Source organism: Ruegeria sp. HKCCD9138 (assembly GCF_057220975.1).
Map to the genome: position 1 here is coordinate 1 of NZ_JBWVAZ010000001.1, position 55,795 is coordinate 55,795.

Below are 55,795 nucleotides of genomic sequence, written 5' to 3' on the forward strand. Positions count from 1 at the left end.
GATCGAGCCGAACAGCTCGGGGTCACGCTCGGCAAGGGACTGGGTGAAAAAACCGGTGTCACGAAGATTGGCGTTCATTGGGGCTCCGACTGGCTGGGGTACGTTTGGCGGATTTCCTATAGGAAACCGGGTACGCTAAAAAGGCTGTAAAGCGACGAAATGGCCCGCTATGGCGTCAAGTCTGGCGTAATGCGGAAAGGTGTGTTTGTTTCGGAACCAAATGTGCAGCACCGGAAACCACAAATCATGACCAAGAGAATCGCCTTTCTTGCCAGCGACGTCCAAGTGGCGCAAACCGCCCGGGATACGCTGGTGGCGCGTTATGGAAATGTGGCGCCACGGGACGCGGATGTCGTGGTCGCACTTGGCGGAGATGGGTTCATGTTGCGCACATTGCACAATACCCAGCACCTGAACACACCGGTCTATGGCATGAATCGCGGGACGATCGGTTTCTTGATGAATGAGTATGCCGAGACCGACCTGATGGCCCGGCTGGCGGCGGCAGAGGAAGAGGTGATCAATCCTCTGATCATGAAGGCGATGGATCAGTCGGGAAAACTCCATGAAGCACTGGCGATCAACGAAGTCTCACTGCTGCGCGCGGGTCCGCAGGCAGCGCGATTGAGAATCTCGGTCGATGGCCGCGAGCGGCTGGACGAGCTTGTCTGCGACGGAGCGCTTTTGTCCACGCCGGCGGGATCTACCGCCTACAACTATTCCGCGCATGGCCCGATTCTGCCGATCGGTTCTGACGTGCTGGCCCTGACGGCGATTGCGGCCTTTCGGCCTCGCCGTTGGCGCGGGGCATTGCTGCCCAAGACAGCTCAAGTCCGTTTCGACGTAATCGAAGCGGATAAACGTCCGGTCATGGCGGATGCCGATTCGATCTCAATTCCCGATATTGACTGGGTTGAGATCAGATCAGAGCCCGCCGTGCAGCATCGCATTCTGTTTGACCCGGGTCACGGGCTGGAAGAACGCTTAATATCTGAGCAATTCACATAAATTCCGTCCCATAACAGACTTTTCGCGTTTTGTGTGAACCAGTTCACATGCAGCGCAAGTGTCGTTTGATACCGTGATCTTGCCCGGAGAACACGCCAGGGTGGAAGTGAGTGGCCACCCAACGGTGTTTTCGAATGATTGCGCAGTTTACGCGCTGGCGAGGGTGGGTGGTGCTACGCTCGTCATCAGAAATCCGGGCATATTTTAGTATGCGGACCCCGGGCACAAAAACCCGGGGTCGATTTTTTGTGGACTGCTGAAAATGGCGGTTCAGACCTCTGCCTGCATCTTTTCCCAAAGGATCGGAGCCATCTGCCCGACTCGCGCTTCGATTGCAGCGGCGGCATCAACGGCTAGGTCTTCACGCCAGCGCCGTGCTGCGACCTGTACGTTGATCGGCTTGGGGCCTTGCGGCAATTCCGCCAATCGCGCGGGAACGCACGCCGCGGGCAACCCAAGAAAGTTCATCGCGTAGGAATAGACCGCGCAGCCAAGGACTTCGTGCACACCCTCAGCTCCTTCAGTGTCCCGGTCGGGTTTGAAAAACGGCTGGGGCAGGAACGGCGACAGCACCAAAGGATAGTCCTGCAAAAACAGCGACCACTCGCGGGCATAGTGGCTGCGTTTTGCCATCATCTGCAGCAGATCGGTTTCGACGATTGGTGGAAACTCCTGAAAGTAGACGTCGAAAATTTCGCGTATCGTCTCGGACCCGGCAACTTCGATGTCGCTTTTCATAAGGGTCAGTACTTCACCCATCAATGCGCGGTATCCGTTGCGACCACATTCGAAGACGTCTGGCGGGTCGATCTCCTCGACCAGGTAACCGGCATCGACCAATGCGTCCCGTGCTGTGTCCAGGGCTTTTTCGACCTCCGGGTGCAGGGCGTATCCAAAGGTGTTCTTGGTGAAGGCCACCTTGATCGGGGTGTCCAAATCTTCACCGTGCCACGGAAGCGGAACATGAAAGGGATCACGCGGATCAGCGGCAATCAGACTGGGCATGGACAGGTGAAGGTCCGCGGCTGAGCGAGTGATCAATCCCTGAACCGACATGGATTGGGCCAGCAGTCCGCGTTCGGCTTTTTGGCCAGGGTTCCACGCCGGTACACGACCAAGGCCGGGTTTGACCGTCACCGCGCCGTTGGCTGCTGCCGGAAATCGGAGGCTGCCACCGATGTCATTGCCATGACCCAAAGCACCGATGCCCGCGATCACGGCTGCACCCGCACCACCGGACGAGCCACCGGGTGAGATATGCCGACCCCAGGGATTATGGGTACGCCCGTGCAGGGGATTGTCTGTATCGGCGCGAAAGGAAAATTCCGGCGTGTTCGTTCGCCCGATCACCACGGCACCCGCGTTCAACAAGTTGGTCACGACGGGTGCGTCGTCCGGAGCGATGGCCTCTTTCAAGGCGATCACTCCGTTGGTTGTGGGGTGGCCTTTCTGGTCGACATTTACCTTGATAGTAACCGGAACCCCATGCAGGGAACCTACTGGTTTTCCCTGCGAGCGGTCCCGATCTAATATCCGGGCACGTTCCAGCGCTTCTGTGCGCAGGTCTTCGACAACGGCATTCAAGTCGGGATTGACCTGATCCATCCGGTCCAGAGCGCTTTGAACGGCATCATCGGCGCTCAGGTCTCCGGTCCGGGTCAGTTCCGTCAACTCGGTGGCGCTCAGACGCCAGTAGTCGGTATGTGTCATGTGCCCTCACTGTCCTGGCACGACAGTAGGAGGACTGGGGCGGGTTGCAAGAGAAACAAAAGCATAGGGCGGCATGGCCGCCCCGCCGGGACTATTGTGCGTACCCGATGGTTTTCAGCGCCGATGAAATCTCGTCCAGGATGGCCGGATCGTCGATGGTGGCGGGCATCTTGTAGTCCTTGCCATCTGCAATCGACACCATGGTGCCACGCAGGATTTTGCCCGATCGGGTCTTGGGTAGCCGATCGACCACGACCGCGAGTTTGAAGGCAGCGACAGGGCCGATTTTCTCGCGCACCATTTTGACGACTTCCTGCACGACCTCACCGTTATCGCGCTCCGTCCCTGCGTTCAGGCAAAGGAACCCAACCGGCATTTGACCTTTCAACTGATCCGATACACCGATAACAGCGCATTCCGCGACATCGGGGTGGGCGGCCAGAACTTCTTCCATACCGCCAGTGGACAGGCGATGGCCCGCGACGTTGATCACGTCATCCGTGCGCGCCATGATGTAGAGGTAACCGTCTTCGTCGATCATGCCCGCATCACCCGTTTCGTAGTAGCCCGGGAAGTGTTCAAGATAGGATTTCTTGAACCGGTCCTCGGCATTCCAAAGGGTCGGCAAAGTTCCGGGGGGCAGGGGGAGTTTCACCGCGATGGCCCCCAACTCACCGGGTTTCATCGTATGCCCGCCTTCGTCCAGAATCTGCACGTCATAACCCGGCATCGGCTTCGCGGGCGATCCCAGCTTGACCGGCAGTTCCTCGATCCCCAGCGGGTTTCCTGCGATTGCCCAGCCGGTTTCGGTTTGCCACCAATGGTCGATGACCGGTACATTCAGCGCGTCCTGCGCCCAGGTAATCGTATCCGGGTCGGCCCGCTCCCCGGCCAGGAACAAGGCATTGAGGCAGGACAGGTCGTAGTTTGCCAGCAACTCGCCCTTGGGGTCTTCGCGTTTGACGGCACGGATGGCGGTCGGGGCGGTGAAGAAGCTTTTCACCTTGTGCTCGGAAATTACGCGCCAGAAGGTTCCGGCATCCGGAGTGCCAACGGGCTTACCCTCGAACACAATTGTGGTGTTGCCGTGGATCAGCGGGGCATAGCAGATATAAGAGTGTCCCACGACCCAGCCCACATCCGAGGCTGCCCAGAACACGTCACCCGGATCGACATTGTAGATGTTCTTCATCGTCCAGTTCAGCGCCACCAGATGTCCAGCGGTGGGGCGCACAACACCTTTCGGGGCGCCGGTTGTGCCCGAAGTATAGAGTATATAGGCAGGATCGTTGCCGTCTACCGGGACGCACTCCGCCGGCTCGACTCCGTACTGGAACCCGTGCCAGTTGAAATCGCGTCCTTCAATCAACTGCGCCACTTCCTGTTCGCGCTGAAAAATCACACAGAACTCGGGCTTGTGGTCGGCCATTTCAATCGCGCCGTCCAGCAGGGGTTTGTAATGTACCACGCGACCGGGCTCCATACCGCACGAGGCCGCGATGATCGCTTTGGGTTTTGCGTCGTCGATACGTACCGCAAGCTCGTTGCTCGCAAAGCCGCCAAATACGACCGAATGTACAGCGCCCAACCGGGCACAGGCCAACATGGCCTCAAGCGCTTCGGGAATCATCGGCATGTAGATGATGACGCGGTCGCCTTTTTCGACACCCTTGGCGCGCAAAGCGCCCGCCAGGTTGGCCACGCGATTGCGCAGCTCGACATATGAGATCTCACGCTTGGTGTGTGTGATCGGGCTGTCGTAGATAATGGCTGTCTGTTCGCCGCGCCCGTTTTCGACATGGCGGTCGACCGCGTTCCAGCAGGTGTTCACGCGGGCATCGCTGAACCACTCATAAAGTGGGGCATTCTCGGCAAAAAGCGCCTTGCTTGGTGGGCGAACCCAGTCAATTCCCTTGGCGGCGTCCATCCAGAACCCCTCAGGGTCGGTTTTCCAGCTGTCGTAAACGTTCTGATACGCCACGGTGTTCTCCTCCCAAACGCATTGAGCAATGTGTTAGGCAACCCGGGCACGTCGGACAAGCAAGTCGGTTAACGACGCGTCAGTTTATCGCAAAATATTTGCAGAAACGGCAAAATATCGCTGCAAAGTTTTGCAAAAATCTTTCTTTTCATGTTCGTCGGGCAAAATTACCCGGGTTTTTGCAAATTTGCTAACTTTGACCTGCAAATGCTGGCGCCCTGAGATTCGGATCAGGAGGACGATTTGGCATAGCGCGGAAGCGCGTCATCAATATTCAACCAACGCAACCGATCCGCGTGAAAGACATGAAACGCCGGTGGCAGGGAATCCGGGTCTTCTATTGTTGCGGTATAAAGGTGGATATTCACCTGGTCCCGCGCATTCCGATAGGCCATTTGAGTGCCGCACGTTCCACAGAAAAGGCGCTCGACGTCTTCGGATGAGCGGTATACGCGTGGCTCATCGCCGGACCACACAACGGTGTCATGCGGTAGACCAAAGAACGCCGTTACAGGTGCGGCACAATTGCGACGGCAGTCCGAACAATGACAATAGCAACTCCAGGCAATATCAGCCTGGCTTTCCCATCGAACCGATTGACAGTGGCAGTGTCCCTTCATGCCAACATTTTTCAAATACTGACACGGGATGTGTCAACCGTAATGGGCGACCGGTGTGCCCGCAATTGCTGCCATGTTCAGCAGACCACGTGCGGTGATCGATGGTGTCACGATATGCGCCTTGTTGCCCATTCCCATCAGGATCGGACCGACCTCTAGGCCGTCAGCCTTCATTTTCAGGATATTGCGAACACCGCTGGCCGCGTCCGCATGCGCGAAGATCAAAACGTTTGCAGCGCCTTCCAATCGCGAGTTCGGAAAAATGCGATCACGTAGCCCAGGGTCCAGAGCGAGGTCCAGATTCATTTCGCCCTCATAGACGAAATCTCTTGGTTGGCTGTCCAGTATATTCAGCGCCGCGCGCAGACGCTTGCCGGACCCCTCGGCCTGATTGCCGAACTGCGATTGTGAACAGAATGCAATCTTGGGCTCAATCCCGAAGCGCCGTACATGGCGGGCGGCTCCGATCGTGCTTTCGGCAAGTTCCTCGGGTGTAGGTAACTGGCGTACATGCGTATCGGCTATGAAAAGCGGACCGTCTTCGAGGATCATCAGTGACAGCGCGCCGTGCGGGCGCAAATCACCGTCATCAAGCACCTGCTCGACATAATTCAGATGCCATCGATATTCGCCAAACGTACCGCAGATCATGCTGTCGGCCTCGCCCCGATGCACCATGATCGCACCGATGGCTGTGGTATTCGTACGCATGATCGCTTTGGCCAGATCAGGTGTTACCCCCCGGCGCTGCATGATCTCGTGATAGGAGTTCCAGTAATCATAATAGCGCGGGTCATTTTCGGGGTTCACGATCTGAAAGTCCTGACCGGGGCGTACTGTCAGCCCCAGCCGTTCGCAGCGCGCTCCAATCACGTCCGGACGCCCGATGAGGATTGGCGTTTCCGTGGTTTCCTCGAGAACGGCCTGAGCGGCCCGCAACACGCGTTCATCTTCGCCCTCGGCAAAGACAATGCGCCGCGAAGCTGCCGCAGCGGCCTCGAAGACCGGCCGCATCAGCAGGGCCGATTTGAACACGGTCTGGTTCAGTTTTTCTTTGTAGGCTTCGATATCCTCGATCGGGCGCTTGGCGACACCACTGTCCATCGCAGCTTTGGCCACCGAAGAAGACACGACGCCCACCAGACGCGGATCAAAAGGCTTGGGGATCAGGTAGTCGGGGCCAAAGGTAAGCTGTTCACCCTTATACGCCGCAGCGGCCTCGGCGCTGGTTGTGGCGCGGGCCATCTCGGCTATGCCGTCAACGCAGGCGATCTGCATCTCGTCGTTGATCTCGGTTGCACCTACGTCCAGCGCGCCCCGGAAAATGAAGGGAAAACACAGAACGTTGTTGACCTGATTGGGGAAATCGCTGCGGCCCGTCGCAATAATCGCATCCGGTGCGACCTCGCGTGCGGCTTGCGGCAGGATTTCGGGGGTGGGGTTGGCGAGTGCGAAAATGATCGGCGTTTTCGCCATCCTCTCGACCATTTCGGGTTTCAGAACATTTTGGCCACTGAGCCCAAGAAACAAGTCCGCGCCGTCAATCACATCATCCAAAGTGCGCAGGTCACACTTCTGCGCGAACCGGTCTTTATGCGGGTTCATATCTTCGGCGCGACCCTCGTAGACCAATCCGTGAATATCGCACAGCCAGATGTTTTCGCGTTTGACGCCCAGTTTAACCAACATGTTCAGGCAAGCGATTCCAGCCGCGCCGCCACCGGTCGAGACGATTTTGATGTCCTCAAATTTTTTGCCGGCGACGTGCAGGGCGTTCTTGGCAGCGGCGCCAACAACAATGGCGGTGCCGTGCTGATCGTCGTGAAAGACGGGAATGTTCATCCGCTCGCGGCACATCTTCTCGACGGTGAAGCAGTCCGGCGCTTTGATGTCTTCCAGGTTGATTGCGCCAAAAGTCGGCTCCAGCGCGCAAACGATCTCAGCAAGCTTTTCCGGGTCCGGTTGGTTGACCTCGATGTCGAAGCAGTCGATGCCGGCGAATTTCTTGAACAGGACAGCCTTGCCTTCCATCACTGGTTTGGAGGCAAGTGCACCGATATTGCCAAGCCCCAGAACTGCAGTTCCGTTGGAAACCACGGCCACCAGATTTCCGCGTGACGTGTATTTCTCGGCGTTGTCCGGGTCATTCTTGATCTCAAGGCTGGCCTCCGCAACACCCGGTGAATAGGCCCGTGCCAGATCGCGGCCGTTGGCCATCGGTTTGGTGGCCTTGATTTCAAGCTTTCCGGGTTTTGGATGGGCGTGATAGTCAAGCGCGGCCTGCCGCAGGCTGGGTGTATCGGACATCGTTGAGCTTTCCATTTTGGAATTTAGTTTAGTGTTAAACTAGTTTTGACGCCGGGGAAACCTAGAATCGGAATCAGTCGACGACCGGCGGCGTCTTGCAAATTCCCGTACCGACCTCCACTGTCCGGCGCAGAGGAGAACAGCATGACCGACACCATAGCCGAGTTTCGTATCCCAACAAACGAATTGCGAGACGACATTCCCTTTTATACCAAGGTACTGGGTATGCGGATGGATATGATCTACCCGGCGGACGACCCGCGGGTAGCTGTGTTTTCCGGCCACGGGCTGCGGCTTCGTATCGAAAAAGACGCGACCGAGGGTCCCGGTGCGTTGCGCATTCTCACCGATGACCCGGATGGCTTTGCGGATGGAGAGCGCAGTCTGGTGGCCCCGAATGGAACGCGCATCGAAATCGAAGAGCGTCATCCACCGCTGGTAATGCCTGAAACGGTTCACTCCTTCGTTGTGCGCAGGCTCAAGGATCAGGCGCCTTGGATCATTGGGCGTGCCGGGATGCATTATCGTGACCTGGTGCCGGATCGTCTGGGCGGGTCGATCATTGCCAGCCACATTCGAATTCCGGATGGCGGACCGGTGCCCGACATGGTGCACTTTCACAAGGTCGGGTTTCAGTTGATCTTCTGCATCCATGGCTGGGTCGATGTGGTTTATGAGGATCAGGGCAAAAAGATGCGGCTGACGGCTGGCGACTGTTTCATTCAGCCACCTGAAATCAGGCATCGCGTTCTGGAAGCGTCCGACAACGTGCAGGTGATCGAGATCGGTGTTCCTGCTGAACATGTCACCGAAATTGATCACGATATGGAATTGCCGACCCCGCATCTGCGCCCCGATCGTGAATGGCAGGGGCAGCGGTTCGTGTACAATCAAGGCAAGGATGCTAAGTGGATGCCTTTCCGTCTGCCGGGCTACATCTGCCGGGACACGACGATCGCCGAGAATACAAAGGGCGTCGCCGGTGTTCAGGTCGTGCGTCGGGGGCAGGGTGACCCGGTCTGGGCTACCCACGACACTGATATCCACTTTACCTTTGTGATGAATGGTGAAGTGACGCTTGAGGGCGAAGGTCGCGAACCATACCGGTTGGAGCATGGCGATGCCTTTGTTGTCCCGCCCGGAATGCGAACGCGGCTGTCTGATCCGTCGGATGATGTTGAACTGCTCGAGGTCACTCTGCCCGGCACATTCAACACGACCTTAGGCTAGGCTGAAAATCGCTGTGGAAAATAATCAGGTGGGGCTTCAATTCCCCGCCTGCTTTCATTTAGGGTATGGCATTCTGACCAGATGATCAAAAATTGGGGAATCGCCATGCCGCTTAAAGATGCTGCCCTGTCCGTTCGCGAAAATGCTTATGCGCCCTATTCGAACTTCAAGGTCGGCGCGGCGATCCGGTCTGCTTCGGGCGAGGTTTACTCCGGCTGCAATGTCGAAAATGTGGCCTACCCCGAAGGGACTTGCGCCGAGGCCGGAGCCATCGCGGCTATGGTTGCTGCCGGCGAGCAGGAACTGGTCGAGGTCTATGTAGTAGCCTCCAGCCCGCAGCCCGTGCCGCCTTGCGGGGGCTGCCGGCAAAAGCTGGCCGAGTTCGGCAAGGCGGATGTTCCGGTAACGCTCGCAACAGCGGATGGTGCTGAACAGAAAACGACAATTGGTCAGTTGCTGCCCGGTGCATTCGGCGCCTCGCATATGGAGGGCGCTTGAGCCAATGGATGCGCGCTCGATCATTTCCAAACTGCGCCGACACGACGTTCCCACCCGTGATGAGTTGATCTGGTTCGCGCAAGGTCTGGCGGATGGTGGGGTCAGCGATGCGCAGGCCGGGGCCTTTGCCATGGCGGTCTGCATGGGGGGGCTGGGTGCTCAGGGCCGGGCCGACCTGACCGTCGCCATGCGTGACAGTGGCGAGGTGCTGAACTGGAATTTCGATGGCCCGGTGATCGACAAGCATTCAACCGGTGGGGTCGGCGATTGCGTCAGCCTGGTACTTGCCCCGGCGCTGGCCGAATGCGGCGCCTACGTTCCGATGATCTCGGGGCGCGGGCTGGGGCATACGGGCGGAACGCTGGACAAGCTCGAGGCGATACCGGGCGTCACGACGCAGATCGGGCAGGGCCGCCTGACGCAGATTCTGAACGAAACCGGGGCTGCCATTGTTGGTGCAACGGGTCAGATCGCCCCTGCCGACAAACGTCTCTACGCGGTGCGCGATGTGACGGCAACGGTGGAAAGCCTCGATCTGATCACCGCGTCGATCCTGTCCAAGAAGCTTGCGGCCAGCCCGGATGCCCTGGTTCTGGACGTCAAGGCTGGCAGCGGTGCGTTCATGAAAACGCATGAGGAAGCTCGAAAGCTGGCGCAGGCCTTGACCGAAACGGCCAATGCCGCCGGGTGCCGGACTTCGGCGGTGATCACCGACATGGACCAGCCTTTGGCCCCGGCATTGGGCAATGCGCTGGAGGTGGCCGAGGTGATGAAGGTGCTGACAAGCGGAGGTGTGTCGCCGCTGGCCGAAATATCTGCCGAACTCGGTGGAACTCTGCTGGTTGATGCTGGAATGTGCGATACCTTCGAAGACGGATACGCGCGGATCGCCGGGATCATCCGCGATGGGCGCGCCGCCGAGCGCTTTGGCCGCATGATGGCAGCTGTTGGCGGACCGGTTCAATTTGTTGACAACTGGGCGCGGTTTCTTCCCGAGGCGAATGTCATTCAGGAAATCCCCGCCCCCTGTGACGGATTTGTGACTGCCATTGATGGAGAGGCGTTAGGTTTGGCCGTTGTTGCGCTGGGCGGTGGGCGTCAGGTCGAAAGCGATGAAATCGACCCGGCGGTCGGGTTGTCAAACATCCTGAAACTGGGCACGCGGGTCTCCAGGGGCGAGCCTTTGGCGGTAGTCCACGCCGCGCGCGAAGAGACCGCGCGTCGGGCGGAAACGGCTGTCGTGCAGGCCGTCACCATCAGCGAAACACCAGTGAACGCACCCAACCTGGTGCATGAAAGGATCACTGCATGAGCCGCGCGTTTCTTGTGGTGATGGACTCTGTCGGCATTGGCGGCGCTCCGGACGCAGCACGGTTCTTCAATGGCGATATTCCGGACACTGGGGCCAACACACTGGCACATATCGCGCAGGCCTGCGCCGACGGGCGCGCCGAAGAAGGGCGATCGGGGCTTCTTCGTTTGCCAAATCTCGATGCACTCGGAATCGGTGCGGCCGCGCGTTTGGCGTCAGGCGACGCGACGCCGGGGCTGGAAGCAGCGCCGAGTGGTCTGTGGGGCTGTGCGCGGGAACATTCTCCGGGTAAGGATACGCCCTCGGGGCATTGGGAATTGGCGGGTCTGCCAGTGCCGTGGGACTGGCATTATTTTCCCGACGCGGTCCCGGCCTTTCCCGCCGATCTGAGCTGGGCCGCCGCCGAAGCCGCCGGAACCGACGGCATTCTGGGCGATTGCCACGCGTCCGGCACGGCGATCATTGCGGAACTGGGCGCTGAGCATATGCGCAGCGGCCGGCCCATCTGCTATACCTCGGCCGACAGCGTGTTCCAGATTGCGGCGCACGAGCAGAGCTTCGGTCTCGACCGACTGCTCGGCATGTGCAAGGCGCTTGCGCCGCGACTGCATGAGATGAGGGTGGGCCGGGTTATCGCGCGGCCCTTTGTCGGCTCGCCGGAGGAGGGTTTCACCCGCACCACCAATCGCAAGGATTTTGCGATGCTGCCACCCGCACCGGTGCTGACCAACTGGGCACAGGATGCCGGGCGTCGGGTGCATGCGGTGGGCAAGATTGGTGACATCTTTTCGATGCAGGGGATCGACACGCTTCGCAAGGGTTCGGATGCTGAGCTGATGGGGCACTTGTCCGATCTGGTCGATGAGGCCGAAGACGGAAGCCTGACCTTCGCCAATTTCGTCGAGTTCGACAGCCTTTTTGGTCACCGCCGCGACATCAGCGGCTATGCGCGTGCGCTGGAATGGTTCGACCGCGAGATTGGATTGATCCTGCAAAAGCTACGGCCTGGTGACCTGATGCTGTTGACCGCCGATCACGGCAATGATCCAAGCTGGACCGGCACCGACCATACGCGCGAACAGGTTCCGGTAGTAATCGCAGGGCTTGGCGCGGGCCAAATCGGTCAGATTGATTTCGCCGACGTCGCTGCAAGCATTGCACAACATCTGAACATTCCGGCACAGGGGCCGGGAAGGACATTCCTATGACCGTCGCAGACCTTCCAAAAATAGAACTACACCTGCATCACGAGGGCGCAGCACCACCGGCCTTTATCCGCCAGCTGGCACACGAAAAGCGCATCGATCTGAGTGGTATTTTCAATCCCGACGGGTCGTATGACTTCCGGGATTTTGCGCATTTCCTCAGCGTTTACGAGGCTGCCTGCGAAGTCCTGAAGACGCCTGAAGACTTCCGCCGCCTGACGCTTGCGATACTCGAGGAGAGTGCGGCGAATGGGGTGGTATACTCCGAAACATTTCTCAGCCCGGATTTCTGCGGAGGCGGTGATTTGCATGCCTGGCAGGATTATCTGAACGCGATTCAGGACGCTGCCGATGAAGCTGAACGAAAATTCGATATTACCCTGCGCGGCGTCGTCACCTGCGTGCGTCACTTCGGACCCGAACAAGCCAAACGCAGCGCATATTGTGCAGCTGAAACCGCAGGCGATTGGATCACCGGCTTTGGCATGGGCGGCAACGAATCCGTTGGCGCGCAGGGCGATTACAAATGGGCGTTCGACTGCGCGCGCGAGGCCGGGCTGCGCCTGACCACGCACGCAGGCGAATTCGGTGGTCCCGAAAGCGTCCGTGATGCAGTGCGCGATCTGGGCGTGGAGCGGGTCGGTCACGGGGTTCGCGCCATCGAAGACCCGGATCTGCTGCGCGAACTGATGGACCGCGAGGTCACGCTTGAAGTTTGTCCGGGTTCAAACGTGGTCCTGGGTGTGTTCCCCGAGTTTGCGGCGCACCCAATCGCCCGGCTTCGGGACGCAGGTGTCAAGGTAACAGTGTCCACCGATGACCCTCCGTTTTTCCATACCACGATGCGGCGCGAATATGAGATGTTGAATCAGGCCTTTGGCTGGGAGGCCGAGGATTTCGCAGCGCTGAACGAAACCGCGCTGAACGCGGCCTTTTGCGATGAAGACACCCGCGCGCGGGTCAAAAAGAGACTGGAGAAAACATGAGCGAACACCTGACTGTCGTCGATCACCCGCTGGTGCAGCACAAACTGACGCTCATGCGGGACAAGGGCACTTCGACCGCCGTATTCCGGCAATTGCTGCGCGAGATCACGTTGTTGCTGGCTTATGAGGTCACGCGCGAGCTGAAACTGACCACGCGCCATATTGAAACGCCCATGGAGGAAATGGACGCCCCTATACTGGCCGGCAAAAAGCTGGCGCTGGTCTCGATCTTGCGGGCGGGAAACGGGATGCTGGATGGCGTTCTGGAACTGATCCCTTCGGCGCGCGTGGGTTTTGTCGGCCTTTACCGTGACGAGGAAACGCTGAAACCGGTGCAGTATTACTTCAAGGCGCCCGAAGGGCTGAAAGATCGCCTGGTTATTGCGGTGGACCCGATGTTGGCGACCGGCAACAGCTCGGCCGCGGCAATCGATCTGTTGAAAGAGGCTGGCGCGACCGATATTCGCTTTCTCTGCCTGCTGGCCGCACCCGAAGGGGTCGCGCGGATGAAAGACGCGCATCCCGACGTCAAGATCGTCACCGCTTCGTTGGATCGCGAACTGAACTCCAAGGGTTATATCATGCCGGGGTTGGGCGATGCCGGTGACCGGATGTTTGGCACCAAGTAACCCGGTCTACTCGCCGCAGATGTTCTGCAGCCGGACCCAGTCACGGTCCGGCAGAACCTGTTCCAGTGTCCGGCCCGCCATCGGGTCTGCCTCGATCAGTCCAAGAACTGTCTCGCCCGTGATATCGCGCGCATAAGCATATGGGGTTGAGGGCAGCGCAGCCTGCGCGAAGACAGCCAGCAGGTCTTCGTCTTTGATATCCGGGTGGGGTTCGGTGAGAACCTGTTCGGTGTACGTATCAACGTTGTCCGCAGTAAGCTCACCAGTTGTCAGCAGACGAAACGCTGTTGTCGGTCCGGTCCGGTCCAGCAGATCGTCCAAAGGATCCTGAAGTTCTGCACGGGCGCGAGCCGCAATGATGTAACCTGCGGCGACGGCCGGATCCTCGTGATCCTCGACCAGAGCGCGATTCAACAGAACTGTACCTCCCGGAAGGCTGAGACTGTCCGGCACACCTGCCGGCAGAATAACAACCTGGCGAACGCCTGTGCGTTTAGCCAGTTGGTCGAGCGATGTCAGTGCGTCCGGCGATGTGCAGGCTTGCCCCGAGACCCGCTCGATCCGTTGCAGGATGGTCGCGCCGATCTCCTGCCGTTTGATATCTGGGACCACTGAAACCACGTGGCTCTGTAACGCGACCGGCAGCCACAGCAGCAGCACTGCCAAAACTGCCAGGACGACCCCTGCCACCGATAACCACCGAAGACGCCCCGGATGCGGACGCGCGCGGTCGATGGCGCGTTGCAGACGGTCGATGGCCTCCAGCATTGTTGTCTCGGTCTCCGCCAGTTCCAGCGTTTCACCGGGATCACCATCAGGATTGAACACAGCCGGAAATGATCCGGGGTTCTGTCGCTCCAATGCTGCCAGGGACCAATGCGTCAAAGCCCGGTCATTGAAATCCGAGATTGTCAGCGTGGCCTCGCCGATGGACACCACAACCTCGCGCCGCTGTTCCTCGGGCGAGGGGCGCCACAGACCGGTGGCTTCGATCCGCTGGTACTGTTTCAGGGCCGTCATCTGGATGAGGTCTGCTCAATTTTTCTTTTGCCGCAGCATAGCATGGCGAAATCACATGGCGCAAACCTGTTGCGCCACAAATCGAATTTGTGCTGGATAGCCCGGATGGCCGGAAGGACCCGGGATCAAATCGAGATCGAGGTGCAGATTGCAGTCAGCCAAACAAACGTCCCCGGTTCTGGCGTCGATGCTCATGGTCGGGGCCATGGCAATCATCGGTGTGATTGACAACGTCGTGATCCTGCTCGCCGAGACAGTCGGGCTGTGGCAGTTCCACCTGAGCAGGGCGTTGCTGATGTTGCCGCTGATCGTGGGTTTGTCGTTGCTGGGGCTTGGCGGATTACGGCCAAGACGCATGGGGCCGGTCATATTGCGAAGCGTTCTGATAACGATGGCTATGCTGTTCTATTTCGCCTCGCTGGCCCTGATGCCGATTGCGCAGGCTTTGGCCGGGCTGTTCACCTCGCCGATTTTTGTCTTGTTGATTTCCGCGCTGGGAATGAAGCAAACCATTGGCCCGTGGCGCATTGCCGCCGTGATGATTGGCTTCACGGGGATCTTGTTTGTTCTGCAACCAAACCCGACTGATTTCGACCTGCAAACCTTGCTTCCGGTTGCCGGTGGCTTCTTCTATGCACTCAGCGCGATCATTACCCGCAGCCATTGTTCAGAGGAAAGCACCGCAGCGCTGCTGGCCTGCATGGTCATCACACTGGGGCTGGCGGGGGGCATCGGGCTTGCTGTTTTCACCTATTTTCCAGCTCCGCCTGTCGAAGGGCCCGACGGATTCGTCACACGCGGTTGGGTCTGGCCGATACAACCGGTACTGCCTTGGATTTTGGTTCAGGCTTGCGGTTCGACAATAGCAGTTTTCATGCTGATCAAGGCGTACCAAATCGGTGAACCATCTTATGTGGCCGTATTCGAATATTCGGTAATGATTTTCGGCCCACTTTTCGCCTGGGTTGCTTTGGGTCAGACCATTGGCGTTATGCAGGTCGCGGGTATCGGACTGATCGCGGCGGCCGGCGCACTGTTAGGGTGGCGGGCGGGGCGTTCGCCCGCCGAACAGGAGGCCGTGTGATCATCTCGACTGGACGCAGCTATGTCTTTGTTCACATCCCAAAAACCGGGGGAACATCGCTGGCGGCGGCTTTGGAACAGCGGGCAAAGAAAGATGACATACTGCTGGGCGACACGCCCAAAGCGCTGCGACGCAGGAAGCGCGCCAAGAAGCTGAATGCCCGGGGCCGGTTGTGGAAACACTCCACGCTGGCCGATATCGACGGGCTGATTTCGCTGAATCAGATGCAGGGCATGTTCACGTTCACGCTGGTTCGAAACCCTTGGGACCGCATCGTAAGCTATTATCATTGGCTTCGGGCGCAGCATTTTGATCATTCCGCCGTTACTCTGGCCAAGTCTTTGGATTTCGAGTCGTTTGTCCTGCACCCCGTGGTCGGACAGTCTTTTAGGCGAAGCGCCGCCCGCACTTATATGACGCGCGCGGACGGGGTCGAGCAGTGTAAGACTTATGTTCGTCTGGAGAATTTCGAACACGACGCTGCCCCACTGTTCAAGCACTTGGGATTCAAACTGGATTTACCGCATCTGAACCTGTCGGAACGTCGCCGGGATTTTCGATGGTACTATTCCCGACAGTCCAGGAAAGCGGTTGAGGAATGCTGTGCTGAGGACATTCAAAGATTCTCCTACAGCTTTGACCCTGTGTCGGAATCATAGTTTCCAAATCTGCGCTAAAAGCATTTTGTGGGGTTCTGTTGTTTGCTTACTTGGGCTCAAAAGCCCAAAAACGGCCCCAATTTGAGCCAAATGTGTCAAAACTAAGTCACTCGCAGGGTTTCCATGCTAGCCCTTTTGGATCGTTTTGTTTGTGCCAAAAGGGGGTGAGGCACGTGTTGGAAGTAGTGAGTATCTCGAGCGTTTCTGATCGCTCGATGAGTGTTGAATTAGATGTGCAGCAAGAAGCAGTCACGGCCCGGCGCGGCGGTTTGGTGCATGGTACCAAAATTGCGACCACCGGCGGCTGGAAGAAAGTGGAACATCTGAAACCGGGCGACCTTGTCCGCACTTTGGATCATGGGTTCAAAGAGCTTCGCCGAACGTCAACTGACCTGATCATGATACCTGACGGCGAAACCCGTTCCGAGAACCTTCCGGTTCGCGTGCCGTCCCGTGCGGCCTATAACGGTCGCGTGGTCTGGTTAATGCCAGAGCAGGGGATGGCCGTGGATCACAACAAGATCGATCCGTCACAGGCTGGTGTGTCGATTGTTGCCGCAAGGTTGCTGAACGGCGCATGTCGGTTTAGGTCCAGGGCCCCGGCCTCGAATTTCGAAGTCAGCACGCTGTTCTTTGATCAGGATGAGGTGATCTATATAGAAGGCGGCCTGCAGGCCTATTGCCCGGCGGCCCGCTTTGGAATGCGGACGGGGAATAGTCAGACCACCTATTCCGTGGTCGATGGTGAAATTGCCATTTCTCTGATCGATGAAATTGCAGACACGGGCAATATGTATGCCCTTGCCAATCCCTTGGGCGCGCTGCCGGCACCAGTTTCAGATGAACCGATCTTGCCAACGCGGCCAGAGAGAGGGTGCCGGCGTCCCGGACGACCAGGACGACCGCCTCCGCCGGTTCTTTTTCTGCGGCCCGAGTGGATGATGCTGACCCACCAATGATTAAGTGCCGGCGCATTGGAAAACGCGCCGGCGACTTTTGTTCAGGCTGCCTTCGCAGCGGCGTCAAAGCGGCCGTAAAAACTCTGACCTTTTTCCGCCATCTCGCGCAGCAAGGACGGGCAGGCAAAACGTTCGCCGAATTTCTCGGCCAGCTGATCGCACCGCTCCGCGGCGTAAGGCGTTCCGAGGATGTCCAGCCAACTGAAAGGGCCTCCGGACCATGGCGCAAAACCCCAGCCCAGAATGGCGCCTACGTCACCTTCGCGGATGTCTTCCAGAACACCTTCCTCCAACGCTCGTACGGCTTCCAACACTTGTGCGAACATAAGACGTTCCTGCACTTCGGTCAGATCAGGCTGATCGTCGGCCAGCGGGTATTTATCCTGCAGGCCCTTCCAGTATTCGACGCGCTTGCCTTTCTCGTCATAGTCGAAAAAGCCCGCCTTCACCTTGCGGCCCAAACGGCCCTGTTCCTCCATCCAGAAGATGAGAGCATCTGCGGGGCTTTCCGGATAGGCATCGCCCATGGCCGCCTTGGTGGCGCGTGCAATCTTGGCCCCCAGATCAATCGAGGTTTCGTCGGTTAGCTGGATTGGCCCAACCGGAAAGCCCAACTGCCGCGCGGCGTTGTCGATCAGCACTGGCGAAACGCCCTCGGTGATCATCCGTGCGCCTTCGTTGATGTATGGGATGATGCAGCGGTTCGCGTAGAAGAAACGCGCATCGTTGACCACAATCGGCGTCTTGCGGATTTGGCGCACATAGTCCAACGCCTTGGCCACCGCACGATCACCGGTTTCCTTGCCCTTGATGATTTCCACCAGGAACATCTTCTCGACCGGCGAGAAGAAGTGGATGCCGATGAACTGTTCCGGACGCACGCTCGCCCTGGCCAGATCGGTGATCGGCAGGGTCGAGGTGTTCGAGGCAAAGATGCAGTCTTCGGGGATGATCGCCTCGACCTTTTTGGTCATCTCGGCCTTGACGCCCACGTCTTCGAAGACGGCTTCGATGATCAGATCACAACCCTTCAGATTGCCCAGATCCGGTGTCGCGGTAATGCGGCCCAGCATGGCCTCTTTCTTCTCAGCGGTAGTCTTGCCGCGTTTGATGCCCTTGTCCAGATAGGCCTCAGTATAGGCCTTGCCCTTGTCGGCGGCCTCCTGATCGCGGTCGATCAGAACAACCTCCATCCCGGCCTGAGCCGAGACCAGCGCGATGCCGGCGCCCATCATTCCCGCACCCAAAACGCCGATCTTCTTGACCGACTGGTCCGGAACGCCCTTGGGGCGCACTGCACCTTTTTCCAGAGCTTCCTTGTTCAGGAACAAACTGCGTATCATTGCCGACGAAGATGGATTCATCAAAATGGATGTGAACCAGCGGGCCTCGATTTTCAGGGCAGTGTCGAAATCGACCAGCGCGCCCTCGTATGCCGCGCTCAGCAATGCTTGAGCAGCAGGGAATGCACCTTGGGTCTTGCCGTTGACCATGGCCGATGCGCCGACATAGTTCATGAATCCCGCCGGGTGATAGGGTGCGCCTCCCGGCATCTTGTACCCTTTGGCGTCCCATGGCTTGACGAGATCCGCATCACTGGCGTTCAGAACCCATTCTTTCGCCGCAGCAAGCGGGTCTTCGACTACCTCATCGATCATCCCCGCGGCTTTGGCTTTTTTCGGCTCCAACGTCTTGCCCTCCAACAGCAAGGGCGCCGCGCTCACCGCGCCCAGCTTGCGGACCAGACGCGTCGTTCCGCCCATGCCGGGGAAGATACCAATCATGATTTCGGGCAGACCGATCTTGGCCTTCGGATTGTCGGCACAGAAGATGCGATGGCACGCCAGCGGAACCTCCAACCCGATGCCCAAAGCGGTGCCGGGCAGGGCGGCAACAATTGGCTTGCCGCCCTTCTTGGTCTTGGGGTCCATGCCGGCCAATTCAATTTTCCGCAGAATCCGATGCCCGTTCATGGTGAAATCAAACATGGCCTGCGCCGGTTCGTCGCCCGAGTTTTCACGGATCGAGCCCAGAACATTCAGGTCCATTCCAGCGGCAAAACTGTCCTTGGCAGAGGTGATGACCGCGCCCTTGATATTATCGTCTGCCAGAACCTGATCGATCATTTCTTCAATCAGGGCCAAAGCCTCGACGCGCAGGATGTTCATGCTTTTCTCAGGAACGTCCCAGGTGATGATGGCAACGCCTTCGGCGTCCACGTTCATGGTAAAGTCAGTCATGTCTCATCTCCGATCTGGTCAGCCGTCAGCGGGCTGCCATCCTTGCGGGTGAAGGCGAACCCGTTCTCATCATCCTTCACCATCATGTCTATGTCGCTGTAATAGCCGGTCTCGGTCGGGGTCCGTGTGCCCACCACCAGAAAGGTCGCGGGCGCATCGGTTTTGTTCACAAGGTGGTGGCCATTGGGCTCACCTGCGGGCCAAGTGGCGCAATCGCCGGGCTGCATCTCATGCTCACCATCGTCATCGATCAGCACGCAAGTGCCGCTGAGCATGATGGCAAACTCGTCCTGCTCCATGTGGTAGTGGCGCAGTGAGGACATGCCCTGCGGCTCGAGCCGCACGATGTTGACCCCGTATTGGGACAGCCCGCCTGCATCACCCACACGCTGCACGAAACGACCCGCTGTCGCCTCGGCCAGTTTGCCGGGATAGGACGAGCCTCCCTTGAACGGGATCTGAGAGAGATCCAGCTTGGGCATCAGACTCGCTCGATAATGGTTGCCGCACCCATGCCGGATGCAATGCAAAGCGTGGCCAGACCGGTTTCCTTGTCCTGACGTTCAAGCTCATCCAGCAGCGTGCCGATGATCATCGCACCGGTCGCACCCAGCGGGTGGCCCATCGCGATCGAGCCGCCGTTGACGTTGACCAACGCCGGGTCGACGTCGAACGCTTGCTGGAAGCGCAGCACGACCGAAGCAAAGGCTTCGTTCACTTCGAACAGGTCCAGATCGCTGATCTTCATGCCGTTGTCGGCCAGGATCTTCTCGGTCACCGGCACCGGGCCGGTCAGCATGATGGTCGGGTCCGTGCCGATCTTGGCGGTCGCCTTGATACGCGCGCGCGGTTTCAGGCCGTGTTTCTCACCGAATTCCTTATTGCCAATCAGAACCGCAGCCGCACCGTCCACGATTCCCGAGCTGTTGCCCGCGTGGTGGATGTGATTGATCTTTTCGAGATGCGGGTACTTCAGCATCGCCACCTTGTCGAAGCCGGGCATCTGCTCGCCCATCATCTGGAAAGACGGATTCAGCGCTCCGAGGCTCTGCATGTCAGTACCGGGCCGCATGTATTCGTCGCGATCCAGAATGGTCAGGCCGTTCTGATCGGTGACGCTGATGACAGATTTGTCGAACCTGCCTTCTTCCCAGGCCTTTGCCGCCCGTTTTTGAGATTCTACGGCCAGTGCGTCAGCCTGATCGCGATCGAACCCATATTCGGTCGCGATAATGTCCGCCGAGATGCCCTGAGGCACGAAGTAGGTACTCATTGCCAGCGAGGGGTCCACCGCGATCGCCGCACCGTCGCTGCCCATCGGTACGCGCCCCATCATCTCGACACCGCCGGCGATGTAGGCCTCGCCCGCGCCGCCTTTCACCTGGTTTGCCGCCAGGTTCACGGCTTCCATGCCCGAGGCGCAAAAACGGTTGATCGCCAGACCGGGGATCGATTCATCTAGGTCCGATGCCAGAACAGCCGAGCGCGCCAGACAACCGCCTTGCTCCATCACCTGCGTGACGTTGCCCCAGATCACGTCCTCGACGGCGTGGCCTTCCAGATTGTTCCGTTCTTTCATCGCATTCAGTGTCACGGCGGACAGGCGCACCGAGGTCACCTCGTGCAGGCTGCCATCCTTGCGGCCCTTGCCGCGCGGGGTGCGCAGGGCGTCATAGATATAGGCTTCGGTCATGGGTCTCTCCTCAAGCTCGATCCGACGGATTGCCGGGCATCAGGTCATACGGGTGTTTCCAGCCGGGCTGTTCGGACAGGCGAGTCAGCCAGGCATCAATATGGGGCCAGTCAGCACGGTCAAAGCCGAATGGTTCGGGATAATACAGGTAGCCGCAGCAGCTGAGATCGGCGTTGGTCACGCCGTCGCCGACAATCCAGTCGCGGCCGTCCAAGTGGTTATTCAGTATTTCGTAGGCCGCTTTCAATCGCCCCTGATTAAAGGCGATGACGTCCGGGTTTCGGTGTTTCTCGGGAAGGAAATTGATCAGAAAGCGTGTCAAACCGGCCATCGAGCTGAGCTTGTGGTTGTCCCACAGCACCCACCGCAGAATCTCGTAGTTTTCGTCCCGCGACTTGCCGCCAAATTTACCCGATTTCTCCGTCACATAGGCTTGAATGGCGCCAGACTGGCTGGTGCGAAAGTCGCCATCAATCATGACCGGGGCCTCGCCCTGTTCGTTGACTTCGGCACGAAATTCAGGAGTGCGTGTTAAGCCACTGAAAAAATCGACAAAGACCGGTTCCCACTCAAGCCCGGACATCTCAAGCGCCAGGGCCGCCTTGTAGGAGTTTCCGCTTTCTCCGAAGCAGTGCAGTTTTATGGTCATGCGATCGCCCCTCCCAAGGCGCGTATGGTTAGTTCGGAATTGAGTATTTGTGAAAAGATGAAGTCCAGATAGTAACCTTTGATCAACCTTCTTCCGTTTCAATAGTCGCGCGGTACAGGCTGGAGAGCCGATGACCGCAAAAGGTGAAGTCGTCCCTGTCCTGATGGCGAGTGCGCCCGGTGGCAGGGACGCATCTCGTCTTCATCTTTTCATAAATACTCCCGCCGGAGGCATCAGGTTTCAAAACTGGCGCTACTGGACAGATATTGGCCATCACCTAGCGTTTGCGCGCCTCAAGCTCGGAATTGAAGATGCGCAGGCGGTGGGTCAGGTTCTCCTCGTCAATTACGCTGTTGAAGTTCTCGAACAGGAAGGACAGTGCCTCGCCTTCGTCCAGCCCCGCCTCGCGGGCGAAGCCTTTGAGTTTGCGGTAGCCGTCCTCGGTCATGGCGACCGGAAAGCGGCGGGTCAGGCGAAAGCGTTTGGGCATTGAATCCCCTCGGAAAAACCAGGCCCGGGCGGTTTTCCCGGACCCAGATTGAGATCAGAAATTCGCGGCCTCCAGGGCCATGACTGTCTCCGCGCCGGTCTGAATGCGCGAAAGGTGCATTGAAGTCGCGGGCAGGCGGCGCGCCATGTAGAAGCGACCGGTGTTGATCTTGGTCTCATAGAAGTCTTTGTCCGAGGCCCCACCGTCCAGCGCGTCTTGTGCGGCCTTCGCCATCTGTGCCCACATCAGTCCAAGGCAGACGTGGCCGAACATGTGCATGAAGTCGTACGAGCCCGACAGTGCGTTGTTCGGGTTCTTCATGCCTTCCTGCATGAAATACATGCCAGCGGCCTGCAGATCCTTGGATGCGGCTTTCAGCGGTTCGATGAAGGCTTTGTCATAGGCTTCGTCCTTGCCACCGTTCTCCTTGCAGAAGGACTTGACCATTTCAAAAAAGGCCATGACGTGCTTACCGCCATCCTGCGCCAGCTTACGGCCGACAAGGTCAAGCGCCTGAACGCCGTTGGCGCCTTCGTAGATCATCGCGATACGGGCATCGCGGGTGTATTGCGACATACCCCATTCTTCGATGTAGCCATGGCCGCCATAGACCTGCTGCGCCTGAACGGTCATGTCGAAGCCTTCATCCGTCAGGAAGCCCTTGATGACTGGAGTCAGCAGCGAGATCAGGCCGTCCGCATCTTTGTCACCCGAGCGGTGCGCCTTGTCGATCATGGTCGCGCCCCAGAGGATGAACGCACGTGCACCCTCGGTGAAGCTTTTCTGATCCATCAGGTTACGGCGGATGTCGGGGTGAACGATCAGCGGATCGGCGGGGCCGTCCGGGTTCTTCACACCTGTTACGTCGCGGCCCTGCAGGCGGTCTTTGGCATATTCGACAGCGTTCTGGTACGCAGCTTCGGCCTGAGACAGGCCTTGCATACCCACACCCAGACGCGCTTCGTTCATCATCGTGAACATGGCGCGCATGCCTTTGTGCTCGTCGCCCAGCAGCCAGCCGGTGGCCTCGTCATAGTTCATGACGCAGGTTGAGTTGCCGTGGATGCCCATCTTCTCTTCGATCTTGCCGACCGAAACGCCGTTCCGCTCACCGGGAGTGCCGTCTTCGTTCACGATGAACTTGGGCACGATGAACAGAGACACGCCTTTGATGCCGTCGGGGCCACCCGGGATTTTGGCCAACACCAAGTGAATGATGTTGTCGGCCATGTCGTGATCACCGGCCGAGATAAAGATCTTCTGGCCGGTAATCTTGTAGCTGCCATCGCCCTGCGGCTCGGCCTTGGTGCGCATCAGGCCCAGATCTGTGCCGCAATGCGGCTCGGTCAGGTTCATGGTGCCGGTCCATTCACAGCTGATCATGTTCGGCAGGTATTTGTTCTTCTGCTCGTCCGTGCCGTGCGCCAGAATGGCCGAGGCCGCACCGTGGGTCAGGCCTTGATACATCACAAACGCTTGGTTTGCTCCCGAGAACATCTCGCCCACGGCAGTACCCATTACGTAAGGCATGTTCTGGCCGCCATACTCTTCCGGCATGTCGAGGCCAGTCCAGCCACCTTCCTTCATCTGCTCGAAGGCGTCTTTGAATCCGGTTGGGGTGTACACAATACCGTTTTCCAACCGGCATCCTTCGGTGTCGCCGACCACGTTCAGCGGGTGCAGAACGTTGGAGGCAAGCTTGCCCGCTTCTTCCAGAACCGCGCCGGTAAACTCGGCCTCAAGTTCGTCATAGCCGGGGATATCCGACTGCGAGACTTTCAGAACGTCGTGCAGGATGAACTGCGTGTCTTTTGTTGGCGCGTTATAAACGGGCATTTGAAGCTCCCTTAATTCAGATGTCCGGTGAAGGCGTACGAGATTACTCGGCCGCCTTCTTTTCCTGTTTCATCGAGGCGATAACCTTTTCGCCCCAGCGCAACTGCTCTTTCAGATCGTCGATGGCCTGTGTCAGCTCGTCCCGGCGCGATTCCATGTCGGCCAGACGTTCGCACGCAATTTCATAAGTGCGGGTCATCTGGGTCACCTGTTGGTCGCCCACATGGTACAAGTCCAGAAGCTGACGGATTTCTTCCAGGCTGAAGCCAAAACGCTTGCCGCGCAGGATCAGTTTCAGGCGCGCGCGGTCCCGTTTGGTGAACAGGCGCTTCTGGCCTTCACGGATCGGAAACAAAAGTTCCTTGGCCTCATAAAACCGCAACGTGCGTGGGGTGACGTCATAAGTCTCGCACATTTCGCGGATGGTCATCAGGTCTTCGGTCATGTTTCAAACTCTCATCACTGGCGTCATACCAATTGAGTTGCGCAGTTGATGAGCGTTTTACAACATATAATTGACGTTTACGTAATGCAGACGCAGCGTCACAAAACAGTTGACGTAACTTCCGGACACGTAAGTCGTCTGAAACGAAATTTTCTTACCCAGCGTAAAGTGGAAAACGACCAAGCTTGATAGCGAAAGGCTGTGCGGGCCGCGTAATAATGACCCTGTCAGGCCGATTGTGGCCGTCTATTCCAGCAGGCCCACAGTCTGGTCCCGCAATTGTTGCAACGCTTCCATGGCCTCGTCTAGTTGCTGCCGTTGTTGCCGTAGTTCTTCCATCTGACGATCGGCCATCTCGATAAAGGCAGCCATTTGCGCCTGATTGCCCTGATCTTCGTAGATCAGCAACCACTGGCGGATCTCTTCCAACTGGAAACCAAATTTCCGGCCGCGAAGGATCAGTTTCATGCGGGCGACTTCGCGCGGACCATAAAACCTGGACCGGCCTTCGCGGTCGGGCTGCAGAAGTTCGATGTATTCGTAGTATCGCAGCGTGCGCGGGGTTACGTCGAACTCGGCGCACATCTCTTTGAATGACAAACGGTTGCCGGACATTCCTGATCTCCTCGGCTGCAACCTAGGGCGTCGTTGCGGCAAGCGCAACAGGTGGGCTTGCCCTTTGCGTCAAAGCGGCCTCATAAAGGGGCAAGCAAGAGGACAGGATCCGCCCCATGGTCGACAAGACAGTATTAGCGCGCCAATTCATCGAGGCCATTCCGCATGCAAAGGCGCTGGGGCTTGAACTCACCCATATCGGAGAGGGCGAGGCGGAAATCTCAATGCCTTACAACGAACAACTGATCGGCCACCCCAGAACGGGAGTGATCCATGGGGGCGCCGTTTCGGCGATGCTGGATACGTGTTGCGGTGCCGCGGTGATGAGCCACCCTTCGGCCCCCGGAGGCACGGCCACGATTGATTTGCGGATCGACTACATGCGCGCGGCAACACCGGGGCAGAGCATCCACACGCGGGCCACCTGCTATCACATCACTCGAAACGTGGCATTTGTACGGGCGACGGCAATAGATGACGATTCAGATCGTCCGGTGGCCACCGCATCGGGCGCGTTCACCGTGGAGGGTCGCTAAATGGCGCGTCCTCGTCCTGAACCCATGCAGGTGGTGAAACAACGCCGCGACGCTGCTTTGACAGCATTGGTCCAGGGTGTGCCGTACATCCGGTTCCTCAGTATCAGCTTTGACCGTCGCGGAGATGAGCTGACCGGGGTTCTCAACTTCGATGAAAAGCTGATCGGCAATCCGTTCCTGCCTGCCTTGCATGGTGGCGTTACGGCCGCGTTTCTCGAAGTGACGGCCGTGATCACGCTGAGTTGGGAGCACATGTTCCCCCGTATCGAAAGCGGAGAGATTGGGGCCGAGGATATTCTGACGGACGAAAACATCAGGTTTCCGAAGACAATTGACTTCACCGTCGACTATCTGCGCTCGGGGCTGCCGCGCGATGCCTATGCGCGCGCGTTTATCAACCGGTCGGGGCGGCGCTACGCCTCGGTCCGGGTTGAGGCCTGGCAGGATAACCACGCAAAACTCTTTGCGCAGGGGACCGGACATTTCCTGATGCCGCAAGCCTCGGCAGGCAAAGGATAGCCATGCAGAGCGCAGCCGCGCCTATCACGCATCGCCGTGTCCTGAAAATTGCGCTGCCGATCGTGTTGTCCAACGCGACGGTGCCCATCCTCGGGGCTGTGGATACAGGCGTGGTTGGTCAGATGGGGCAGGCGGCCCCGATTGGTGCGGTAGGAATGGGGGCCGTGATCCTGTCCGCGATATACTGGATCTTCGGCTTCTTGCGGATGGGGACAACCGGCCTTGCGGCGCAGGCACGCGGGGCAGGGGACACGGCGGAAACCGGTGCCCTTCTGATGCGGGGTTTGCTGTTGGGGGCCTCGGCCGGGGTGGTCTTCATCCTTGCGCAGGTCGCCGTGTTCTGGGGCGCCTTTGCGTTGTCGCCCGCCAGCCCCGAAGTCGAGGCGTTGACCCGGGACTATCTGGAAATCCGAATCTGGGGTGCGCCAGCGACGATTGCGCTTTATGCTGTGACAGGTTGGTTGATCGCGATCGAAAAGACGCGCGGTGTTTTTGTCCTGCAGGTCTGGATGAACGGCCTGAACATCCTGCTGGATTTATGGTTCGTTCTGGGGCTCGGCTGGGGTGTCGAAGGCGTTGCGATTGCGACTCTGATCGCTGAATGGACCGGTTTGGCGCTGGGGCTTTGGCTGTGTCGGGCGGCCTTTGCGGGAAGCCAGTGGAAGGACTGGCCGCGCATTTTCGATGCCGTCCGGCTGCGTCGCATGATGCAGGTCAACGGCGACATCATGGTGCGTTCGGTCCTGTTGACCGGAGCATTTACCACCTTCTTGTTCGTCGGTTCGGATCTGGGGGATGTAAACCTCGCGGCAAATCAGGTGCTGCTCCAGTTTCTTGAGATTACCGCGTTTGCACTGGACGGGTTCGCGTTTTCGGCCGAAGCGCTGGTGGGCGGGGCTGTAGGGGCACGCGACCGCTATCAGGTTCGGCGCGCGTCGATCATGGCGTCGCAATGGGGCGTGGGCGGAGCCTTTGCGCTGGGCCTCGTGTTCTTTCTGGCCGGGCCAGCGCTGATCGACATTATGTCAACGTCGCCAGAAGTTCGGGTGGCAGGTCGAGAGTATCTTTTCTGGGCCGCAATCGCGCCCGCAATCGGTGTGGCCAGCTGGATGTTCGACGGCATCTACATCGGCGCGACGTGGACCCGAGCGATGCGCAACGCCATGATCCAGTCCGTCGCGATTTACGTGGTCGCGCTGTTCATTCTGGTGCCGGCATTCGGCAATCACGGGCTATGGTCCGCGCTGATGATCCTAAACATCGCCCGCGGCGTAACGATGGGCTGGCGCTATCCCAGGCTTGAAGCTCAGGTCGCCTAGAGAAGTTTCAGCAAAGCCTCGGGTGGGCGTCCGATGGCGGCGTTGTTTCCTGCAATCGCCAACGGGCGCTCGATCAGGATCGGGTATTCAGCCATCGCCCGGATCAGCTCATCTTCGTCGGAGGCCTTGGTCAGATCCAGCTCTTTGAACTGATTCTCTCCGGTGCGCATCATGTCGATGGCCGGGCAACCCAGAAGGGCCAGTGCCGCGCGTAATTCATCTTCCGAAGGCGCGTCTTCGAGATATTTCCGAACGTTCACCTGCGCGCCTTTCTCCTCGAGCAAAGCCAGACCCGTGCGGGACTTGGAACAACGGGGATTGTGCCAGTATTCGATCATAACCAGTCCTCACGTTTGCTGCCCACGGCTTGGGCGACAGAGTCGAAACCATCGCGGGCCAATAGCCGATCCAGACCCGTTGCGATTTCGGCAGCCAGTGAGAGGCCCCCATAAACCATCGCGGTGTAAAACTGCACGGCCGAGGCCCCCGCGCAAATCTTGGCATAGGCATGCTCGGCCGTGCTGATCCCGCCAACACCAATCAGAGGAACGTCTTCGCCTGTCATCTGGCTGAGCTGTGCAAGAACGCGAGTGGATTTTTCGAACAATGGTGCGCCCGACAAGCCGCCAGCCTGGTCCTTGTGTACGCTGTGCAGGCCGTCCCTGGACAGCGTGGTGTTTGTGGCAATCACCGCGTCCACTCCGGTTTCGCGGGCGACCCAAGCGATGTCCTGCAATTCGGATTCGCTTAGGTCCGGAGCGATTTTCAGAAAAATCGGCATATGGCGGGGTAATCCGTCGCGTGTTTCAATCACTCCGGCCAACAATGCGCCAAGCGCCTCCTTGCCCTGCAGATCGCGCAGTTTTTCCGTGTTGGGGGACGAGACGTTGACCGTGGCGAAATCCAGATATTTTGCGCAATGTGCCAGCACTTTAGCAAAATCGCCGGGCCGGTCGTCGCTGTCCTTATTTGCCCCAAGGTTCAGACCGATCACCGCATCCTTGGGGCGATGGGCCAGACGCGACGCCATGACGTCCATGCCCTCATTGTTGAAACCGAACCGGTTGATGGCTGCCTGATCCTCGGTCAGGCGAAACAGGCGTGGCTTCGGGTTCCCCGGCTGTGGGCGCGGCGTCACGGCACCAACTTCGATAAATCCGAAACCGGCGCGCGACAGAGGGTCCAGAACTTCTCCATTCTTGTCGAATCCGGCAGCCAGCCCGACTGGATTGGGCAGGTCCAGCCCGGCGACACGGGTTTTCAGGCGCGATGAAGTTGTCGGCCCGGGCGCAGGCGCAAGCCCCGCTTTCAATGCCTTGATCGACAGTCCATGCGCGGTTTCGGGGTCAAGTTTGTGCAGGGCGGCAAGCCCCAGTCTCTCGGTCAGTTTCATCCGAATGTGGTTCCACTTTCTGCCGGTGCACAGCGGATCAGACGTGAAGTCTGAACTGCCGCCTGCCGATGAACAACCGCTTTCTGGTAAACCGGGTCGGTCACCATTTCCAGAAACGCGTGCGCTGTCGGGTATCGAGCAATGAAGACTTCATCCCACCTTTCGTCTTCTGGCCCTATCAGCGCAGTCTGAAACGATCCACGCCAAAGGATTGACGCACCCAGTCGCGACAGTATCCGAGCGGTCTCATCCCCGTAACGCCTATAGGCTTCGGAGCCACTTAACCCGGCATCGGCCAATTCGTGCCCGTCAGGATAGGCTGCGAGTTTCCGAAACCGAACAAGGTTCAGCATCTCGATTGGATGATCCCGTCCCAATGCCTTGAATGTCTCGAATTGACCGCGATCAGGATCGACGAAGTTGGTCATTGCATCTCCTCGGGAAACTGATGCACGGCGCCATCAAAGGGCAGGGGGCGTGACCAAACAACGTCCGACATTCTGATCCGGCGATAAAGATGCGGGAACAGGGCACCACCACGCGACACTTCCCATTTCAGATCGTCGCCCATCGCGTCCGCATCGCAAGCCAGTAAGGTCAACCCCTCGACCCCGGCGAAATGCTTGGCTGCGGTTTCGGCGGCCTGTTCGGCGGTCGAAAAGTGGACAAACCCATCTGAAATGTCGATCGGAGCGCCATCGGATTCGCCTTTGGCCTGCAGGGTGGCCCATTCCTCGGCCCTGAAAATCTTGTAGATCAGCATGGGGTGGTGATGCCTTGCACTGCGGGTAGAATCAAGCCGGATTTCCCCCTTTGACTCTTCCCGATCCTCGGCGCACGATCAGGGCAATCAATAAAAGGGAGTCTCAAATGTTTACCCGCTTTCTTACGTCAGTAGCGGTACTTGGCCTGACCGCAGGCATGGCCGCTGCCGAATACAAGCTGACCATACTGCACACCAACGATTTTCATTCCCGGTTCGAACCGATCAACAAGTATGACAGTGGTTGTAGTGCTGAGGACAATTCCGAGGGTAAGTGCTTCGGCGGCTCGGCACGTCTGGTGACCGCAGTTGAAGAGGCGCGCGGCCGCACCGATAACTCGATCCTGGTGGACGGTGGCGACCAGTTCCAGGGATCGTTGTTCTATACCTACTACAAAGGCAAGGTCGCCGCTGAGTTCATGAACAAGCTGGGTTACGACGCGATGACTGTGGGCAATCACGAGTTTGACGATGGCCCAGAAGTCCTGCGCGGCTTTATCGACTCGGTCGATTTTCCGGTGCTTATGTCGAATGCTGACATTGCCGATGAAGAATTGCTGACCGACAAGATCAAGAAATCTACGGTGATCGAGGTGGGCGGTGAAATGATCGGGCTTATTGGCCTGACGCCCGAGGATACCCATGATCTGGCGTCGCCTGGTCCAAACATCACATTCTCGGACCCCGTTCCGGCAGTTCAGGCCGAGGTGGACAAGTTGACCGGCGAAGGGGTCAACAAAATTATCGTTCTCAGCCATTCGGGCTATGGTGTCGATCAGCGTGTCGCACAGGAGACAACGGGTGTGGATGTAATTGTGGGCGGGCATTCCAACACTTACCTGTCGAACGTATCCGACAAAGCAGCGGGTCCCTATCCCACGGTCGTCAATGGTGTGCAAATCGTTCAGGCCTACGCCTATGGCAAATTCCTGGGCGAGTTGAACGTAACCTTTGACGACGACGGCAACGTCGTCGAGGCATCAGGTGAACCCTTGATCATGGATAACTCTGTGACCGAGGACCAAGGCTCGTTGGACCGTATCGCCGAGCTGGCGCAGCCACTCGAGGAAATCCGCAACAAAGTGGTTGCAAGCGCGGCTGCCTCGATTGAAGGCGACCGGGCGGTCTGCCGGGTCCAGGAATGCGAGATGGGCAATCTGGTTGCCGACGCCATGCTGGCGCGGGTTGCCGATCAGGGAGTTCAGATCGCCATTGCCAACTCGGGCGGCTTGCGTGCCTCGATCGATCCGGGTGATGTGACCATGGGCGAAGTTTTGACGGTTCTTCCGTTCCAGAACACGCTGTCGACCTTCGAGATCACCGGGCAGGGCATTATCGACGCGTTGGAAAACGGCGTCAGCCAGGTCGAGGAAGTCAAGGGTCGCTTCCCACAAGTTGCCGGTCTGACGTTTGTCTGGGATCCATCCGTTGCACCGAACGAAGGCCGCATTTCCGAGGTGATGGTTGCCAAAGGTGACGGTTTCGAACCCATTGATCCGACCGCCACCTATCTGGTCGTGACCAACAACTACGTTCGCAATGGTGGGGACGGTTACAAGATGTTCGAAGGCGACGACAAGAACGCCTACGACTTCGGCCCCGATCTGGCAGATGTGACAGCGGAATACCTCGCCGAGAATGCACCTTATCAGCCCTATCTGGATGGGCGGATCAAGCAGAAGTAATTCTTTGATTTGATCGAGAAAGGCCGCCTGTTTGGGGCGGCCTTTTGTCAGTTGAAGTCGTATTCGGGCCAGAGTTCGGGATCGAACCCTTCCAGCATTGGTTGAAGCTGATCTGCAACCTTGCGCCATCCGCCAATTGACTTGGTCGAAATCTTGTTGCGCACCTGATCGATGCTCGCGGTGCGCACCTGTTTGGTGTTTTTCTCAGGGTGCATCATCTGTTCATGCCAAGCGATTCCGCAGAAATCGGCGACCTTGCGGCTATGCGTTTCAGGGTCGGCAACAAGGTCTTCATACGGTACTGTCAGGATACGGTCGCCGAACACCTGATCCCAGTGCGCCATGTATTTTCGATACAGGTTGGCAGAATGTGCGATGGCCTCCAAGTTCGAGGCATAACGAAGGCCCGGCGCCGGAAAACGTCTGATCCATTTTGACAGACCGACATCCCGCGGATCGCGTATCATGTTTATAATTTTTGCATTCGGGAATGCGGTCAGCAGAAAACCAACCCGCTGATAATTGTGTGGTAGTTTGTCAACGAACGCAACCGAGCCCTCGGGAACCTGCGGCATCAACTTTCTGAACTCCTGAGCGAATTCCTTGGCCGCGGCAGCATCGAACGTTTTCTTGTCCTCTACAAAGGACTCCGAAAGATCCGACCCGAGGGTTAACTCACCACATCCAGCAATATCGGGAGCCGAACTCAGCATCATTTCCATCAACGTGGTGCCGGATCGTGGTTGACCGATAACGAATATGGGCACGGGCTCTTCGACTAAGCCGGATGTGACCGCTGATGCCCCTTCTGGGAATAGGCTGCAGATACCCTGGAGCTTCTCCTCTTCTAAGGCAGAATCGTAGGGATTTGTTTCATGCTGCGCCATGTTGGCAATGGAAAATTGTGGCAAGGCAACTGCCAAACCATCGCGTCTGGAAATGAGTTCGGCCTTCGCAAACTCCAGCGTGGAGTTCACATGGTCGCCATTTGCAAGGGCTCTGCTTGTGGCATCAAAAAGATCATTCAGGCTTTCCGCAGAGGCTACAACCGACAACTGTAGCAAAGTAGCAGGGTGCAGGGGCTCCCTTTCCAATATGTCCCAAAGTATTGCGGCGCTCCCATTTTTGTCGCCGGATTGATGCATATCGATCGCTTTTCTAAATGCGATATCGACACTTTTGGGGTCAAGTTCGTAGGCGCGAGCAATGTCATTTGAGCTGTGCTCGACAAATCCGATTGATGCATAGGCGCGGCTGCGGGACGCCAGCAATTTGGCATTGTCTGGATCTGTTTCCAGCTTTTGCGTCGCATAGTCGATGATCATCCGCCAGTTCTGGCCCTTCAGTTGAATCTCATCGATGACGCGAACCAGTTCCTTGTTGTTGGGAAACTGTTCCAGCTTTTGTTCGGCATAAGCCAGCGCTCGTGGGATCTGGCCGGTTTGCATCAAAGCGTTGGCCAGATTTTCGACAAACTGCGGATCATCCGGTTTCATCTTTGCCGCTTCGACAAAATGCGGGATGGACTGCCTGTAACGTTTCATCTCGGTCAGGACAAAGCCAGCGATGGCGTGGTAATCCGAGTCACTTGGGAACTTCTTTGCCCCCAGCTGCGCCTTTTTCAGCGCCTGCGGCAGTTTGCCCATGTCCAGATCAGCAAGTGCTTTGCTTTTGAGGGAATTCGCTGTTTGTTGTGCCATATGACCGCGTGGAACCCTGTGCCCGTGAGAAACAATTGTTGAAAGTTCATTACCGATGTGCGGACGGTTTGCAATAACCCTTCCCAACGACGCCATGGCGCAGCTGTTTGCTGCCCGCCCTGCGAATACGTTGCCCCAAGTTCCGAATTACAACGTGTGCCCAACCAATCAGGTCCACGTCGTTCGCTCGGACCAAACTGGGCGCAAGTTGGACCCGCTGCGCTGGGGGTTCTTGCCCCATTGGTACAAAGCCGAAAACGCAGGGCCGCTGCTTATTAACGCGCGCGCAGAGACGCTGGCGGAAAAACCGGCCTTTCGGGCGGCGTGCCGGGACCGTCGTTGCCTGATTGTCGCGACCGGGTTCTACGAATGGACCAAGACCGAGGATGGTGAGCGGCTGCCTTGGTATATCCGACGCCGCGACGGAGCCCCGATCGCATTTGCAGGCGTCTGGCAGGACTGGGGGCCTGAAACCGCACGGCAGAGGACGTGTGCGATCGTCACCACACCTGCCAATCAATACCTCAGCGCGATCCATCACCGGATGCCACTGATACTCGAACCCGAGAACTGGGCGTTGTGGTTGGGCGAGGCGGGCAAAGGGGCGGCGCGCCTGATGCGACCTGGGCCAGATGAAACGCTGACTGTTCACCGGGTCGGGCGGGCGGTAAATTCCAATCGTGCCAGCGGGCCAGAATTGATCGAACCCGTCGCGTCAAGCTGAACTCCGCTGCCTTTTCTTTCGCTACCACGCAGTTTAGATCACGGATATGGCTCTGAAATTCTCTGATCTTCCTCAGCTTTATTCGCACACTTTCGACACTGTGATCGACGTGCGCAGCCCGGCTGAATATGCCGAGGATCACCTGCCGGGTGCTGTCAATCTGCCTGTTCTGGACAATGAAGAACGTGCTCGCGTAGGGACGATCTACGTTCAGCAAAGCCCGTTTCTGGCGCGCAAGCTGGGTGCCGCGCTGGTTTTTCGTAACGCCGCCAACCATATCGAGGAAAGCCTGGCGCATCATGAAGGCGAGTGGAGGCCCTTGGTCTATTGCTGGCGCGGCGGTCAACGGTCCGGGTCCTTCACATGGATGTTGCAACAGATCGGCTGGCGGGCCGAAGTCGTCGACGGGGGGTATCGGACCTACCGGCGCCTCGTGAACAGATACTTATACGGCGATCCGCTTCCACACCGTCTGGTCGCCCTGGACGGGTATACGGGTACTGCCAAAACCGAACTGTTAACTCTGTTGCAGACGCGTGGTGTTCAGGTTCTGGACCTGGAACGCCTGGCCAACCATCGTGGTTCATTGTTGGGAGAGATGCCGGGGGGTCAGCCCAGCCAGAAAGCGTTCGAGTCCGCCCTTGCCGCTGGCCTGTGCCAACTGGACCCTGCGCGCCCGGTCGTGATCGAGGCTGAATCGTCCAGGATCGGTGGATTGATCTTGCCGCCCTGCCTGTGGACTGCGTTGTGCGGCGCGCCCCGGATCAGGATCATTGCACCTATCGAGACCCGCTCGGTTTATCTGACCGAGGCTTATGACGACATTCTGTCTGATACCGAGCGCCTGAAGGACCGCCTGTCGCCATTGCGCTTTCACCGGGGTCATGAGGTCGTCGATGGGTGGATGGCCTTGATCGATGCAGGCGACATGCTGGGGCTCACGCGGGCGCTGATGGCGCAGCATTACGATCCGGCCTACACCAAGTCGCATAGGGCGCAAAACGCGGATGTGATTGCGCAAGTCGAGGTCGTGTCGCTGTGTACTGCCGGGTTGTCCGATGCTGCGGCTCGGATTGAAAAGGTTCTGGATCAGCTCTGAAGCCGCAGCCCCGGTGTTTCTGTGAGTTTCCCGATGATCACGGCCGGATAGCCAGAGTTTCGGAGAACAGAACACAGCTCTGCCGCATGATATTCTGAAACAGCGGCCAGCAATCCACCGGCGGTTTGCGGATCAAACAGCAAATCCGCCTTGCCACCGGTAGGCAGTTCCGGTGCAATCCTCTGGTTGTCAGTGAATAATGTGGACCGGATACCCTGCTTGCTAAGTGCGATTGCACCGTCCATCACCGGGATCGCGTCGAGATCGAGCATTGCACCGCAACCAGAGGCTTCGCACATGCCATTCAGATGCCCTGCAAGGCCAAAACCGGTGACGTCGGTCATCGCATGCACACCTGCCAGAATTCGCGCGGCCTCCGACTGTGGCTGGATCATATGAGCCAAGGCAGCCGCAATCCATTTTCCTTCGGCCTGACCGGCCATTTCTGCCGCCATCATTACACCGCTGCCCAGAGGCTTGGTCAGGATCAACGCATCCCCTGGTTGTCCGCCCGACAGAGTTATTGGTTTGTCGGGACACAGACCGGTCAGGGTAAAGCCGATAGTCATCTCATCGCCCATCGAGCTGTGACCACCTACGATTTCAGCCCCTGCCTCCCTCATGACCTCACTTGCCGTGGTCATGATCTCGGTCATCGTGCGGTGCTGCAGGTCGGTTGACATCCGATGCAGAATGATCGTGGCCGTTGCGGCCTGCGGGGCTGCACCCATCGCCCAGATGTCACCCAGAGCATGAACAGCGGCAATGCGGGTCATCAGAGCGGGATCATCCACGAAGCTGCGCAGATGGTCCGTGGTCATCACTTGTTGCGCATCACCTGTCTTGAGGAGTGCAGCGTCATCACCGGGCAGGGGTATTACATCCGACCGGGTCGGAGGTGGAAGGTCGTGCACTGCCGCGCGCAGTGCCCCTCGCCCGACTTTGGCACCGCATCCGCCGCACAAGGGTTTGCCCTCCAGCACCTCGGTCACCCCGTCGGCGTGAATCCGGGGGATCGCGGGAGCATCCATCTGCGGCAAATGGCGAAACTTGTTCATGAATTTTTGATCGATGTTGTTTTTCCATTTCCACATCAACGGGCCGCTGAAGGAAGTCCCCAGCCGCTCAGCGAGGGCGGATTTGTCGCCAAGTGAAATCAGCTTTAGATAATCATTTTGCGGTTTGTAACGTTGCATCCGACCTGCGCCCAACGCAGCACGCAGGTTGTTGAACAGGACGGGGGCCTCGCGCACCGCATAGACACCGGCCTTGGGGCGCGGGTTCTCTGTCAGATGCGCGCAATCGCCGGCGGCAAAAATCGTTGAGTCGCTGGATTGCAGATGGTCATTGACCCGAATGTAGCCGTCCTGCAGGTCCAATCCGGTTTCGGCTATCCAGCCATATGCGCGGGCCCCGGCGGCACCCGTCACGAACTCTGCGGGTATCCGCCGGCCGTCATCCAGTTCGACGTGATCCGAAGTGACCCGAGAGATTGTTGTGCTCTCAACCACGTCAATGCCAAGCACTTTCATTGCCTTCCGGATCGTGCTGCCTGCCTTGGGCCCTGTAGCGGTCAGGGCCGAGGCATTGTCGATCAGCGTTACCTGTGCGCTTCGGCTTCGGGCGCGCAACGCATGGGCCATTGCCATGACGAGTTCAACACCCGCAACCCCACCGCCAATCACCAGGACGGCAGCCGGACCGGTTCCGTTCAGATATGCCGCCCATTTTTCTGCGAATGGCCCCAGGGGTTTCGCCGGAACAGCGTGTTCCGAAAAACCCGGCAAGGAAGGCATATCCGATGTGATCCCCACATTGACCGAGGCCACGTCAAATGCGACCGGAGGCCGGCCCGGTACGTGGACCACGCGCTGTTCGGTGTCGATCCCCGCGACAGACCCAAGTACAACGCGCGCACCAGCGAACCGCGCCAAGCGGACCAAATCAATGTCCAGTTCGGACCTCTCGTAATGCCCAGCCACAAAACCGGGCAGCATCCCGGAGTAGGGAGCCGTCGGGCCGGGATTGATCACGGTCACACGCGCGCCGGGTAACGGATCCATTCCCCATTTTCGCAATAGCAGCGCGTGGGTGTGGCCGCCGCCGACCAGAACCAGATCACGGGTCAGGGGCAGCGGAGGTTTATGCATGGCTCTTAGTTCGCGCTGTGATCCGGGACGTCCTCGACCTGTTCGACGGCGTGGGTGGCCCACAGCTCATCCTCGCCCGCGTCCGGCAGATCTTCGGGTTTTTCATGGCGATGGATATGCCATTTGGCAATGAACAGTGCCGTGATCGGAGCGGTCAGGAACAGGAACAAGGTGATCAGAAGTTCGTGCAGGGACAGGTGTGGTTCGAACAGGACCGAATGCCCAATTGAAGCCAGCAGAACGCCACCCACACCCAGCGTCGTCGCCTTGGTCGGCGCATGCAGGCGAGACATCGGGTCTTTCAGCTTGATCATGCCAAAAGAGCCCACAAACCCGAAGACGCCTGAAACGATCAGGAAGGCGGAGATCAGCAATTCGAAGACAACTGTCATACCGGCCTCACTCGATAATATTGCCGCGCAGCATAAAGCGCGCGTAGGCGACGGTTGAAACGAAGCCCAGCATGGCGATGATCATCGCGGCCTCGAAAAATATCTCGGACCCCAGCTTCAGCCCATAGAGGATCATCAGAGCAATGGTGTTGATCACCATCGTGTCCAGAGCCAGAACGCGGGTGCCGACGCCTTCTGCCGTGATGATCCGCCACAGACACATCATTATTGCCGCACCGAAACAGGCGAAAGCGAAGAATATGGCATATGACATCATTCGAAAATCTCCTTCAGGCGGCGCTCGTAACGGCTCTTGATCTGATCGCGAACGGCGTCCGGGTCAGGCGCGTCCAGACAATGGACCAGCAGATTGTGCCCTTGGGCCGACAGATCGCAACTGACCGTTCCGGGGGTCATCGTGATCGTCCCGGCCAGAACTGTGATGGCTTCGGGTGTACGCAGTTCCAACGGTACGCAGATCCAATTCGGTTGGCGGTCCGCGTCGCGTTTGAACAGGATGATACGGGCGACCGTGATGTTGGCCATCACGATGTCCCACAGCACCACCAGCATGTATTCCACGATCATGGGCCAATTGCGTAGCTTGGGTCGGTCAGGCCAATAGGGCTGCGTAATGAACGGGATGATGATCCCGAGGATCAGCCCGAATACCAGCGAATTCAGCGAAGGCTCATTCGCCAGAAATATCCAGACCAGCGTCAGAAGAACTGTCAGATGGGGGTGCGGGAATACTCGGCGCAGCAGCTTCATTACTCTTCCCTTCCCAGAACTGCGGAAATGTAGTTATCCGGCGTGAACAGTTGATGCGCTGTTTTGCGAGTATATTCCAAAGCAGGACCGGCAAACAGCGTCAGCAGGACAAGCCCAAGGACCGCGCCGAAAACTGCAGTGAACGCAAGGCCCGGTTGCGGTTCCGGGGCAGATGGTGCCTCGACCTCGGCCTCGGTTTCGGTCTGTGGGGCCTGTGTGCCGTCGTGACTTTTCCAGAATATCAGGGATCCGGCCCGTGCCAGACCAACGATTGTCACGAACGATCCGATCAGGATCACCGCCCAGATCGCGTTGGCATCCGGTGCATCCCGCGCCGCATCAAGCACCAGAAGTTTACCGACAAATCCTGAAAGCGGGGGCATACCCGCCATTGCAATGGCCCCTACGAAAAACAAGGCTGCGATCAGCCCTCCTTGCGGCATCGGCGGTTTTGGCATGATCGCGCCGCCCTGACGTTCCATCACCATGTCCGCCACCAGGAACAGCAATGCAGTCGCCAATGTCGAATGGAAGATGTAGTAGAGAGCCGCAGCCGTCGCTGTCTCGTCGAACAGCGAGATAGCGATTAGCAGGGTGCCCATCGACGCGATGGCACAAAACGCCACCATCCGGGCAATATGCTGCGCGCCCAGAATACCGATTGTCCCCACGGCCAGCGTCAGCAAGGCCGCCGGTTGCAGCCACTCGCCGACCAACCCGTCGGTCACCGCGACATCCGGCCCGAAGGCGAGGGTATAGACCCGCAGGATCGAATAGGCCCCGACCTTGGTCATGATGGCGAACAGCGCCGCTACGGGGAGCGGTGCGTTGGCGTAACTGGCGGGTAACCAGAAATGCAGCGGTAGAACGGCAGCCTTAATGCAAAAAACAAGCAGCAGCAGCACGGCGCCAACGCGCAGCAGGGCGGTGTCTTCGGGCGGTATCTCGGCTACCCGAACTGCCAGATCAGCCATGTTGAGCGTACCGGTCACGCCGTAGATCGTCCCCAAAGCAAACAGGAACAGGGTCGAACCGATCAGGTTATAGGCCACGTATTGCACGCCAGCCTTTAGTCGCACCGACCCGCCACCATGCGTCATCAGGCCGTAGGAGGCGATGAGAAGAACTTCGAAGAACACGAAGAGGTTAAATGCGTCGCCGGTCAGAAACGCTCCGCACACGCCCATGAGCTGGAAGTGGAACAGGGCGTGGAAGTGTTTGCCCCGGTCGTCCCAGCCCGACGCAATGGCGTATAGTACGATGGGCAACGCTAGCAGGGCCGTCAGCAGCACCATCATCGCGGACATTCTGTCCAACACCAATACTATGCCAAAGGGGGCGGGCCAGTTGCCCAATTCGTAGACCTGGATCACCCCGCTCGAAGCCTGGGCGGTGATTGTCAAGGCAATGCCCAGCAGACCAACTACGCCCGCAACCGAGAAGATACGCTGCAGGTCCAGATGGTACCGCAGGACCATGATGATAAAAGGAGCCAGAATCGCGGGCAGGACGATCGGCGCAACGATCCAGTGGTTCATGCGTCCTCTCCCGGCGCGTCCACGCTGTCCTGCGCGGTCATGTCGATATGGTCATCCTTCGAGGACAGATAGGCGCTGAGCGCGATCATCACGATCACTGCCGTCATTCCGAACGAGATCACGATAGCCGTCAAAACAAGCGCCTGTGGCAGCGGGTCGGTGTAGGGCACGTCTTCGTACTTGTTCAGAACCGCAGGCGCGTTCAACGCCAGCCGTCCGGTCGCGAACAGGAAGACGTTCACGGCATAGGTAATCAGGGACAGGCCCAGAATGACCGGGAAGGTTCGGCGGCGCAGGATCAGGAAAATCCCCGCAGCGGTCAAAACGCCAACGGCAGAGGCTACGAGCGCTTCCATCAGGCCTGCTCCTTTTCTTGTTCTTCTTCCGGAGGATCATCCCGTAACGGGTTGATATCCATCGGATGTTCCTGCGCAATTCCCGGCTGCCACGCGAAGCGGGACAAGCTGTCGAGCGCCAGCATGACCGCACCCAGAACAGCGAGGAAAACTCCTGTGTCGAACAGCATCGCGGTGGCCCACTCGAACTCTTCCAGGGGTGGCCAGTTTATGTAACCGAAGTCGCTGGTCAGGAAGGGGCGTTCGTTGAACCATGCGCCAAGTCCGGTGGCAGCGGCAATCAATACACCCCACCCGATGGTGCCGTGATAGTAGAAGCGCTGCCGTTCGATGGCCCATGTGTAGCCGCTTGCCATGTATTGCATCAGATAGGCGATAGCGACGATCAGACCGGCGATGAAGCCACCTCCGGGCTGGTTGTGACCTCGGAAAAAGATGTAGGCGCCGACCATAAGTGCAATAGGCATCATCACACGGGTCGCGACCACCATCATCAGCGGGTGTGAGTCTCCGGACTGAGGCCAATGGGGTTTGCGGTTCAGTAGGTAGCTGCGGACATTGGTGCCCAGCACTGCCTCGGTCAGGGCAAAGATTATGAGTGCAGCGATGCCCAGGACGATGATCTCGCCAAAGGTATCAAAGCCCCGGAAGTCCACGAGGATCACATTGACCACATTGGTGCCGCCACCACCTTTGTACGAATTCGCCAGATGGAAATCCGAGATCGTCGGAAAGGCGAAATCGCGCATCATCAGTGCGTAGATCAGCCCGCCAGCGCCCAGACCTGCAACAACCGAGATTGCGGCATCCCGCCACCGGCGTGGCGCGCTGCTGTCCCACGGCGTTTCTGTCGGCAGGAAGTTGAGCGAAAGCAACAGCAGGATCATAGTCACCACCTCGACCGAGATCTGGGTCAGTGCAAGATCCGGGGCGGACAGGTAGTTAAATGCCATCGAAACGATCAGCCCGACAACTCCGATAAGCACCAGTGACAACAAGCGGTTGCGGTGGAACCACATGATGGCCAGCGTCGCCCCGACAAGGCAGATCCAACCGATGATTGGAATAGGCTGCGCTGGCAACGGAACGCGTGTTTCCAGTCCAATAGTGCCGGTGGAATAAGCGTAGTACCCAAGGCCTACGGTGAAGGCGATCAGGATGATAGCATAGCGGCTGATGACGCCATTATGCAGCTCGTCCGTGATCCACCGGCAGAGGCTCGTAAACAGGCCGATGATTGCGTCAAAGATGGTTTTCGCTTCCGGACGGGGCAGAGCGTTCCACAATTGGTCGCCCCGGCGATGCAGCGACAGCAGAAACAGACCGCCCAATGTTGCTACAACCGACATGTACAGCGCAGGCGTAAAGCCGTGCCACAGTTTGAGCGAGTAGTAGGGTAGTTTTTCTCCGCCGATCACCGCGCTCGAAACGACAGCAACCAAAGGTCCTACGATTGCAGCGGAATACAGGCCGATCAGGACAACCAGAACCACCAGGAATGCAGGCGCCAGCCAGAGACCGACAGGCGGGTCATGAGGATGATGCGGATAATCTTCTCGCTCCGGCCCAAGGAAGACATGTCCGACAAAACGGAAGGAATAGGCAGCCGAGAACAGCGCGGCCAATAACGCCAGCCCCGGGACCAGATAGTGGGAGTTCAGCCAGGTGGTGTGGACGGTCTCCTCCAGCATCATCTCCTTGGACAAAAAACCATTCAGAGGAGGTAACCCCGCCATCGACAGCGCGGCAATCGTACCGATGGTAAAGGTAATCGGCATCAGGTGGCGCAAACCGCCCAATCGTTTGACATTGCGCGTGCCGGTCTCGTGGTCAACGATACCGGCGGTCATGAACAGTGCAGCTTTGAACGTCGCGTGGTTGATGATGTGAAACACGGCGGCAACGACCGCGATTTTGGTGCCAAAGCCCAGCAGCATGGTCACCAGGCCCAGATGCGACACCGTGGAAAATGCAAGCAGCGCCTTCAGGTCATCCTTGAACAACGCAATAATCGCGCCGATCAGCATGGTTACCAGCCCGGTCGTGGCCACGATGTAGAACCACGCGTCGGTTCCCGCCAGAACCGGCCACATGCGCGCCATCAGAAACAGACCGGCTTTCACCATTGTTGCCGAGTGCAGGTAGGCCGATACCGGCGTCGGCGCGGCCATTGCGTGAGGTAGCCAGAAGTGGAACGGGAACTGCGCCGACTTGGTGAAACAGCCCAGCAGGATCAGAATCAGCGCCGGTAGGTAATAGGGCGAAGATTGAATGAGTTCCTTGTTCTGCAGGATAACACTCAGGTCATAGGACCCAACGACATTGCCCAGGATCAGCATCCCGGCGATCATCGCCAGCCCACCGGATCCGGTGACGGCTAACGCCATCCGGGCACCCTGACGCCCCTCGGGCAGGTGCCTCCAATAACCGATCAGCAGGAATGAACTAAGAGATGTAAGTTCCCAGAAAATAAGCAGAAGTAGAACGTTGTCGGACAGAACGATTCCAACCATCGCCCCCTGAAACAGCAGCAGGTAGGTGTAGAACTGCCCCATTGGGTCTTCGCGCGATAGGTAGAACCGTGCGTAAAGTATGATCAACAGACCGATACCCAGGATCAGCAGCGCAAACAGAAATCCCAACCCGTCCAGCATGAAGTTGGCATTCAGGCCCAGGCCAGGGATCCAGTCGAAGCGCGCGGTCACCACTTCGCCACGCATCACTGCGGGAATGTGGATAAACAACCCGGCCAGCGCCAGAAAGCTCGTCAATCCGGCAGACGAAGCCGCTGCATTGCGGCCGGCGCGGATAAGCAGGGCGGGAAAGACAGCTCCGAGGAAGGGAAGGGCCGCGATGAGGAATAGGGACAACTGCGATACTCCGATCTTGGCGGTCATTGATATTGAACTGGTAGCGATAATTTAATGGCTGCTCGGAAAATGCAAGGTTTCCAATGACTGCTAATGGTGCCTGTCAGATACATTTTTCCTGCGTGAAAATGACGCGAAGTTGATCCGGCGCTTTTGATTCAGCGCGGTATTGGCTGTTGGGCTATGCTAACACCAGCTTGCAGAGCCAGGAGTACGCAGCGTGGCGGACACGGCGAAACGAACGCGAAGATGGGTCATTATGGGCGGTGGCATTGCCATCGCGGCCGGATTCGCCATCCGGGAGTATCGGTTGATCCCGCAGGATTACGCCGGTGGTCAACTGAGTGTTTCAGAAGCCCACGCCCAGGCATCGTCCGGGGAAATTCTTTTGATCGACATCCGAACCCCGCGCGAATGGCAGGCAACCGGAGTTGGCGACTCGGCCACGCCACTGGATATGCGCCGCGCAGATTTCGTGCAAACGTTGTCCCGGCTGGTGGATGGGGACAAAGCCGCTCCGGTGGCACTGATCTGCGCCAGGGGCGTCCGGTCGGCGCGCATGAGCAACCAACTGACCGAGGCCGGTTTTTCCAACATAATCGACGTGCCCGAGGGTATGCTGGGTTCAGCAGCCGGGCCGGGGTGGCTGCGCGCGGGATTGCCCGTTGACCGTTACACAGGGAACGAAGGATGACAGTGAAATATTGGCTTGCTCTGGGTTTGACCCTGACGGCGCAAACCGCGTTCGCCGCCTGCGGTGATGATAGGGGGGTATGCGAGACGGCCTCGGGCTCGTACCAGATCGAACTGCCCCCAGCCGACAACCCACCCCTGGTTGTGTTTCTGCATGGGTACGGCGGCAGCGGATCGGGTACGATGAATAATCGCAGCATGGTCGATCCATTGCTGAAGCGGGGCTATGCCGTAATGGCGCCGGAAGGTGCAATGCGAAACGGGCGGCAAAGCTGGAATTTTTACCCGGGCTGGGAAGGGCGGGACGAAACTGCTTTTCTGACCGAAGTCGTCGAAGATGCGGCTGAACGTTTTGGGATCGACACGGATCGCGTTGTGCTTGGCGGCTTTTCGGCCGGTGGTTTCATGGTGAACTATCTGGCCTGTGCTTCCCCGGATACGTTTTCGGCCTATGTGCCGGTGTCCGGTGGCTTCTGGCGTCCTCACCCCGAGGCATGCAAAGGTCCGGTGCGCCTGTTTCACACACACGGTTGGACCGACAACGTCGTCCCGTTGGAAGGGCGTATTCTGGGCGGAGGGCGCTTTCATCAAGGCGACATCTTTGCAGGTCTTGAAATCTGGCGCGTGGCCAATGAGTGCCCCGATACCAAACCCGACGGATTCACCAACACAGGTGACTTCATGCGCCGCAAATGGACCCGGTGCGCGGATGGCAGCGCGTTGGAATTCGCCCTGTTCCCCGGTGGTCATGGCGTGCCCCAAGGCTGGGCAGACATGATGGTGGATTGGTACGAAGGCCTACCCGGCAGCTGATTATTCTGCCGGGGTCATTGTACCTTTGCCTTCAACCAGCCTTTTCAACTCGTCCCGATACCGGCGAGCGGACCGGGTGATGGCGGGTTCGCTGAAATCCTCGCGCATGCCGACCAGCCGACGCGCGGCGCCCGCGGATACTCCGCTGAGTGCGGACAGGGGGATGGCCAGCGCAAGGCTGATTGCGATCGGAGCCAGCCAGATGGATACCAACCCAGCCAGAATACCGACGCTCAGCGCCACACCGCTGACGGTTTCCAGGGCGTGGCACAAGACAAGCGTCCGCAGCCCATAGGTTCCGCCGTCGCGCGCCTGCGGCGACCAGCCTTTTTGCAGACCCAGTGCGGTGCGGAACACAGCGATCATCTGCTGCACCATCAGGATCGGTGCGTAGAGGATCGACAGGATGACCTCGAACAGGAAAGAGGTGAAGAACTTGCGCCAACCGCCGAAGTCTGAATAGCGCGCGCCGCTCAGCGGCAAGGCGGCCACGCCCAGAACTTTGGGGGCCAGCAGCATCGCGTACATGACCAGGATTATCAGCACGTGGCGTGTCTCGGTCATTTCGGGCCATTGCGGGAACAGAGGGTTGTCAGGGCTGAAATAGTGCAAAACCGAGGCATCTTCGCCCTGACCGATCAGCGCCCACATCACCAACAACGCGAACCACAGCGGAGACATCAGGTATCCGACCGCACCATGGAACATGTGGAACCTCGATACAGCGCGGAAACCGGCCGAACCCAGCAGTTTCAGGTGTTGCAGGTTTCCCTGGCACCAGCGGCGGTCCCGCATGGCGTGATCGATCAGTGTGGGCGGTGTTTCCTCATACGAGCCGCGAATACGCGGCAAGAACCGCACGGCCCATCCCGCACGGCGCAGCAAGCCAGCCTCAACGAAGTCGTGGCTCATGATCAGCTTGTCCTGACCTTTGAACGAGCGCAGCTTGGGCAGACCAGCGCTGCTGGCAAAGGCCCTAGTGCGGATAATGGCGTTGTGGCCCCAATAGTTGCCCTCTTGCCCGCACCAGCGCGCAAGACCTTCGGCAAAGGCGATACCGTAAACTCCGTTGGCGAATTGTTGCATCCGGGCAAAAACGGATTGCGCGCCAATCAGTTGCGGGTAGCTCTGAATCAGCCCTGCGCCCGGGTCGCGTGCCAGCGCATCGGTCAGGCGATAGATGGCGCGACCGGTCATCAGGCTGTCGGCGTCCAGCACCAGCATCGCGTCCCAATCGGCACCCCAATGGCTGACCCAATCGGCGATGTTACCCACCTTGCGATCTGTGTTCTCCGCGCGGCGGCGATAGTACAATTCGAGACCGGGTGCCAGTGTTGTGCGCAGCGCTTCGACGCTGGCCTGTTCCTGTGCCGCGATTTCCGGATCGCGTGTGTCGGACAAGATGAACATGGCATAGTGATGTTGCCCACCTCTCGCCCGCAGATCCTCCAGCATGGTGCGGGCATTGCCAAGAACGAACCAGGGGACTTCGTTGTACACGGGCATGAGCAAGGCCACCCGCAAGGCCTGCGGTCTGGTTTGGTTCTTGGGTCGATCCTGTCGGGACAGGGACACCATGCCCAAAAGAACGGTGCAGACGGTGAACGAGATCCAGAAGAAGTTGAACGAGATCAGGGCAAGAAGAATGGCTTCGATCAGGTTGATCCCCTCGGCCCCGAACCAGTCGGTCATGACCCAGAGCAGCCCAAGCGTGGCTGCCATGGCGGGCGAAAACGCAAGTGCGCGCCAGAATCCGGCGGACGCTTCGGCCTTGCCCGACGGGACCTGCGCATCGCGGAAGTCAGTGCTGAAATCCTGCGCCGGCATCGCCAGAGGCGCCTCTGGCGGCATGATATGAAGGTCGCGGTTCATGCGGTCCATCTGTAAAGCCAGACCTCAGAGGCCGGTTGCTTGTCTTTCAGCAACTGCGCGCGCAGTTCTATGTGGTTACGGTCGCCGGGTTCGAACGAGAATGCCAACCGCAAGCCGCCGGTATCCGGATTGCGCTGCAACACGCCATCCGAAGTTTCTGCGTGGGGCGAGTCGACAAAGACCGTCATCGCCTCGGGGTCTTCAAACAATTCGCTGGCTTCGAAATCGATGACGGCCAGGCGACCTTCGCCAAAGGTGTTGTCACCCATTGCAGTGTTGATGACCCGGGGCATCGGGGTGCGCTGGGGTTCTTCGCCCCAGATCAGACGATAGGACAGGTCGACCTGACTGCCGGCGGAATATGGCTCGGCCGGACGCCAATAGGCGACGATATTGTCGTAAATCTCTTGATCTGCCGGAATCTCGACTAGGGTGACGCTGCCTTTGCCCCAATCCTGACTGGGTTCGACCCAAAGACCCGGGCGCTTGTGATAGTTTGCCTCAAGATCCGCATAGTCCGAGAATTCGCGCTTGCGCTGCATCAGGCCGAAACCGCGTGGGTTCCTGTCCACAAACGAGGAAATCTGCAAGCGGGTCGGGTTGGCCAGCGGGCGCCACAGAACCTCACCCGCGCCGTTACGGATCATCAGCCCATCACTGTCATGCACGGCGGGGCGGAAATCATCGAACCGGCTGTGGTTGGTCTGATCGAACAGGAACATCGAGGTTCCCGGGGCGATGCCGACGTGGGTCAGCTCGGTCCGCGGAAACAGCGTCGCCTCGATATCCATGACGCAGTCTGCGCCGGCGGTCACGTTGAACCGATAGGCACCGGTCACGCTCGGGCTGTCCATCAAGGCGTGGACGACCATATTGCGCTGGCCCGGTTCGGGACGTTCCAGCCAGAAGCGGATGAATTCGGGAAATTCCTCACCATCCGGGTCGCCGGTTTTCAGGGCCAGGCCGCGCGCAGACAGGCCATAGACCTCGTGCAGCCCAATGGCCCGGAAATAGCTGGCACCCTGCCAGACGCAGAACTCATCGGTTTTTCCGGGCCGGTGCATCTCGGTTCGAAGGCGCAGGCCAGAAAACCCCAACGTGTCATCGATGGGAAGTTGCGGCACGTCTTCGGACTTGTCGAACATTGAAAGATCGAAGGCGACCGGTTTGGTCATCCCGTTTTCGACGGTGGAAACCTTGACTGTGCGCGGAAAATATAAGCCCGGTGTGAAGAAATCGACGTTGAATGGTGTCTCGGTCTCGTACCAAAGCGCGCGATCCAGACGGAACCGGATCGAGCGGTATTGCTGATAGGTCAGGTCCTGCCATTCCTGCGGCACCATCTCGCGTTCCGCATAGGGACGGCTGGCCAGATCACGGGCCTGTGCGATCACGTCATTGCGATCAAAGGGCGCCTCACCCCCCGTGGCAAATGCGGACGGGGCAAATGCCAGTGCCGTTGTCGAGGCCAGAAATGCGCGGCGCGTGAAATTCATTTTTTAGTCTTCCAAGGATGTGACTTGAACCAAGCGGCCAGATAGGCCACGCAGATGATCATGGCAAAGCCAATCATGTTGGCCGCAAAGACACTGGCAACATCCCGCCCAGTCTGGTCCAATGCGACGCCGATAAGTCGCGCCGCTGCCATGGAAAATACGAACACGGCCAGTGATTGCTGCCCAACTTTCGATATCACCGCCAGCAGCCACTGCCAGACCCGCGCTGCCACACTGTGACCGGTTGCGATCAGGCGGTGACCGTGCTCACCGGCAGCGACCCAGCCCAGATAGGCCAGCGACAGAAAATGGATATAGCGCAGAACGCCGAACTCGGTCTTGCCACGCAGTTCTTCTGTCAGGGGCCACGCCTTGCGGATCAGTGCGCCGAGTTCCGGCCATGCGGAATTGACCCAAAGGAAGACTTTCCACGACCCGAAGGGCGCCGACAGGATCAGGAAAAGTGCGGCGGCCCAGATCAGGGTTTTGGAAACCGGTGGGGCCGGAATCCAGCCGCGCATGAGGGCAAAGCCGGTGAAAAACAGCAACTGCCAACCGAAGGGGTTAAAGAACCACTGGCGGTCTGACCAAGGTTCGGCGGGCAAGGCCAGCACCCCGGTTTGCGCCACCAGCCAGATCGCCACGGATGCAGCCGCCATGGCCCAGAAGTTGATCCGGTACAGCGCCATGAACAGAGGCATCATGGCCAACACCACCAGATACATTGGCAGGATGTCGAAGTAGTTGGGCACATAGGTCAGTGTAAAAAGCCCCACCAACTGCGAGGCCGGATCATTGAAAAAATGCTGCAGGTTCAGGGACGAGATGTAGTTCTTCTCAAAAGTACCGGACTGGTTCAACGCAGCCATGGTCATCGCGACGAAGAAAAACAGGCAGATGTGCGCCCAGTAGACCTGCCAGATCCGGAACGCGACGCGCGCCGAGCCCATCCACCATCCTTTGCGCATGAAGGCCCCGCCAAAAGCAATAGCCGAGGCCATGCCTGAACAGAACACGAATATCTCGGTCGCGTCAGAGTATCCGAACCTCGCTGGAATCCACTTGGACCAGGGGTCGTTTGGAATATGGGCAATCAGAATGATGAACATTGCGATGCCACGATAAAAGTCCAGCCGCGGATCGCGCGTGCTGGCAGCGGCTGCGGCCGAAGCCGCAACAGGCGCAAAATCAGAAGCGGGCGATGCAGTCGCCATACAGTTTCTGTCCTTCTTAGTCTTTTTTGTTATTCGGCGGGGACGCTTTGAACCTCGCCGCTGTCGCGGGCCGCTTCGATTAATGCGCGGCGCGCAAGTGCGTAATTGTCTTCGCCCCCGGCGCGTTTGGCGCGACGATCGTCCAGAATACGCTCGACTTCATCCAGACGACCGGAGCGCAACCCGGAGTCAATTGTGATGCGCTCGAATACATCACGTTGGGCGTGGCTTCCACCCGCCAGTTGCATCGACCCGCGTGCGTTCAGCAGGTGGTCAAATGCAATCCCGTACTGACCATCGCCAAAAGCCTCAAGACCCATCGCCGCAGCAACACCCGGATCAGCCATGCGGCGGGTCGTGTCATTGTTGGCCTGAGAGGCGTCCTTGTGAATGCGACCCAGCATCTTGGCCGTTGCGTCGTTGCGATTGTCACCGGTCAGGGCAAGCAGGTAATGCAGATCGGCAAAGATCAGACAGCCATCTTCCGTTCGCGCAGCGCTGAGATCTGCCAGTTCTTCCCAGCGATTGCCGACATCAATGCCTTCCAACTCCAGCCGTGACAGCAGCGAGGTCGCGTTCGAAATGTCGCGGTAATCGTCGGTCTTGTCCTTACGGATATACTCATCGTACAGGGTCATCACGTGATCGACCTGACCGAGATCCAGATGCATCAGGGCCTTGTGCCACCAGACGTGATAGCGGAAATTGTTGCAATGTGACCAGGCATCCTCTCGCCCGGCCAGCCAGTCGAGACCCAGCTGGGCATTACCAGTCATCTCATGCACGTGCGCAACCGCATGCAGGCCCCACGCATCGTCTGAAACCATCCACAGGGCCTGACGACCGGCAATTTCGGCCTTTTCATAGGCACCTGTTTCTTCCAGCGCAAAGGAGTGACAGCCCAGCAGGTAGCCGCGGCCCGGATGATCCGGCTCATAGGCGGGCATGATCCGTTCCAGGGACCGGCGCATACCTTGCGCATCGCCAAGGACGAAACGGGTCGCATGGCTCAGCTTCATCGCCAGCGTATCTTGTGGATGTGTGCGCAGAATTTCTTCGAATTTCTGAACGGCTTGCGAGGGGTGACCTGCAAGCCAGACGCCAAGCGCGTCGACATACAAGCGTTCACGCGCCGAGACAGGTTGCTGTTCCATGGCTGCGTTGGCAGCTGCCAATGCCTCGACTGCAACGGGCAGAATCTCGCGCCGGCCCAGCAGAACCATGAACAGACCCTTGACCGCATGACCCAGTGCGAACTGGGGTTCAAGTTCCAGCACTTTGCCAAGATGTTGCGGAGTGATCGCAGCATGAGCCATGAACCCAAGAAGAACACCATTCCAGGCTTCGACACTTGCCGGCTGGCTCAGGGTGTTCATCTGTCCAAAAACGTCTTGTTTCATGCTTGGGTCCAATCCGATTGCAAAATTCTACACTGTTCGATGTAGCAGAGTGTGTCAGCGGGTCGTAACAGTATCGACCCTGCTCTCGAATTGGTGAAAAGCTGTGTGTGGAAAACGCGAAAAAAACCGCCGATTCAAAGGCATGTTTCAGCAACATGCCGCTTAAACAAGCAGAGTGTTTCAATCCTCGAAGGGGTTTTCCGCGCTCAGGACGGTTTCAGTATCTGCGCCAAAGACCGGCGGGGCGCTGCGATATGTTACAGGCGTGCGGGACAGGTTCAGGGGATTTCCGATCAATTGCACGACGCCCGGCGCGGCCTGCATGGCGACCTGCATCTGCCGCGCGGCAACCTGATCTGTTGCAAAAACCTGATCCAATGTTTGCACGGGGCCGACGGGTACCTTCAACGCTTCCAACCCGGTGATCACTGAGGCTGTGGTGAGCGCCCGAACCGCCGGGCGCAAGACGGCATTCAAGGCATCCCGGTTTTCCAGCCGGGCGGGGTTGGTGGCAAAACGGGGATCATCGGCGAGATCGGGTTGCTCAATGAAACCGCAGAATCTTCGGAACTGCCTGTCGTTGCCGACTGCCAAAATCACATGCCCGTCGGCGGTTTCATAAACGTCATAGGGAACGATATTCGGATGACCATTGCCGCGTCTCTGGGGGACATTGCCCGAGGTCAGATAGTTCACCCCTTCGTTGATCAGCCATGCGACCTGCGCGTCGACCAGCGCCAGATCGATCTGTTGACCCTCGCCGGTTTGGTCGCGGTGCCGCAGGGCGGCCAGAATCCCGACGCAGGCATACATTCCGCACATGACATCGGCAATGCCGACACCAACTTTCATCGGCGGTCCTTCGGGGTCTCCGGTAAGAGACATGATCCCGCCATAGCCTTGCGCCATCAGGTCATAGCCCGGTTTCGAAGCGTTTGGTCCGGTCTGGCCATAACCCGAAATCGAGCAGTAGACCAATCCCGGAAGCTCCGCCGACAGAGTTGCATAGTCCAGCCCGTATTTGGCCAGACCTCCGGGTTTGAAATTCTCGATCAAAACATCCGCGTGTCTCGCCAACCGCCGGATTTCGGTCTGACCTTCAGGTGTGGCAATGTCGACGGCAACCGATTTTTTGTTTCGGTTCGAGGACATGAAATAGGCGCTCAGGTCCGATGGGTTGCCATCTGTGCCCAGTGCGTATGGCGGGCCCCATTGTCGAGTGTCGTCGCCGCCGGTAGCAGGATTTTCGATCTTGATGACACTCGCGCCCAGATCTCCCAGCAGCTGCGTACAGGTGGGCCCAGCCAGAATGCGGCTAAGATCCAAAACCTTGACACCCTTCAGGGGGCCTTCAGATGCGGCCATCGTAACCTCCGCGGTCGATTACTGCTGCGATAACCGTGAATTTGTCGGCGTTCACTGCCTCGTTCAGCGTTGCGCGCAGCTCTGTCCGGTTGCGCACTGTATGTCCATAGCCACCGAACGCCCGACCCATAGCGGCAAAATCGTGATGGTCGAAATCCACGCCGCGGTTTCCCATCTGGCGTTGACGCTGCTTCAGTTCGATCAAGGCAAGGCTGGCATCCACGAAGACCAGGAAGATGGGATTGCCGCCCATTTCCGCGGCTGTCGAAAGTTCTCCGGCCACCATCAGGAACCCGGCATCGCCGGAAAAGCTGATCACCGGGCGCTCGGGCTCGACCAGCTTCAGACCGATCGCCATCGGCACTGCGCAACCCATGGTGCAGAGCGCCGAAGACTGGATCAGCCCGCGCTCCTCGAAACACTCCCACATCTGGCTCAGTAGAATGCGGTGCGCGCCGCTGTCCGCTGTTGCCAGAGATTCAGGCGGCAGTGTTTCGCGGGTTTCAGCGATGATGGCGGCCGGTCCCCAGTCCTCATCTGTCGGAAAGGCTTTGGTCAGCGCTTCTTTGATTTGTGAAGGTTCGCCTCCGGACCAGGTTTCACGGGCCGGATTTCCCTTGGCAATGGCCTCCAGCGTCGCGTTGGTGTCGGCGACCAGGTTCAACCCAGCCTGATGCATGTAGTGATCGTTTATCACGGCCGAGATGTCGATGACGCGTTTATCATCCGGATCCCAGATCTCGCGCCAACCGGGACGCATTTCGATCGGATCGTATCCGAGGCACAGGATCAGATCTGCCTGCTCCACCAACGGCACCAGATGCTTGTCCGCAAGCGGCGACAGACCCGCGCCACCTAGACAGAGCGGATGATCCTCGGGAACAACACCCTTGGCCTTGTACGTCGTGACAAACGGGATACCAAAATGTTCCAGAAATGCCCGAACGACACAGCGCGAGTTGTCATATAGAATGTCCAGTCCCAGAATCGCGATGGGGCGTTCCGCCTCGGCAACCCAACGGCGGGCCTTTTCCAGACATTCGCCTTCGGGCGCGACTGGCGCCACCTTTGCCAACCTGCGTCGTTTCAAACTGGTCACCGGGGTGTCCGCGACCGAGATCGGCACGTCGACATGCACCGGGCCGGGGCGTGGTTGCATCGCAAGCGAGACGGCCTTGTCTGCAACGACGTCAGCGCCTTCGGCCGTAAGCAGATATGTGCCCTTGGTAATCGAGCGATAGACCCGAGAGTGATCCATAACCTGATGGGTGTAGGTCAGCGCCTCATCCGCATCGACGCAGCCCGTCAGCACGATCATCGGCACCCGGTCCTGCAACGCGTTCGCGACCACGTTGATCCCGTTCATCGCACCGGGGCCCAGCGTGGCGACCAGGATCGCCGGAGCCCCGTCACGGTGATGCACGGCCTCGGCCATGAAGCCAGCGGCGTTTTCATGTTTGGTCAGGTGAAATGCGATGCCTGCTTTTTCAAGCGCGTCGACCAGTGTCAGAACCTCGCCACCGGGCATACCGAATGCATGGCGGCAACCGGCCTCAAACAACCGTTCGGCCAATAGATCCGCAGCGCGGGGAGAAGGGTCCTGCATCAGTCATGCTCCGAATTGAATGTTGGCAAGCAGATTGCGGAGGACGCCCCCGGACGCAAGGTGGATCACGCCAGTGTGACTATTTGACTGCGCTTTCGGCCACGGCCTGAAACTTGATGTCCAATTCCTCGGCAATATCGGCCAATTCCTGACCGCCCTCGGCCGCATAGGGCGCAAAGACAAAGCTGGGCGTTTTGTAGGACAGCGTGGCCGTGCGGTCGTCATTTTCGGTCACATAAAACCGTATTGGTGCTTCGATCATGGCTGCGGTCGAAGTCCCAAGTACCCGCACTGCGTAGTCATTGTTGAACGCCCCAATCACCAGATTTCCGGGAATGGCGATCCCTCTGGCCGCCGCTGCCTTGGTGGGTCCGGCTTGTGTGACAACGATCAGACCATTTTCTTTCACTGCAGTCTTAGTGGCGTCCACCAGTTGCTCATAGCTCTTGTCGGTAGGGTAGACAGCCCATCCGGCCAAGGGTTCTTGGGCCAGCGTGGGAACGGCCAGCATACACAAAACGGGTAACAATGCCTTCATGACCGCGCCTCCCTTGGATCGGTAGCGTGATTGTTGCCCGAAATTGCGAGGTGGTGCACTCACATTCCTGTGTATCAAAACGCGACAGAGGCTTGCTCTGTAGTCGCGAAACCCGCAGAAACGCGTGAACGTTTCCGAACGAGGCCAAATTGGACAAGATTCGTTTGCTGATCTGTGAAAGCTGTGCGGGCACGCGCGATCGCGATGCTGAACGTCGGGCAGTGCAAGCTGCGTTGACCATTGTCGGGCTGGACGACAGGGTCGAGGTCGGAGCTCATGCCTGCTTCAGCGGTTGCGACAGCCCTACCACGCTGGCTTTGCAGGGGCAGGGGATGGCTTCATACGTCTTCACGGGGATTGATGCTGTCGCTGACGCAGAAGACATCGCTGCAACATGTCGGGCGTTTTTGGACAGCCCCTCGGGTTGGATTGAAGACGCCCGGCCATGCGGGCGTCTTCGGATGTGTCTGCGTGCGCGTGTTCCGGCGCTTTAGTTGACCTGAACCGTGACGGCAGTGCTGACCGGTACGTTGTCGACCGTCAGCGGGCTGTGGCTGTTTGCGTTCAGCGAAACCGAAACCTCGACTTCACCCTTCGGCAGGTCGGGAATATGCATCCAGTTGCCATAAAGGCGCGCCAGCTTCTCGCCATTCACATAGACATGGGCGTGACCCTCGCCGTCATTGTCAGCCTTCGATGCGTTTTCCGGCGAGAACCGGAAGTTCTGAGGCATGACGTGCAGGTTCCAGCCGGCCATCGGGTCCTGTGTCAGCGCGATTTCCAAACCGGGTGCATTCGGACCGGATGGCAGGTTTACGGCGGTGGAATGGTCGTGCGCCATCGCCTCGGCATGGGCGCTGCCGTGATGGGAAGGATCGGAATGGTCATGACCGTCGAAAGTGACGCCATTGGCTGCGGCCAGCACAAATCCAGCGCCTCCGCCAAAGACCAGACCAATTGCAAACAGAGCAAGTGAGCGGGACATTTCTTATCCTTGAAAAACAATAGCCCGCCGGGGTTTGCCCGGCGGGCGCGTCATGCAGTCGATCAGGCGCTTGCTTCGGCGTGCTTGGCTTCTCTCTGCCAGAAATACCCGGCAAAAGACCCAACCAGTACCCAGGCCACCAAACCGATGCCAAAGGCGCGTGCTGCGAACAGCGCGCCGATTTCGGTTGGAACAGGCCCGGTGAAGACATCCGGTTCCGGTGCGCCGATCACATGCGGGGCCAGCAGCAGCGCGGCAGCAACAACATAGCTGATGAGATTACCGCCAAAGGCGATCAGCCACATGGCAACACCCGCTGCGGCCACCGTTGCGAACCACCAGACCTGCCGGGCATAGACATCAGCCGCGGCAACGCCGGGAACTTCCGGTGCCAGCGTAAAGCCTGGCGCCAGGTGAAAGGCGACAAAGCCCGCAAGCCCCCACAGAACGCCGGTGCGGCCATCGACCTTATGCCCAAGACCTTCGGTCACCGACATCAGCGCAACCAGCACCAGCGCATAGCCGGTATAGGTCAGCATCGTGAAAATCACGCTCAGCGCGTCGCGGGTCAGGTCCGAGAACATGCCCGGCAACTCGGGGTGGGCAGAGACGGCTTCGGCTCCGAAATGAACCAGCTCACCGGATTCATACAGTTCGGCGTGCAACAGAACCGGTTGCACAAACGCAAGCTGCAGCAGAGCGGCAATCAGCCCCGCTGCAGCACCAGCGAACAACGCGCTGGTCAGAATGCGACTGAACATTGTCTCAGTGGCAGGGGAAGCCGGTTGCGTGGCGCACGTCATGCGCTGCGTCATGCAGCGC

General features: G+C 58.6%; 55 protein-coding genes (1 of these 55 cut by a window edge). 19 read left to right on the forward strand and 36 right to left on the reverse strand.

Annotated features, from left to right (window positions below):
• Positions 1-246 precede the first annotated feature (246 nt).
• The gene (locus AC2TEL_RS00005; protein WP_480842672.1) at positions 247-1,008 is read left to right on the forward strand and encodes an NAD kinase; all 762 of its coding nucleotides are present in this window, start codon (positions 247-249) and stop codon (positions 1,006-1,008) included.
• A gap of 270 nt (positions 1,009-1,278) precedes the next feature.
• Here the strand turns inward: AC2TEL_RS00005 and AC2TEL_RS00010 are convergent, their stop codons facing one another.
• The 4 genes from AC2TEL_RS00010 to AC2TEL_RS00025 form a co-directional block, all read right to left on the reverse strand.
• On the reverse strand, positions 1,279-2,718 hold the full coding sequence (locus AC2TEL_RS00010; protein ID WP_480901317.1) for an amidase family protein: 1,440 nt from the start codon (positions 2,716-2,718) through the stop codon (positions 1,279-1,281).
• A 91-nt stretch (positions 2,719-2,809) separates the two neighbouring features.
• The gene (gene prpE / locus AC2TEL_RS00015) at positions 2,810-4,699 is read right to left on the reverse strand and encodes a propionate-CoA ligase PrpE (RefSeq protein ID WP_480861920.1); all 1,890 of its coding nucleotides are present in this window, start codon (positions 4,697-4,699) and stop codon (positions 2,810-2,812) included.
• Between the two features lie 230 nt (positions 4,700-4,929).
• On the reverse strand, positions 4,930-5,319 hold the full coding sequence (locus tag AC2TEL_RS00020; RefSeq protein WP_480901319.1) for a GFA family protein: 390 nt from the start codon (positions 5,317-5,319) through the stop codon (positions 4,930-4,932).
• Between the two features lie 33 nt (positions 5,320-5,352).
• A complete protein-coding gene (locus AC2TEL_RS00025) occupies positions 5,353-7,626 on the reverse strand; it encodes an NADP-dependent malic enzyme (RefSeq protein ID WP_480901321.1) in 2,274 nt (757 codons plus the stop codon).
• A 144-nt stretch (positions 7,627-7,770) separates the two neighbouring features.
• Between AC2TEL_RS00025 and AC2TEL_RS00030 the strand changes: the two genes are divergently transcribed.
• The 6 genes from AC2TEL_RS00030 (at position 7,771) to upp (ending at position 13,486) form a co-directional block, all read left to right on the forward strand.
• Entirely contained in the window at positions 7,771-8,856 is a 1,086-nt protein-coding gene (locus tag AC2TEL_RS00030; RefSeq protein WP_480901323.1) for a cupin domain-containing protein, read from the forward strand.
• Positions 8,857-8,961: 105 nt separating this feature from the next.
• Entirely contained in the window at positions 8,962-9,354 is a 393-nt protein-coding gene (locus AC2TEL_RS00035) for a cytidine deaminase (protein WP_480901840.1), read from the forward strand.
• 4 nt (positions 9,355-9,358) lie between these two features.
• Positions 9,359-10,666 (forward strand): thymidine phosphorylase, encoded by a 1,308-nt coding sequence (locus AC2TEL_RS00040; protein WP_480901325.1) that lies wholly within the window; start codon positions 9,359-9,361, stop codon positions 10,664-10,666.
• Entirely contained in the window at positions 10,663-11,874 is a 1,212-nt protein-coding gene (locus tag AC2TEL_RS00045; protein WP_480842657.1) for a phosphopentomutase, read from the forward strand. The genes AC2TEL_RS00040 and AC2TEL_RS00045 overlap by 4 nt, the downstream gene beginning before the upstream one ends.
• The gene (locus tag AC2TEL_RS00050) at positions 11,871-12,857 is read left to right on the forward strand and encodes an adenosine deaminase (RefSeq protein ID WP_480842656.1); all 987 of its coding nucleotides are present in this window, start codon (positions 11,871-11,873) and stop codon (positions 12,855-12,857) included. The genes AC2TEL_RS00045 and AC2TEL_RS00050 overlap by 4 nt, the downstream gene beginning before the upstream one ends.
• Positions 12,854-13,486: a uracil phosphoribosyltransferase gene (gene upp, locus AC2TEL_RS00055; protein WP_480842654.1), complete on the forward strand. Its 633-nt coding sequence runs from the start codon at positions 12,854-12,856 to the stop codon at positions 13,484-13,486. The genes AC2TEL_RS00050 and upp overlap by 4 nt, the downstream gene beginning before the upstream one ends.
• A 6-nt stretch (positions 13,487-13,492) precedes the next feature.
• Here the strand turns inward: upp and AC2TEL_RS00060 are convergent, their stop codons facing one another.
• Together AC2TEL_RS00060 and AC2TEL_RS00065 are read right to left on the reverse strand one after the other, a co-directional pair.
• A complete protein-coding gene (locus tag AC2TEL_RS00060; protein WP_480861918.1) occupies positions 13,493-14,506 on the reverse strand; it encodes a hypothetical protein in 1,014 nt (337 codons plus the stop codon).
• A 51-nt stretch (positions 14,507-14,557) separates the two neighbouring features.
• Positions 14,558-14,701 carry a hypothetical protein gene (locus AC2TEL_RS00065; RefSeq protein ID WP_480842650.1) on the reverse strand — a complete coding sequence of 48 codons (144 nt, stop codon included), beginning with the start codon at positions 14,699-14,701 and terminating at the stop codon, positions 14,558-14,560.
• Here AC2TEL_RS00065 and AC2TEL_RS00070 point away from each other — a divergent pair.
• From AC2TEL_RS00070 to AC2TEL_RS00080, 3 genes are all read left to right on the forward strand, one after another.
• A complete protein-coding gene (locus tag AC2TEL_RS00070) occupies positions 14,694-15,590 on the forward strand; it encodes a DMT family transporter (RefSeq protein ID WP_480861917.1) in 897 nt (298 codons plus the stop codon). The genes AC2TEL_RS00065 and AC2TEL_RS00070 overlap by 8 nt on opposite strands.
• Entirely contained in the window at positions 15,587-16,249 is a 663-nt protein-coding gene (locus AC2TEL_RS00075; RefSeq protein WP_480842647.1) for a sulfotransferase family 2 domain-containing protein, read from the forward strand. The genes AC2TEL_RS00070 and AC2TEL_RS00075 overlap by 4 nt, the downstream gene beginning before the upstream one ends.
• Before the next feature lie 215 nt (positions 16,250-16,464).
• Entirely contained in the window at positions 16,465-17,208 is a 744-nt protein-coding gene (locus tag AC2TEL_RS00080; protein WP_480842645.1) for a Hint domain-containing protein, read from the forward strand.
• Between the two features lie 41 nt (positions 17,209-17,249).
• Here AC2TEL_RS00080 and AC2TEL_RS00085 read toward each other — a convergent pair whose 3' ends face one another.
• The 8 genes from AC2TEL_RS00085 to AC2TEL_RS00120 all read right to left on the reverse strand — a co-directional run bounded on the left by AC2TEL_RS00085 (position 17,250) and on the right by AC2TEL_RS00120 (position 25,176).
• Positions 17,250-19,448, reverse strand: a complete 2,199-nt coding sequence (locus AC2TEL_RS00085; RefSeq protein ID WP_480901327.1) for a 3-hydroxyacyl-CoA dehydrogenase NAD-binding domain-containing protein — start codon at positions 19,446-19,448, stop codon at positions 17,250-17,252.
• Complete coding sequence (locus AC2TEL_RS00090) at positions 19,445-19,930, reverse strand: cupin domain-containing protein (protein ID WP_480901328.1); 486 nt, start codon at positions 19,928-19,930, stop codon at positions 19,445-19,447. Before AC2TEL_RS00090 ends, AC2TEL_RS00085 begins: the two co-directional genes overlap by 4 nt.
• On the reverse strand, positions 19,930-21,141 hold the full coding sequence (locus AC2TEL_RS00095) for an acetyl-CoA C-acetyltransferase (RefSeq protein WP_480901330.1): 1,212 nt from the start codon (positions 21,139-21,141) through the stop codon (positions 19,930-19,932). Before AC2TEL_RS00095 ends, AC2TEL_RS00090 begins: the two co-directional genes overlap by 1 nt.
• A gap of 10 nt (positions 21,142-21,151) precedes the next feature.
• Positions 21,152-21,790 (reverse strand): glutathione S-transferase family protein, encoded by a 639-nt coding sequence (locus tag AC2TEL_RS00100; RefSeq protein WP_480901331.1) that lies wholly within the window; start codon positions 21,788-21,790, stop codon positions 21,152-21,154.
• Between the two features lie 277 nt (positions 21,791-22,067).
• Positions 22,068-22,280 carry a hypothetical protein gene (locus AC2TEL_RS00105; protein WP_005981899.1) on the reverse strand — a complete coding sequence of 71 codons (213 nt, stop codon included), beginning with the start codon at positions 22,278-22,280 and terminating at the stop codon, positions 22,068-22,070.
• A gap of 54 nt (positions 22,281-22,334) precedes the next feature.
• A complete protein-coding gene (locus tag AC2TEL_RS00110; protein WP_480901332.1) occupies positions 22,335-24,116 on the reverse strand; it encodes an acyl-CoA dehydrogenase C-terminal domain-containing protein in 1,782 nt (593 codons plus the stop codon).
• A gap of 43 nt (positions 24,117-24,159) precedes the next feature.
• Positions 24,160-24,561 (reverse strand): MerR family transcriptional regulator, encoded by a 402-nt coding sequence (locus AC2TEL_RS00115; protein WP_480842634.1) that lies wholly within the window; start codon positions 24,559-24,561, stop codon positions 24,160-24,162.
• A gap of 246 nt (positions 24,562-24,807) precedes the next feature.
• A complete protein-coding gene (locus AC2TEL_RS00120) occupies positions 24,808-25,176 on the reverse strand; it encodes a MerR family transcriptional regulator (RefSeq protein WP_480842632.1) in 369 nt (122 codons plus the stop codon).
• A gap of 116 nt (positions 25,177-25,292) precedes the next feature.
• On the opposite strand from AC2TEL_RS00120, the gene AC2TEL_RS00125 reads away from it, so the two are divergent.
• Genes AC2TEL_RS00125 through AC2TEL_RS00135 form a run of 3 tightly spaced genes read left to right on the forward strand, consistent with a single transcriptional unit; the run spans position 25,293 to position 27,550 of the window.
• A complete protein-coding gene (locus tag AC2TEL_RS00125; protein WP_480901333.1) occupies positions 25,293-25,712 on the forward strand; it encodes a PaaI family thioesterase in 420 nt (139 codons plus the stop codon).
• The gene (locus tag AC2TEL_RS00130; RefSeq protein ID WP_480901334.1) at positions 25,713-26,231 is read left to right on the forward strand and encodes a PaaI family thioesterase; all 519 of its coding nucleotides are present in this window, start codon (positions 25,713-25,715) and stop codon (positions 26,229-26,231) included.
• A 2-nt stretch (positions 26,232-26,233) separates the two neighbouring features.
• Positions 26,234-27,550 (forward strand): MATE family efflux transporter, encoded by a 1,317-nt coding sequence (locus AC2TEL_RS00135; RefSeq protein WP_480842625.1) that lies wholly within the window; start codon positions 26,234-26,236, stop codon positions 27,548-27,550.
• Here the strand turns inward: AC2TEL_RS00135 and arsC are convergent.
• Genes arsC through AC2TEL_RS00155 form a run of 4 tightly spaced genes read right to left on the reverse strand, consistent with a single transcriptional unit; the run spans position 27,547 to position 29,706 of the window.
• The gene (gene arsC, locus AC2TEL_RS00140) at positions 27,547-27,888 is read right to left on the reverse strand and encodes an arsenate reductase (glutaredoxin) (protein WP_480842623.1); all 342 of its coding nucleotides are present in this window, start codon (positions 27,886-27,888) and stop codon (positions 27,547-27,549) included. The two genes, AC2TEL_RS00135 and arsC, sit on opposite strands and share 4 nt — an antisense overlap.
• Entirely contained in the window at positions 27,885-28,943 is a 1,059-nt protein-coding gene (locus AC2TEL_RS00145) for a quinone-dependent dihydroorotate dehydrogenase (protein WP_480842621.1), read from the reverse strand. The genes arsC and AC2TEL_RS00145 overlap by 4 nt, the downstream gene beginning before the upstream one ends.
• Entirely contained in the window at positions 28,940-29,371 is a 432-nt protein-coding gene (locus AC2TEL_RS00150) for a DUF1330 domain-containing protein (protein ID WP_480901335.1), read from the reverse strand. The genes AC2TEL_RS00145 and AC2TEL_RS00150 overlap by 4 nt, the downstream gene beginning before the upstream one ends.
• Entirely contained in the window at positions 29,368-29,706 is a 339-nt protein-coding gene (locus AC2TEL_RS00155) for a DUF952 domain-containing protein (RefSeq protein WP_480901336.1), read from the reverse strand. The genes AC2TEL_RS00150 and AC2TEL_RS00155 overlap by 4 nt, the downstream gene beginning before the upstream one ends.
• Before the next feature lie 107 nt (positions 29,707-29,813).
• On the opposite strand from AC2TEL_RS00155, the gene AC2TEL_RS00160 reads away from it, so the two are divergent.
• Entirely contained in the window at positions 29,814-31,391 is a 1,578-nt protein-coding gene (locus AC2TEL_RS00160; RefSeq protein WP_480901337.1) for a bifunctional metallophosphatase/5'-nucleotidase, read from the forward strand.
• Positions 31,392-31,438: 47 nt separating this feature from the next.
• Here the strand turns inward: AC2TEL_RS00160 and AC2TEL_RS00165 are convergent, their stop codons facing one another.
• Positions 31,439-33,091 (reverse strand): tetratricopeptide repeat-containing sulfotransferase family protein, encoded by a 1,653-nt coding sequence (locus AC2TEL_RS00165; RefSeq protein ID WP_480901339.1) that lies wholly within the window; start codon positions 33,089-33,091, stop codon positions 31,439-31,441.
• 55 nt (positions 33,092-33,146) lie between these two features.
• On the opposite strand from AC2TEL_RS00165, the gene AC2TEL_RS00170 reads away from it, so the two are divergent.
• Positions 33,147-33,815 carry an SOS response-associated peptidase gene (locus AC2TEL_RS00170; protein WP_480901340.1) on the forward strand — a complete coding sequence of 223 codons (669 nt, stop codon included), beginning with the start codon at positions 33,147-33,149 and terminating at the stop codon, positions 33,813-33,815.
• Between the two features lie 46 nt (positions 33,816-33,861).
• A complete protein-coding gene (mnmH, locus tag AC2TEL_RS00175) occupies positions 33,862-34,914 on the forward strand; it encodes a tRNA 2-selenouridine(34) synthase MnmH (protein ID WP_480901341.1) in 1,053 nt (350 codons plus the stop codon).
• Here mnmH and selD read toward each other — a convergent pair.
• The 7 genes from selD to AC2TEL_RS00210 are packed head-to-tail and all read right to left on the reverse strand — an operon-like array spanning position 34,905 to position 42,991.
• Positions 34,905-37,064, reverse strand: a complete 2,160-nt coding sequence (gene selD, locus AC2TEL_RS00180; protein WP_480842607.1) for a selenide, water dikinase SelD — start codon at positions 37,062-37,064, stop codon at positions 34,905-34,907. The two genes, mnmH and selD, sit on opposite strands and share 10 nt — an antisense overlap.
• A gap of 5 nt (positions 37,065-37,069) precedes the next feature.
• Positions 37,070-37,456, reverse strand: a complete 387-nt coding sequence (locus AC2TEL_RS00185; RefSeq protein ID WP_480842605.1) for a Na+/H+ antiporter subunit G — start codon at positions 37,454-37,456, stop codon at positions 37,070-37,072.
• 7 nt (positions 37,457-37,463) lie between these two features.
• Positions 37,464-37,733 (reverse strand): K+/H+ antiporter subunit F, encoded by a 270-nt coding sequence (locus AC2TEL_RS00190; protein ID WP_480842603.1) that lies wholly within the window; start codon positions 37,731-37,733, stop codon positions 37,464-37,466.
• Positions 37,730-38,227, reverse strand: a complete 498-nt coding sequence (locus AC2TEL_RS00195) for a Na+/H+ antiporter subunit E (protein ID WP_480842601.1) — start codon at positions 38,225-38,227, stop codon at positions 37,730-37,732. The genes AC2TEL_RS00190 and AC2TEL_RS00195 overlap by 4 nt, the downstream gene beginning before the upstream one ends.
• Positions 38,227-39,765: a monovalent cation/H+ antiporter subunit D gene (locus AC2TEL_RS00200; protein WP_480842599.1), complete on the reverse strand. Its 1,539-nt coding sequence runs from the start codon at positions 39,763-39,765 to the stop codon at positions 38,227-38,229. The genes AC2TEL_RS00195 and AC2TEL_RS00200 overlap by 1 nt, the downstream gene beginning before the upstream one ends.
• Positions 39,762-40,121, reverse strand: coding sequence for a Na+/H+ antiporter subunit C (locus AC2TEL_RS00205; RefSeq protein WP_480842597.1), 360 nt, complete (start codon positions 40,119-40,121; stop codon positions 39,762-39,764). Before AC2TEL_RS00205 ends, AC2TEL_RS00200 begins: the two co-directional genes overlap by 4 nt.
• The gene (locus tag AC2TEL_RS00210; protein ID WP_480901841.1) at positions 40,121-42,991 is read right to left on the reverse strand and encodes a monovalent cation/H+ antiporter subunit A; all 2,871 of its coding nucleotides are present in this window, start codon (positions 42,989-42,991) and stop codon (positions 40,121-40,123) included. Before AC2TEL_RS00210 ends, AC2TEL_RS00205 begins: the two co-directional genes overlap by 1 nt.
• 220 nt (positions 42,992-43,211) lie before the next feature.
• Between AC2TEL_RS00210 and AC2TEL_RS00215 the strand changes: the two genes are divergently transcribed.
• Positions 43,212-43,685 (forward strand): rhodanese-like domain-containing protein, encoded by a 474-nt coding sequence (locus AC2TEL_RS00215; RefSeq protein ID WP_480901343.1) that lies wholly within the window; start codon positions 43,212-43,214, stop codon positions 43,683-43,685.
• On the forward strand, positions 43,682-44,497 hold the full coding sequence (locus AC2TEL_RS00220) for a CE1 family esterase (protein ID WP_480901344.1): 816 nt from the start codon (positions 43,682-43,684) through the stop codon (positions 44,495-44,497). Before AC2TEL_RS00215 ends, AC2TEL_RS00220 begins: the two co-directional genes overlap by 4 nt.
• Here the strand turns inward: AC2TEL_RS00220 and mdoH are convergent, their stop codons facing one another.
• From mdoH to AC2TEL_RS00255, 7 genes are all read right to left on the reverse strand, one after another.
• Positions 44,498-46,369: a glucans biosynthesis glucosyltransferase MdoH gene (gene mdoH, locus AC2TEL_RS00225; RefSeq protein WP_480842591.1), complete on the reverse strand. Its 1,872-nt coding sequence runs from the start codon at positions 46,367-46,369 to the stop codon at positions 44,498-44,500. It lies immediately after the preceding gene.
• Positions 46,366-47,865, reverse strand: coding sequence for an OpgD/OpgG family glucan biosynthesis protein (locus AC2TEL_RS00230; protein WP_480901345.1), 1,500 nt, complete (start codon positions 47,863-47,865; stop codon positions 46,366-46,368). The genes mdoH and AC2TEL_RS00230 overlap by 4 nt, the downstream gene beginning before the upstream one ends.
• A complete protein-coding gene (locus AC2TEL_RS00235) occupies positions 47,862-49,079 on the reverse strand; it encodes an OpgC family protein (protein WP_480901346.1) in 1,218 nt (405 codons plus the stop codon). The genes AC2TEL_RS00230 and AC2TEL_RS00235 overlap by 4 nt, the downstream gene beginning before the upstream one ends.
• A gap of 29 nt (positions 49,080-49,108) precedes the next feature.
• On the reverse strand, positions 49,109-50,479 hold the full coding sequence (locus AC2TEL_RS00240; protein WP_480842586.1) for a tetratricopeptide repeat protein: 1,371 nt from the start codon (positions 50,477-50,479) through the stop codon (positions 49,109-49,111).
• A 180-nt stretch (positions 50,480-50,659) separates the two neighbouring features.
• Complete coding sequence (locus AC2TEL_RS00245; protein WP_480901348.1) at positions 50,660-51,844, reverse strand: CaiB/BaiF CoA transferase family protein; 1,185 nt, start codon at positions 51,842-51,844, stop codon at positions 50,660-50,662.
• Entirely contained in the window at positions 51,831-53,450 is a 1,620-nt protein-coding gene (locus AC2TEL_RS00250) for a thiamine pyrophosphate-binding protein (protein WP_480901350.1), read from the reverse strand. The genes AC2TEL_RS00245 and AC2TEL_RS00250 overlap by 14 nt, the downstream gene beginning before the upstream one ends.
• Before the next feature lie 79 nt (positions 53,451-53,529).
• On the reverse strand, positions 53,530-53,988 hold the full coding sequence (locus AC2TEL_RS00255; RefSeq protein WP_480901352.1) for a DUF302 domain-containing protein: 459 nt from the start codon (positions 53,986-53,988) through the stop codon (positions 53,530-53,532).
• Positions 53,989-54,137: 149 nt separating this feature from the next.
• Here AC2TEL_RS00255 and AC2TEL_RS00260 point away from each other — a divergent pair, with 149 nt between their 5' ends.
• Positions 54,138-54,482 (forward strand): DUF1636 family protein, encoded by a 345-nt coding sequence (locus AC2TEL_RS00260; protein ID WP_480901353.1) that lies wholly within the window; start codon positions 54,138-54,140, stop codon positions 54,480-54,482.
• Here AC2TEL_RS00260 and AC2TEL_RS00265 read toward each other — a convergent pair.
• The 3 genes from AC2TEL_RS00265 to AC2TEL_RS00275 all read right to left on the reverse strand — a co-directional run.
• On the reverse strand, positions 54,479-54,973 hold the full coding sequence (locus tag AC2TEL_RS00265) for a hypothetical protein (protein ID WP_480901354.1): 495 nt from the start codon (positions 54,971-54,973) through the stop codon (positions 54,479-54,481). The two genes, AC2TEL_RS00260 and AC2TEL_RS00265, sit on opposite strands and share 4 nt — an antisense overlap.
• A 62-nt stretch (positions 54,974-55,035) precedes the next feature.
• Positions 55,036-55,734 carry a CbtA family protein gene (locus tag AC2TEL_RS00270; protein ID WP_480901355.1) on the reverse strand — a complete coding sequence of 233 codons (699 nt, stop codon included), beginning with the start codon at positions 55,732-55,734 and terminating at the stop codon, positions 55,036-55,038.
• A 4-nt stretch (positions 55,735-55,738) separates the two neighbouring features.
• Positions 55,739-55,795, reverse strand: the 3' portion of a protein-coding gene (locus tag AC2TEL_RS00275; protein ID WP_480842572.1) for a CbtB domain-containing protein. The gene runs 114 nt beyond the window's last position; the window shows 57 of its 171 coding nt (coding positions 115-171); its start codon lies beyond the right edge, outside the window; the stop codon is at positions 55,739-55,741.

Excerpts from the sequence above, each read along its gene's own strand:
- AC2TEL_RS00005 (WP_480842672.1), top strand. The coding sequence starts at position 247 with ATGACCAAGAGAATCGCCTTTCTTGCCAGCGACGTCCAAGTGGCGCAA.
- AC2TEL_RS00010 (WP_480901317.1), bottom strand. The coding sequence starts at position 2,718 with ATGACACATACCGACTACTGGCGTCTGAGCGCCACCGAGTTGACGGAA.
- AC2TEL_RS00020 (WP_480901319.1), bottom strand. The coding sequence starts at position 5,319 with ATGAAGGGACACTGCCACTGTCAATCGGTTCGATGGGAAAGCCAGGCT.
- AC2TEL_RS00025 (WP_480901321.1), bottom strand. The coding sequence starts at position 7,626 with ATGTCCGATACACCCAGCCTGCGGCAGGCCGCGCTTGACTATCACGCC.
- AC2TEL_RS00030 (WP_480901323.1), top strand. The coding sequence starts at position 7,771 with ATGACCGACACCATAGCCGAGTTTCGTATCCCAACAAACGAATTGCGA.
- AC2TEL_RS00035 (WP_480901840.1), top strand. The coding sequence starts at position 8,962 with ATGCCGCTTAAAGATGCTGCCCTGTCCGTTCGCGAAAATGCTTATGCG.
- AC2TEL_RS00040 (WP_480901325.1), top strand. The coding sequence starts at position 9,359 with ATGGATGCGCGCTCGATCATTTCCAAACTGCGCCGACACGACGTTCCC.
- AC2TEL_RS00045 (WP_480842657.1), top strand. The coding sequence starts at position 10,663 with ATGAGCCGCGCGTTTCTTGTGGTGATGGACTCTGTCGGCATTGGCGGC.
- AC2TEL_RS00050 (WP_480842656.1), top strand. The coding sequence starts at position 11,871 with ATGACCGTCGCAGACCTTCCAAAAATAGAACTACACCTGCATCACGAG.
- upp (WP_480842654.1), top strand. The coding sequence starts at position 12,854 with ATGAGCGAACACCTGACTGTCGTCGATCACCCGCTGGTGCAGCACAAA.
- AC2TEL_RS00060 (WP_480861918.1), bottom strand. The coding sequence starts at position 14,506 with ATGACGGCCCTGAAACAGTACCAGCGGATCGAAGCCACCGGTCTGTGG.
- AC2TEL_RS00070 (WP_480861917.1), top strand. The coding sequence starts at position 14,694 with ATGCTCATGGTCGGGGCCATGGCAATCATCGGTGTGATTGACAACGTC.
- AC2TEL_RS00065 (WP_480842650.1), bottom strand. The coding sequence starts at position 14,701 with ATGAGCATCGACGCCAGAACCGGGGACGTTTGTTTGGCTGACTGCAAT.
- AC2TEL_RS00080 (WP_480842645.1), top strand. The coding sequence starts at position 16,465 with ATGAGTGTTGAATTAGATGTGCAGCAAGAAGCAGTCACGGCCCGGCGC.
- AC2TEL_RS00085 (WP_480901327.1), bottom strand. The coding sequence starts at position 19,448 with ATGACTGACTTTACCATGAACGTGGACGCCGAAGGCGTTGCCATCATC.
- AC2TEL_RS00090 (WP_480901328.1), bottom strand. The coding sequence starts at position 19,930 with ATGCCCAAGCTGGATCTCTCTCAGATCCCGTTCAAGGGAGGCTCGTCC.
- AC2TEL_RS00095 (WP_480901330.1), bottom strand. The coding sequence starts at position 21,141 with ATGACCGAAGCCTATATCTATGACGCCCTGCGCACCCCGCGCGGCAAG.
- AC2TEL_RS00100 (WP_480901331.1), bottom strand. The coding sequence starts at position 21,790 with ATGACCATAAAACTGCACTGCTTCGGAGAAAGCGGAAACTCCTACAAG.
- AC2TEL_RS00105 (WP_005981899.1), bottom strand. The coding sequence starts at position 22,280 with ATGCCCAAACGCTTTCGCCTGACCCGCCGCTTTCCGGTCGCCATGACC.
- AC2TEL_RS00110 (WP_480901332.1), bottom strand. The coding sequence starts at position 24,116 with ATGCCCGTTTATAACGCGCCAACAAAAGACACGCAGTTCATCCTGCAC.
- AC2TEL_RS00115 (WP_480842634.1), bottom strand. The coding sequence starts at position 24,561 with ATGACCGAAGACCTGATGACCATCCGCGAAATGTGCGAGACTTATGAC.
- AC2TEL_RS00120 (WP_480842632.1), bottom strand. The coding sequence starts at position 25,176 with ATGTCCGGCAACCGTTTGTCATTCAAAGAGATGTGCGCCGAGTTCGAC.
- AC2TEL_RS00125 (WP_480901333.1), top strand. The coding sequence starts at position 25,293 with ATGGTCGACAAGACAGTATTAGCGCGCCAATTCATCGAGGCCATTCCG.
- AC2TEL_RS00130 (WP_480901334.1), top strand. The coding sequence starts at position 25,713 with ATGGCGCGTCCTCGTCCTGAACCCATGCAGGTGGTGAAACAACGCCGC.
- AC2TEL_RS00135 (WP_480842625.1), top strand. The coding sequence starts at position 26,234 with ATGCAGAGCGCAGCCGCGCCTATCACGCATCGCCGTGTCCTGAAAATT.
- arsC (WP_480842623.1), bottom strand. The coding sequence starts at position 27,888 with ATGATCGAATACTGGCACAATCCCCGTTGTTCCAAGTCCCGCACGGGT.
- AC2TEL_RS00145 (WP_480842621.1), bottom strand. The coding sequence starts at position 28,943 with ATGAAACTGACCGAGAGACTGGGGCTTGCCGCCCTGCACAAACTTGAC.
- AC2TEL_RS00150 (WP_480901335.1), bottom strand. The coding sequence starts at position 29,371 with ATGACCAACTTCGTCGATCCTGATCGCGGTCAATTCGAGACATTCAAG.
- AC2TEL_RS00155 (WP_480901336.1), bottom strand. The coding sequence starts at position 29,706 with ATGCTGATCTACAAGATTTTCAGGGCCGAGGAATGGGCCACCCTGCAG.
- AC2TEL_RS00160 (WP_480901337.1), top strand. The coding sequence starts at position 29,814 with ATGTTTACCCGCTTTCTTACGTCAGTAGCGGTACTTGGCCTGACCGCA.
- AC2TEL_RS00165 (WP_480901339.1), bottom strand. The coding sequence starts at position 33,091 with ATGGCACAACAAACAGCGAATTCCCTCAAAAGCAAAGCACTTGCTGAT.
- AC2TEL_RS00170 (WP_480901340.1), top strand. The coding sequence starts at position 33,147 with ATGTGCGGACGGTTTGCAATAACCCTTCCCAACGACGCCATGGCGCAG.
- mnmH (WP_480901341.1), top strand. The coding sequence starts at position 33,862 with ATGGCTCTGAAATTCTCTGATCTTCCTCAGCTTTATTCGCACACTTTC.
- selD (WP_480842607.1), bottom strand. The coding sequence starts at position 37,064 with ATGCATAAACCTCCGCTGCCCCTGACCCGTGATCTGGTTCTGGTCGGC.
- AC2TEL_RS00185 (WP_480842605.1), bottom strand. The coding sequence starts at position 37,456 with ATGACAGTTGTCTTCGAATTGCTGATCTCCGCCTTCCTGATCGTTTCA.
- AC2TEL_RS00190 (WP_480842603.1), bottom strand. The coding sequence starts at position 37,733 with ATGATGTCATATGCCATATTCTTCGCTTTCGCCTGTTTCGGTGCGGCA.
- AC2TEL_RS00195 (WP_480842601.1), bottom strand. The coding sequence starts at position 38,227 with ATGAAGCTGCTGCGCCGAGTATTCCCGCACCCCCATCTGACAGTTCTT.
- AC2TEL_RS00200 (WP_480842599.1), bottom strand. The coding sequence starts at position 39,765 with ATGAACCACTGGATCGTTGCGCCGATCGTCCTGCCCGCGATTCTGGCT.
- AC2TEL_RS00205 (WP_480842597.1), bottom strand. The coding sequence starts at position 40,121 with ATGGAAGCGCTCGTAGCCTCTGCCGTTGGCGTTTTGACCGCTGCGGGG.
- AC2TEL_RS00220 (WP_480901344.1), top strand. The coding sequence starts at position 43,682 with ATGACAGTGAAATATTGGCTTGCTCTGGGTTTGACCCTGACGGCGCAA.
- mdoH (WP_480842591.1), bottom strand. The coding sequence starts at position 46,369 with ATGAACCGCGACCTTCATATCATGCCGCCAGAGGCGCCTCTGGCGATG.
- AC2TEL_RS00230 (WP_480901345.1), bottom strand. The coding sequence starts at position 47,865 with ATGAATTTCACGCGCCGCGCATTTCTGGCCTCGACAACGGCACTGGCA.
- AC2TEL_RS00235 (WP_480901346.1), bottom strand. The coding sequence starts at position 49,079 with ATGGCGACTGCATCGCCCGCTTCTGATTTTGCGCCTGTTGCGGCTTCG.
- AC2TEL_RS00240 (WP_480842586.1), bottom strand. The coding sequence starts at position 50,479 with ATGAAACAAGACGTTTTTGGACAGATGAACACCCTGAGCCAGCCGGCA.
- AC2TEL_RS00245 (WP_480901348.1), bottom strand. The coding sequence starts at position 51,844 with ATGGCCGCATCTGAAGGCCCCCTGAAGGGTGTCAAGGTTTTGGATCTT.
- AC2TEL_RS00250 (WP_480901350.1), bottom strand. The coding sequence starts at position 53,450 with ATGCAGGACCCTTCTCCCCGCGCTGCGGATCTATTGGCCGAACGGTTG.
- AC2TEL_RS00255 (WP_480901352.1), bottom strand. The coding sequence starts at position 53,988 with ATGAAGGCATTGTTACCCGTTTTGTGTATGCTGGCCGTTCCCACGCTG.
- AC2TEL_RS00265 (WP_480901354.1), bottom strand. The coding sequence starts at position 54,973 with ATGTCCCGCTCACTTGCTCTGTTTGCAATTGGTCTGGTCTTTGGCGGA.
- AC2TEL_RS00270 (WP_480901355.1), bottom strand. The coding sequence starts at position 55,734 with ATGTTCAGTCGCATTCTGACCAGCGCGTTGTTCGCTGGTGCTGCAGCG.